This is a genomic window from Streptomyces sp. NPDC029159, from assembly GCF_055564055.1.
This window is the reverse complement of sequence record NZ_JBVHWT010000017.1, coordinates 58562-116232: the sequence shown is the minus strand read 5'-3', so window position 1 is coordinate 116232 and position 57671 is coordinate 58562. Positions and strand designations below refer to the sequence as shown.

At 72.1% G+C, this 57671-nt stretch carries 49 protein-coding genes and 1 pseudogene (1 of these 50 cut by a window edge); 40 read left to right on the top strand and 10 right to left on the bottom strand.

The features are described from left to right. From ffh to ACZ4U4_RS27140, 18 genes and pseudogenes are all read left to right on the top strand, one after another. A protein-coding gene (gene ffh, locus ACZ4U4_RS27225; RefSeq protein WP_467879430.1) for a signal recognition particle protein crosses the window boundary here: on the top strand, positions 1-832 show its 3' portion. The gene continues 725 nt to the left of window position 1, outside the view; 832 of the gene's 1557 nt are visible here — the last part of the coding sequence; its start codon lies beyond the left edge, outside the window; it ends in the stop codon at positions 830-832. A gap of 278 nt (positions 833-1110) precedes the next feature. Further along, positions 1111-1701, top strand: coding sequence for a hypothetical protein (locus tag ACZ4U4_RS27220; RefSeq protein ID WP_030287393.1), 591 nt, complete (start codon positions 1111-1113; stop codon positions 1699-1701). Between the two features lie 156 nt (positions 1702-1857). Continuing rightward, positions 1858-2307, top strand: a complete 450-nt coding sequence (gene rpsP, locus ACZ4U4_RS27215; protein ID WP_467879429.1) for a 30S ribosomal protein S16 — start codon at positions 1858-1860, stop codon at positions 2305-2307. A gap of 2 nt (positions 2308-2309) precedes the next feature. Next, positions 2310-2549, top strand: a complete 240-nt coding sequence (locus ACZ4U4_RS27210) for an RNA-binding protein (RefSeq protein WP_467879427.1) — start codon at positions 2310-2312, stop codon at positions 2547-2549. 177 nt (positions 2550-2726) lie between these two features. Then, positions 2727-3272, top strand: a complete 546-nt coding sequence (rimM, locus tag ACZ4U4_RS27205; protein ID WP_467879425.1) for a ribosome maturation factor RimM — start codon at positions 2727-2729, stop codon at positions 3270-3272. Between the two features lies 1 nt (position 3273). Beyond that, entirely contained in the window at positions 3274-4083 is an 810-nt protein-coding gene (gene trmD, locus ACZ4U4_RS27200; protein ID WP_467879423.1) for a tRNA (guanosine(37)-N1)-methyltransferase TrmD, read from the top strand. A gap of 132 nt (positions 4084-4215) precedes the next feature. After that, positions 4216-4563: a 50S ribosomal protein L19 gene (gene rplS, locus ACZ4U4_RS27195; RefSeq protein WP_030287403.1), complete on the top strand. Its 348-nt coding sequence runs from the start codon at positions 4216-4218 to the stop codon at positions 4561-4563. A gap of 90 nt (positions 4564-4653) precedes the next feature. Further along, complete coding sequence (gene lepB, locus ACZ4U4_RS27190; protein ID WP_467879419.1) at positions 4654-5418, top strand: signal peptidase I; 765 nt, start codon at positions 4654-4656, stop codon at positions 5416-5418. Then, on the top strand, positions 5411-6430 hold the full coding sequence (gene lepB, locus ACZ4U4_RS27185) for a signal peptidase I (protein WP_467879416.1): 1020 nt from the start codon (positions 5411-5413) through the stop codon (positions 6428-6430). Before lepB (ACZ4U4_RS27190) ends, lepB (ACZ4U4_RS27185) begins: the two co-directional genes overlap by 8 nt. Further along, positions 6363-7316 carry a signal peptidase I gene (gene lepB, locus ACZ4U4_RS27180; protein WP_467879413.1) on the top strand — a complete coding sequence of 318 codons (954 nt, stop codon included), beginning with the start codon at positions 6363-6365 and terminating at the stop codon, positions 7314-7316. Before lepB (ACZ4U4_RS27185) ends, lepB (ACZ4U4_RS27180) begins: the two co-directional genes overlap by 68 nt. 55 nt (positions 7317-7371) lie before the next feature. Next, a complete protein-coding gene (lepB, locus tag ACZ4U4_RS27175; protein ID WP_467879410.1) occupies positions 7372-8130 on the top strand; it encodes a signal peptidase I in 759 nt (252 codons plus the stop codon). Next, entirely contained in the window at positions 8123-8635 is a 513-nt protein-coding gene (locus tag ACZ4U4_RS27170; protein ID WP_467879407.1) for an NUDIX hydrolase, read from the top strand. The genes lepB (ACZ4U4_RS27175) and ACZ4U4_RS27170 overlap by 8 nt, the downstream gene beginning before the upstream one ends. 38 nt (positions 8636-8673) lie before the next feature. Next, positions 8674-8982 carry a DUF2469 domain-containing protein gene (locus ACZ4U4_RS27165; RefSeq protein WP_003980220.1) on the top strand — a complete coding sequence of 103 codons (309 nt, stop codon included), beginning with the start codon at positions 8674-8676 and terminating at the stop codon, positions 8980-8982. Positions 8983-9896: 914 nt separating this feature from the next. After that, positions 9897-10247: pseudogene (locus ACZ4U4_RS27160) on the top strand (YraN family protein); the annotation flags it as partial. Position 10248: 1 nt separating this feature from the next. After that, entirely contained in the window at positions 10249-11925 is a 1677-nt protein-coding gene (locus ACZ4U4_RS27155; RefSeq protein WP_467879403.1) for a YifB family Mg chelatase-like AAA ATPase, read from the top strand. Further along, a complete protein-coding gene (dprA, locus tag ACZ4U4_RS27150; protein WP_467879401.1) occupies positions 11922-13166 on the top strand; it encodes a DNA-processing protein DprA in 1245 nt (414 codons plus the stop codon). Before ACZ4U4_RS27155 ends, dprA begins: the two co-directional genes overlap by 4 nt. 357 nt (positions 13167-13523) lie before the next feature. After that, entirely contained in the window at positions 13524-14360 is an 837-nt protein-coding gene (whiG, locus tag ACZ4U4_RS27145) for an RNA polymerase sigma factor WhiG (RefSeq protein WP_405745012.1), read from the top strand. A 239-nt stretch (positions 14361-14599) separates the two neighbouring features. Beyond that, positions 14600-15139 (top strand): TetR/AcrR family transcriptional regulator, encoded by a 540-nt coding sequence (locus tag ACZ4U4_RS27140; protein WP_467879535.1) that lies wholly within the window; start codon positions 14600-14602, stop codon positions 15137-15139. A gap of 144 nt (positions 15140-15283) precedes the next feature. On the opposite strand, the gene ACZ4U4_RS27135 is transcribed toward ACZ4U4_RS27140, so the two are convergent. Then, positions 15284-16615 carry a murein hydrolase activator EnvC family protein gene (locus tag ACZ4U4_RS27135; RefSeq protein WP_467879399.1) on the bottom strand — a complete coding sequence of 444 codons (1332 nt, stop codon included), beginning with the start codon at positions 16613-16615 and terminating at the stop codon, positions 15284-15286. A 775-nt stretch (positions 16616-17390) separates the two neighbouring features. On the opposite strand from ACZ4U4_RS27135, the gene rpsB reads away from it, so the two are divergent. The 9 genes from rpsB (at position 17391) to ACZ4U4_RS27090 (ending at position 27830) form a co-directional block, all read left to right on the top strand. Beyond that, entirely contained in the window at positions 17391-18266 is an 876-nt protein-coding gene (rpsB, locus tag ACZ4U4_RS27130; RefSeq protein WP_467879397.1) for a 30S ribosomal protein S2, read from the top strand. 98 nt (positions 18267-18364) lie between these two features. Continuing rightward, the gene (tsf, locus tag ACZ4U4_RS27125) at positions 18365-19201 is read left to right on the top strand and encodes a translation elongation factor Ts (protein WP_467879395.1); all 837 of its coding nucleotides are present in this window, start codon (positions 18365-18367) and stop codon (positions 19199-19201) included. Between the two features lie 211 nt (positions 19202-19412). Continuing rightward, entirely contained in the window at positions 19413-20186 is a 774-nt protein-coding gene (pyrH, locus tag ACZ4U4_RS27120; protein WP_467879392.1) for a UMP kinase, read from the top strand. A 176-nt stretch (positions 20187-20362) separates the two neighbouring features. Then, positions 20363-20920 carry a ribosome recycling factor gene (gene frr / locus ACZ4U4_RS27115; RefSeq protein ID WP_030289224.1) on the top strand — a complete coding sequence of 186 codons (558 nt, stop codon included), beginning with the start codon at positions 20363-20365 and terminating at the stop codon, positions 20918-20920. Continuing rightward, a complete protein-coding gene (locus ACZ4U4_RS27110) occupies positions 20920-22122 on the top strand; it encodes a phosphatidate cytidylyltransferase (protein WP_467879388.1) in 1203 nt (400 codons plus the stop codon). Before frr ends, ACZ4U4_RS27110 begins: the two co-directional genes overlap by 1 nt. Positions 22123-22563: 441 nt before the next feature. Continuing rightward, on the top strand, positions 22564-23670 hold the full coding sequence (gene rlmN, locus ACZ4U4_RS27105) for a dual-specificity RNA methyltransferase RlmN (RefSeq protein WP_399085174.1): 1107 nt from the start codon (positions 22564-22566) through the stop codon (positions 23668-23670). Positions 23671-23926: 256 nt separating this feature from the next. Beyond that, positions 23927-25018: a thiamine ABC transporter substrate-binding protein gene (locus ACZ4U4_RS27100; RefSeq protein ID WP_467879385.1), complete on the top strand. Its 1092-nt coding sequence runs from the start codon at positions 23927-23929 to the stop codon at positions 25016-25018. Positions 25019-25038: 20 nt separating this feature from the next. Then, a complete protein-coding gene (locus ACZ4U4_RS27095; RefSeq protein ID WP_467879382.1) occupies positions 25039-26682 on the top strand; it encodes an ABC transporter permease in 1644 nt (547 codons plus the stop codon). After that, positions 26682-27830 (top strand): ABC transporter ATP-binding protein, encoded by a 1149-nt coding sequence (locus tag ACZ4U4_RS27090; protein WP_467879379.1) that lies wholly within the window; start codon positions 26682-26684, stop codon positions 27828-27830. The genes ACZ4U4_RS27095 and ACZ4U4_RS27090 overlap by 1 nt, the downstream gene beginning before the upstream one ends. Positions 27831-28032: 202 nt before the next feature. Here ACZ4U4_RS27090 and ACZ4U4_RS27085 read toward each other — a convergent pair whose 3' ends face one another. The 5 genes from ACZ4U4_RS27085 to ACZ4U4_RS27065 all read right to left on the bottom strand — a co-directional run bounded on the left by ACZ4U4_RS27085 (position 28033) and on the right by ACZ4U4_RS27065 (position 33446). Next, entirely contained in the window at positions 28033-29004 is a 972-nt protein-coding gene (locus ACZ4U4_RS27085) for a DMT family protein (protein ID WP_467879376.1), read from the bottom strand. A 438-nt stretch (positions 29005-29442) separates the two neighbouring features. Continuing rightward, entirely contained in the window at positions 29443-30645 is a 1203-nt protein-coding gene (locus tag ACZ4U4_RS27080) for a hypothetical protein (RefSeq protein ID WP_467879373.1), read from the bottom strand. Further along, positions 30627-31361, bottom strand: a complete 735-nt coding sequence (locus tag ACZ4U4_RS27075) for an ABC transporter ATP-binding protein (protein WP_467879370.1) — start codon at positions 31359-31361, stop codon at positions 30627-30629. Before ACZ4U4_RS27075 ends, ACZ4U4_RS27080 begins: the two co-directional genes overlap by 19 nt. Before the next feature lie 235 nt (positions 31362-31596). Then, positions 31597-32958 (bottom strand): aspartate aminotransferase family protein, encoded by a 1362-nt coding sequence (locus ACZ4U4_RS27070; protein WP_467879367.1) that lies wholly within the window; start codon positions 32956-32958, stop codon positions 31597-31599. Positions 32959-32960: 2 nt separating this feature from the next. Then, the gene (locus ACZ4U4_RS27065; RefSeq protein WP_467879365.1) at positions 32961-33446 is read right to left on the bottom strand and encodes an Lrp/AsnC family transcriptional regulator; all 486 of its coding nucleotides are present in this window, start codon (positions 33444-33446) and stop codon (positions 32961-32963) included. Positions 33447-33625: 179 nt separating this feature from the next. On the opposite strand from ACZ4U4_RS27065, the gene ACZ4U4_RS27060 reads away from it, so the two are divergent. From ACZ4U4_RS27060 to ACZ4U4_RS27050, 3 genes are all read left to right on the top strand, one after another. Continuing rightward, a complete protein-coding gene (locus ACZ4U4_RS27060; protein ID WP_467879362.1) occupies positions 33626-35080 on the top strand; it encodes a gamma-aminobutyraldehyde dehydrogenase in 1455 nt (484 codons plus the stop codon). Positions 35081-35634: 554 nt separating this feature from the next. Further along, positions 35635-36816 (top strand): polyamine ABC transporter substrate-binding protein, encoded by a 1182-nt coding sequence (locus ACZ4U4_RS27055; RefSeq protein WP_467879359.1) that lies wholly within the window; start codon positions 35635-35637, stop codon positions 36814-36816. A 189-nt stretch (positions 36817-37005) separates the two neighbouring features. Then, positions 37006-37548, top strand: coding sequence for an HXXEE domain-containing protein (locus ACZ4U4_RS27050; protein WP_467879357.1), 543 nt, complete (start codon positions 37006-37008; stop codon positions 37546-37548). A 144-nt stretch (positions 37549-37692) separates the two neighbouring features. On the opposite strand, the gene ACZ4U4_RS27045 is transcribed toward ACZ4U4_RS27050, so the two are convergent. Further along, positions 37693-38715: an adenosine deaminase gene (locus tag ACZ4U4_RS27045; protein WP_467879354.1), complete on the bottom strand. Its 1023-nt coding sequence runs from the start codon at positions 38713-38715 to the stop codon at positions 37693-37695. Between the two features lie 246 nt (positions 38716-38961). Continuing rightward, positions 38962-39579 carry an NADAR family protein gene (locus ACZ4U4_RS27040; protein ID WP_467879353.1) on the bottom strand — a complete coding sequence of 206 codons (618 nt, stop codon included), beginning with the start codon at positions 39577-39579 and terminating at the stop codon, positions 38962-38964. A 200-nt stretch (positions 39580-39779) separates the two neighbouring features. On the opposite strand from ACZ4U4_RS27040, the gene ACZ4U4_RS27035 reads away from it, so the two are divergent. From ACZ4U4_RS27035 to ACZ4U4_RS27005, 7 genes are all read left to right on the top strand, one after another. Continuing rightward, the gene (locus ACZ4U4_RS27035; protein WP_467879350.1) at positions 39780-41297 is read left to right on the top strand and encodes a gamma-aminobutyraldehyde dehydrogenase; all 1518 of its coding nucleotides are present in this window, start codon (positions 39780-39782) and stop codon (positions 41295-41297) included. Positions 41298-42035: 738 nt separating this feature from the next. Then, the gene (locus tag ACZ4U4_RS27030) at positions 42036-43283 is read left to right on the top strand and encodes a polyamine ABC transporter substrate-binding protein (protein ID WP_467879532.1); all 1248 of its coding nucleotides are present in this window, start codon (positions 42036-42038) and stop codon (positions 43281-43283) included. Positions 43284-43413: 130 nt separating this feature from the next. Continuing rightward, the gene (locus ACZ4U4_RS27025; RefSeq protein WP_467879348.1) at positions 43414-44574 is read left to right on the top strand and encodes an ABC transporter ATP-binding protein; all 1161 of its coding nucleotides are present in this window, start codon (positions 43414-43416) and stop codon (positions 44572-44574) included. Beyond that, the gene (locus tag ACZ4U4_RS27020; RefSeq protein WP_467879347.1) at positions 44571-45503 is read left to right on the top strand and encodes an ABC transporter permease; all 933 of its coding nucleotides are present in this window, start codon (positions 44571-44573) and stop codon (positions 45501-45503) included. Before ACZ4U4_RS27025 ends, ACZ4U4_RS27020 begins: the two co-directional genes overlap by 4 nt. After that, positions 45503-46342, top strand: coding sequence for an ABC transporter permease (locus tag ACZ4U4_RS27015; RefSeq protein WP_467879345.1), 840 nt, complete (start codon positions 45503-45505; stop codon positions 46340-46342). The genes ACZ4U4_RS27020 and ACZ4U4_RS27015 overlap by 1 nt, the downstream gene beginning before the upstream one ends. Before the next feature lie 5 nt (positions 46343-46347). Beyond that, on the top strand, positions 46348-47772 hold the full coding sequence (locus ACZ4U4_RS27010) for an NAD(P)/FAD-dependent oxidoreductase (RefSeq protein ID WP_467879343.1): 1425 nt from the start codon (positions 46348-46350) through the stop codon (positions 47770-47772). A 320-nt stretch (positions 47773-48092) separates the two neighbouring features. Further along, the gene (locus ACZ4U4_RS27005) at positions 48093-48545 is read left to right on the top strand and encodes a hypothetical protein (RefSeq protein WP_467879341.1); all 453 of its coding nucleotides are present in this window, start codon (positions 48093-48095) and stop codon (positions 48543-48545) included. Between the two features lie 147 nt (positions 48546-48692). Here the strand turns inward: ACZ4U4_RS27005 and ACZ4U4_RS27000 are convergent, their stop codons facing one another. Both ACZ4U4_RS27000 and gabT read right to left on the bottom strand, forming a co-directional pair. Next, the gene (locus tag ACZ4U4_RS27000) at positions 48693-49412 is read right to left on the bottom strand and encodes a phosphatase PAP2 family protein (RefSeq protein ID WP_467879338.1); all 720 of its coding nucleotides are present in this window, start codon (positions 49410-49412) and stop codon (positions 48693-48695) included. Positions 49413-49968: 556 nt separating this feature from the next. Continuing rightward, entirely contained in the window at positions 49969-51318 is a 1350-nt protein-coding gene (gene gabT / locus ACZ4U4_RS26995) for a 4-aminobutyrate--2-oxoglutarate transaminase (RefSeq protein WP_467879335.1), read from the bottom strand. A gap of 241 nt (positions 51319-51559) precedes the next feature. Here gabT and ACZ4U4_RS26990 point away from each other — a divergent pair, with 241 nt between their 5' ends. From ACZ4U4_RS26990 to ACZ4U4_RS26980, 3 genes are all read left to right on the top strand, one after another. Beyond that, positions 51560-53722, top strand: coding sequence for an ATP-binding protein (locus ACZ4U4_RS26990; RefSeq protein ID WP_467879333.1), 2163 nt, complete (start codon positions 51560-51562; stop codon positions 53720-53722). Positions 53723-54053: 331 nt separating this feature from the next. After that, positions 54054-55715: a PucR family transcriptional regulator gene (locus tag ACZ4U4_RS26985; protein WP_467879331.1), complete on the top strand. Its 1662-nt coding sequence runs from the start codon at positions 54054-54056 to the stop codon at positions 55713-55715. 288 nt (positions 55716-56003) lie between these two features. Then, complete coding sequence (locus ACZ4U4_RS26980; protein ID WP_467879329.1) at positions 56004-57461, top strand: aldehyde dehydrogenase family protein; 1458 nt, start codon at positions 56004-56006, stop codon at positions 57459-57461. Positions 57462-57671 lie beyond the last annotated feature (210 nt).

The window sequence follows — 57671 nt, the reverse complement described above, 5'->3', positions numbered from 1 at the left end:
CGGCTTCGACGGCGTCGTCCTCTCCAAGCTCGACGGCGACGCCCGCGGTGGTGCCGCGCTCTCCATCGCGCACGTCACCGGCAAGCAGATCATGTTCGCCTCCAACGGCGAGAAGCTGGACGACTTCGACGCGTTCCACCCGGACCGCATGGCGTCCCGCATCCTCGGCATGGGCGACATGCTCAGCCTGATCGAGAAGGCCGAGCAGACCTTCAGCCAGGCCGAGGCCGAGAAGATGGCGGCCAAGCTCCAGAAGGGCCCCAAGGAGTTCACACTCGACGACTTCCTGGCCCAGATGGAGCAGGTCAGGAAGATGGGCTCGATCTCCAAGCTGCTCGGCATGCTGCCCGGCATGGGGCAGATGAAGGAGCAGATCAACAACCTCGACGAGCGCGAGGTCGACCGCACCGCCGCGATCATCAAGTCGATGACCCCGGCCGAGCGCCACGAACCGACGATCATCAACGGCTCGCGCCGCGCCCGTATCGCCCGGGGTTCCGGCGTCGAGGTGAGCGCGGTCAAGAACCTCATCGAGCGGTTCTTCGAGGCGCGCAAGATGATGTCGAAGATGGCCCAGGGCGGCGGCATCCCCGGGATGCCGGGCATGCCCGGGATGCCCGGAGCGGGCGGCGGCGCCAAGAAGAAGAAGCAGGCCAAGCAGGCCAAGGGCAAGCGCAAGAGCGGTAACCCGATGAAGCGCAAGGCCGAGGAGGCGGCGGCCGCGGCCCGCCGCGAGGCCGCCCAGAACGGCAACCCGCTCGGCCTGCCCCCCGGCGGCGCCGACGACCAGAACTTCGAACTCCCCGAGGAATTCAAGAAGTTCATGGGCTGACCCCAGGCCCCTCCACCCGGGCCCCCGCCGTACGCACACGGCGGGGGCCCGGGCGCTCCCGGCCGCGTACGGCGCCCTCCGCCTCGCGCCGTGCGACGGCGTACGCCGTACGGATTACGCGGGGGTACGCACCGGCTTGCGGGCCCCTGTGCGCCTTGGGCGCGGAACGGGTCACCCGCCCTCGGCGCGCCCCATGGCACGAAACTGACTGGTACGTGCAAATTATTTGGGATGGCCCGGAATCGGAACACCGGGCGACCCCGGCTCGTTGTCACGACGTGAGCACGACACCGCCTGTTCTCGCCGCCGAGCTGGCGCTCGCCTGGGCCGATATTCAACGGCACCACCCCGAGCTGCCGGATCTGGCCGCGCCCGAGTCCCTGATCGGAGAGTCGTCGTCCGCCTGTGGCGCCGAGCTCTCCTTCGAACGGCTGCTCCACGAGGCAGTCCACGGCATCGCCGCCTCCCGCGGCATCCGCGACACCTCCCGTGCGGGCCGCTACCACAACCGCCGGTTCCTCGCCGTCGCCGAGGAGCTGGGCCTGGACCACGCCGACGAGCCGCATCCCAGCAGCGGCTTCTCCCTGGTCACGCTCAGCCCCGAGGCCAGACGCCGCTACCGCCCCACCATCGAGCGGCTCGCCAGAGCCCTCAAGGCCCACACCGCCGCGACCGCCACCGACAGCGCCCGCAGCTTCCGCGGCCCGGCCGCCCGCCACGGCTCGTCCGGCGGCGGCGTCCGCGTCAAGGCCGTCTGCGACTGCGGGCGCAACGTCCGGGTCGTCCCGTCCGTGCTGGCCCAGGCCCCGATCGTCTGCGGAGGCTGCGGCAAGCCGTTCCGGATCCCCGAGGTGGCCGCGGTCGGCTGACCGCAGGGCGTGTGGCACAATGGACCGCTGTACTCGACAGTCGCACAGGACCCCTCTCTCCTCCGGCTGACGCGTCCATCGGGCATACCGAGTACCGCAACCCCACGTGGCATCCCGTTGTGCCCCACCACGTCAAGACCAGGAGACACCACTCCCGTGGCAGTCAAGATCAAGCTGAAGCGTCTGGGCAAGATCCGCGCGCCTCACTACCGCATCATCATCGCCGACTCGCGTACCCGCCGTGACGGCCGGGCCATCGAGGAAATCGGTCTGTACCACCCGGTGCAGAACCCCTCCCGTATCGAGGTCGACTCCGAGCGTGTCCAGTACTGGCTGGGTGTCGGCGCGCAGCCGACCGAGCCCGTCATGGCCATCCTGAAGGTCACCGGCGACTGGCAGAAGTTCAAGGGCCTGCCCGCCCCGGCGCCGATGAAGGTCGCCGAGCCGAAGGCCGACAAGCGCGCCCTCTTCGAGGCCGCCGCCAAGGCGTCCGGCGACGAGCCGAAGGGTGAGGCCATCACCCCGAAGGCGAAGAAGGCCGACAAGAAGGCGGACGAGGCGGCGACCGAGGCTGACAAGTCGGCCTCCGAGTCCACCGAGGCCTGAGCGTGCTCGAGGAGGCTCTTGAGCACCTCGTCAAGGGCATCGTCGACAATCCCGACGACGTCCAGGTAGCCTCGCGCACCCTGCGTCGTGGGCAGGTGCTGGAGGTCCGGGTCCACCCCGACGACCTCGGCAAGGTGATCGGCCGCAACGGCCGCACCGCCCGCGCCCTGCGGACCGTCGTGGGCGCTCTCGGTGGGCGGGGCATCCGCGTCGACCTCGTCGACGTGGACCAGGTCCACTGAACAGTTGAACACCGGCTCGGGCCGGGGAGGGCTCTCGGGCCGTCCCCGGCCTTTGTCGTCGGCGCCGCCGCCCCGTACCCCACGGGCGCCCGGCGCCACCGGAATCGGCAACATCCCGCGCGCCGCCGCAGTGGCCGCGCGCAAGCGGCGGCGGATCGGCCGCAGAGAGGCAACACCGTGCAGCTGGTAGTCGCGCGGATCGGCCGCGCCCACGGCATCAAGGGCGAGGTCACCGTGGAGGTGCGTACCGACGAGCCCGAACTGCGGCTCGCGCCCGGAGCCGTCCTGGCCACCGACCCGTCCGGGGTCGGGCCGCTCACCATCGAGACCGGCCGGGTCCACAGCGGCCGGCTGCTGCTGCGCTTCGCCGGGGTGACCGACCGGACCGCCGCCGAGGCCCTGCGCAACACCCTGCTGATCGCGGAGGTCGACCCCGAGGAGGTCCCCGAGGACCCCGAGGAGTTCTACGACCACCAGCTGATCGACCTCGACGTCGTCACCCGCGACGGCACCGTCGTCGGCCGGATCACCGAGGTCTCCCACCTGCCCTACCAGGATCTGCTCGTCGTCGGGCGGCCCGAGGGCGGCGAGGTGCTGATCCCGTTCGTCGCCGAGATCGTCCCGGAGATCGACCTGGAGGAGCAGCGTGCGGTCATCGACCCGCCGCCCGGCCTCCTCGACGACGCGCAGGCCGAGATCGCCAGCGGCCGTGAGGACGGCTGAGATGCGCCTCGACATCATCACGATCTTCCCCGAGTACCTCGAACCGCTGAACGTCTCGCTGGTCGGCAAGGCCCGCGCCCGCGGTCAGCTCGATGTGCGCATCCACGACCTGCGGGACTGGGCGCACGACAAGCACAACACCGTCGACGACACCCCCTACGGCGGCGGCCCCGGCATGGTCATGAAGCCGGAGCCGTGGGGCGAGGCGCTGGATGCGGTCCTCGCCTCCGGTGAGGGCGAGCCCGTCCTCGTCGTCCCGACGCCCAGCGGCGAGCCGTTCACCCAGCAGCTCGCCGTCGAACTCTCCGCCAAGCCCTGGCTGGTCTTCACCCCGGCCCGCTACGAGGGCATCGACCGCCGCGTCATCGAGGAGTACGGCGACCGGCTCGACGTCCGCGAGGTCTCCATCGGCGACTACGTCCTGGCGGGCGGCGAGGCGCCGGTCCTGGTGATGGTCGAGGCCGTCGCCCGGCTGCTGCCCGGCGTCCTGGGCAACGCCGCCTCCCACCAGGACGACTCCTTCGCGCCCGGCGCGATGGCCGACCTCCTGGAGGGGCCCGTCTACACCAAGCCGCCCGAGTGGCGCGGCCGCGGCATCCCCGAGGTGCTGCTCAGCGGCCACCACGGCAAGATCGCCCGCTGGCGCCGGGACGAGGCGTTCCGCCGCACCGACCGCAACCGCCCGGACCTGATCGAGCGGGCCGACCCGGCCGCGTTCGACAAGAAGGACCGCGAACTGCTGTCGATCCTGGGGTGGGCCCCGGGCGAGGACGGCCGATTTGGGCGGACCGACCAGGCCGTGGAAGAATAGGCCGCTGCTGTGTGCGTCCGGCGCGCGCCCCTGCCACAGGGGGAACGACGCCCGTCCGACGGAACGGCATCCGAACATCATCTCCGAATTCCCGTTGATGACCTGTGGCATCAGCGAAGAAAGCAGTAGGTCATGCACCTTCTCGACTCCGTCGACTCCGCGTCGCTGCGCAGCGACATCCCGGCCTTCCGCCCGGGTGACACCGTCAACGTCCACGTCCGCGTCATCGAGGGCAACCGCTCCCGTGTGCAGCAGTTCAAGGGCGTCGTCATCCGTCGCCAGGGCAGCGGCGTGCGCGAGACCTTCACGGTCCGCAAGGTCAGCTTCTCCGTCGGCGTCGAGCGCACCTTCCCCGTGCACACCCCGATCGTCGAGAAGATCGAGCTGGTGACCCGCGGTGACGTCCGCCGCGCCAAGCTGTACTACCTCCGTGAGCTGCGCGGCAAGGCCGCGAAGATCAAGGAGAAGCGCGACAACTGAGTCCGTATGCCGGGCCGTCCTCCCTGGTGAGGGCCCCGGCACCCGGCTCACGTACGGTGCCCGGAACCGGCCGGATAGGCTCACGTTCCGATGGACACCGACGCACAGCTCCCGGAGCGCGACCGTACCCCCGTCCCTGACCAGGGACCGGAGGAGCGGTCGCGCTCCGCGCGTTTTCCCGACACCTCCGCCCGCTTCCGCTTCCGGCCGCTGACGCTGCTGGCGTGTTGTGTGGCGTTCGTGCTGCTGCTGAGCGCCTTCGTCGTCCAGCCGTTCCTCATCCCGAGCACGTCGATGCAGGACACCCTGGAGGTCGGCGACCGGGTGCTGGTCAACAAGCTCGCGTACCGCTTCGGCGGTGAGCCCCGGCGCGGCGACGTCGTCGTCTTCGACGGCACAGGGTCTTTCGTTCACAGGGAGACGGAGGAGAATCCCGTGACGGGCCTGCTGCGCGGAGCCGGCGCGGCGGTGGGCCTGGCCCGTCCTGCCGACACCGACTACGTCAAGCGCGTGATCGGGATCGGAGGGGACAGGGTGACCTGCTGCGACAAACGGGGGCGGATCAAGGTGAACGGTGAGCCCGTGACCGAGGGCTACGTATATCCGGGGGACGCCGCGTCGTCGGTGCCCTTCGACATCGTGGTCCCGGAGGGAAAGCTGTGGATGATGGGGGACCACCGGTCGCACTCCCGGGACTCCCGTGACCATCTCGGTGAGGAGGGCGGCGGCACCGTCCCCGTCGACAAGGTCATCGGCCGGGCCGACTGGATCAGCTGGCCGGTGAGCCGCTGGACGGGCCTGGACCGGCCGCCGGCGTTCTCCCGGGTGCCCGCCCCGGCAGGCCCCCATGGGTAGCCGAGGGCGCCCACGACACGGCAAGCCGCAGGCCGACGGCGGTACGACCACGGTGGACGAGCGTCCGGCGACCGGTGGCCGGGCCGAGCGGCGGCGTCAGGCGCGCCGCATCAAACGCCGCAGACGCCGCTCGTACCTCAAGGAAATTCCCATCCTGATCGCGGTGGCGCTCGCCATCGCGCTGGTCCTGAAGACGTTCCTGGTCCAGGCGTTCGTGATTCCGTCCGGCTCCATGGAACAGACGATCCGGATCGGGGACCGGGTGCTGGTCGACAAGCTCACCCCGTGGTTCGGCTGGCAGCCCGAGCGCGGCGACGTCGTCGTCTTCAAGGACCCCGGCGGCTGGCTCAAGGGCGAGCAGACGCAGAAGGCCGAGGATCCGGCCGGGGTGAAGCAGTTCAAGGAGTTCATGACCTTCATCGGTCTGCTGCCCTCGGCCGATGAGCAGGACCTGATCAAGCGGGTCGTCGCGGTCGGCGGAGACACCGTCAAATGCTGCGACGCGCAGCACCGTGTCACCGTCAACGGCACCCCGCTGACCGAGCCGTATCTGCACCCCGGCAATCCGCCGTCCGAGATGCCGTTCACGGTGAACGTGCCCACCGGCCGGATTTTCGTCATGGGCGACCACCGCTCGGACTCCGCGGATTCGCGCTTCCATCTGGACGAGGCGTACCGTGGCACGGTTTCCGAGGACAACGTCGTCGGGCGCGCCGTGGTCATCGCCTGGCCGTTCGCCCACTGGCGGCGTCTGGAGGAGCCCGACACCTTCGCGAACGTGCACGACGCGCCGGGCGCGAAGGCGGCGGGCGCGGCGGGCCCGCATAGGGTGTTGCCCGAGTCTTTGACCCCACTCCCGACCCCTGCGGAACTCCCGCTCGTTATGGGAGTGATGGGCCTGCACCGGTTGACGGGCGGGCGAGAGCGCGGAGTAAGGAGTGGATGTGGGGGACTTGGCGGTCGGCGCGCGGTCCGGATCCGGAGAGCCCGAAGAGCCGGCGGGGCACGGTGAGGCCGCGTCGGCGGGTTCCGTGCATCTCGCACAGCCACAGCAACAGCCACCGTACGAAGGACAGGCACCACCGGCGGCCCGGCGGCCCGTCGAGGACGAGGAGAAGGACGGCGTGAAGAAGGCCAAGAAACAGCGTGCCTTCTGGAAGGAGCTGCCGATCCTCGTCGGCATCGCGCTGATCCTCGCCCTGCTGATCAAGACGTTCCTGGTGCAGGCGTTCTCCATCCCGTCCGACTCGATGCAGGACACCCTGCAGCGCGGTGACCGGGTGCTGGTGGACAAGCTCACGCCGTGGTTCGGCTCCAAGCCGGAGCGCGGCGAGGTCGTCGTCTTCCACGACCCGGGCGGCTGGCTCAACGAGACCCCGACGCCTGAGCCCAACCCCGTCCAGAAGGTCCTCAGCTTCATCGGTCTGATGCCGTCCGCCGAGGAGAAGGACCTGATCAAGCGGGTCATCGCGGTCGGCGGCGACACCGTCGAGTGCCACGGCACCGGCCCGGTCAAGGTCAACGGCAAGGCGCTCAAGGAGGACTCGTTCATCTTCCCGGGCAACACGCCGTGCGGTGACCGCGCCTTCGGCCCGATCCACGTCCCCAAGGACCGCATCTGGGTCATGGGCGACCACCGCGACGACTCCCTCGACTCGCGCTACCACCAGAACCTCAAGGGCGACGGCACGGTCTCGGTGGACGAGGTCGTCGGCCGCGCCTTCACCATCGCCTGGCCGATCAACCGCTGGTCGACGCTGCCGGTGCCGGACACCTTCAAGCAGCAGGGCATCGACAAGGCCATGGCCGCCGCGCCCGCCGCGCTCGGTCTGGCCGGTGCCGTCCCGCTCGTCCTCTGGCGCCGCAAGAGGCTGACCGGAGAACGTACTCCCAGGTAGGGTGCCGTCCCAGATCTTCGACGCGGGCCCGCGCCCGCGGGGTGGGAGCGCTGGGATGGCCCGCAGCACCGCACACACCGACGGCCACGGCCGGACCACGGGCAGCACGCTGTCCGGTCTGGCCGTGGCCGTCGGCTGTCTCCTCTTCCTCGGCGGCTTCGTCTGGGCGGCGCTGCTGTACCGCCCCTACACGGTGCCGACCGACTCCATGTCCCCGACGATCGAGCCCGGCGCCCGGGTACTGGCCGAGAACGTGGACGGCTCCCAGGTGCGCCGCGGTGACGTCGTCGTCTTCCGGGACACCGTCTGGGGCGACGTCCCCATGGTCAAGCGGGTGGCCGGGGTCGGCGGTGACACCGTCGCCTGCTGCACCAAGGGGAAGCTGACGGTCAACGGCACCCCCGTCGACGAGCCGTACCTCCAGAACCCGAAGCTCGCCTCGCCCACCGGCTTCAGCGCCAAGGTCCCCGACGGCCGCCTCTTCCTCCTCGGCGACCACCGCGGCGACTCCCTCGACTCCCGCTCCCACACCACCGACGGCGACGACGGCGCCGTCCCGCGCGATGCGGTCCTGGGCCGCGTAGACGCCCTGGCCTGGCCCTTGAGCGGCATCGGCATGCTCGACCGCGCCGACGGATTCGCCGCACTGCCCGGCGGCACCTCCGAGCCCGGACCGCTGCGCCCGCTGACCGCCGCCATCGTCGCCGGAGCCGTCCTCATCCTGGGCGGCGCCGCGTACGGGCCTCTCGCCGCGCGCCGCAACCGGGCAGCTCAGGCGGCGCCCGTGGCCGACGAGGAGCAGGCCCATGGCTGAGCCGCCGGAGAACGGCAGGCCCGGGGAGGTGCGCCAGGTGTCCCGCGTCATCCTCCTCGACCCCGACGACCGCATCCTCCTGCTGCACGGCTTCGAACCGGCGCACCCGGAGCAGACCTGGTGGTTCACGCCCGGCGGCGGGCTGGAGGGCACCGAGACCCATGAGGAGGCCGCGCTGCGGGAGCTGGCCGAGGAGACCGGCATCACCGCCGCGGCCCTCGGCCCGGTGCTCTGGCGGCGCCGCTGCTCCTTCCCGTTCGACGGCCGCCGCTGGGAGCAGGACGAGTGGTACTACCTGGCCCGCACCGAGCACACCGCCACCGACACCCGGGGCCAGACCGACCTGGAGCGGCGCAGCGTATCGGGGCTGAGGTGGTGGACCGTGGCGGAACTGTCGGCGACCCATGAGACGGTGTACCCGACCAGACTTGCCGGGCTGCTGCGCACGCTGCTCGACGAAGGGCCCCCGAGTGCGCCGCTGGCCCTGGAGACCGAGCGGGCCTGACGCACAATGGGGGCACGCACGGCTGAAGGGGATCTGCCATGAGCGCCGAGGACCTCGAAAAGTACGAGACCGAGATGGAGCTGAAGCTCTACCGGGAGTACCGCGACGTCGTCGGGCTGTTCAAATACGTGATCGAGACCGAGCGACGTTTCTACCTCACCAACGACTACGAGATGCAGGTGCACTCCGTCCAGGGTGAGGTCTTCTTCGAGGTCTCGATGGCCGACGCCTGGGTGTGGGACATGTACCGCCCCGCTCGCTTCGTCAAGCAGGTCCGTGTCCTGACCTTCAAGGACGTGAACATCGAAGAGCTGAACAAGAGCGATCTGGACCTGCCGGGGAGCTGAGCCGGGCGGGGCGGCGCCTCGGGGGAGTGCGGTGGGGCCCGGTCGTGTTGCTCGTGGAGGCATGGCCGGGACGCCTGTGACCTGCGGCTGAACGGCCGGGGCGCGCGGCCTGTCGGTGGTGCGGTCTCCGGCACGGAGACACGGTCGAGGCTCCCGGGGCGGTGTGATGCGGGCATCGCACCCGCTCGTTGGGGTGGCCGGGTTATCCACAGCCGGGCGGTTATCCACCAAGATCCCATACCTTCGGCCTGAGACGTCACAGTCGGTGCCGGAGGTGGTACCGCATGAACGTCATGCAGCACGGATCGAGGAACGCCCTGCGGAGGGCGCCGGGGAGCGGCGGATGGCTCGCGGCGGCGGCCGCCCCGGCCGAGCCCGTGGGGCCGGGGCAGGTCCGGCCGACACAACCGGCGGTCGGCGGGTCGGCCCGTCCCGTGCCCGGCTGGCCGGCGGAATCCGGGGTGGCGGCGCCGGGGCGTGTGGCACGGAGCGGCTCGGTGACCGGTGCGCCGCCCGGCCCGGTGGGGGAGGCGGGTACAGAGGAGGCGGATGCCGCCCGGCCGGGGCCGGGGCGGCCGGTCCGTACCGCCTCGGTATCCGGTACGCCGCCCGGCTCGGCGGACCGCGCCACCCCGCACCACCCGGGTGCCGACGGCCGGGATTCCGCGCCCGCCGATACGCCGGACCCGACCCCGGCCATCCGCTCCGTGACCGCGGCGAGGCCGCCGGGAGCCGCGGACCGTGCCTCCGCCACCCGCCCGGGCGGCGACGGCGCACGCGCCGGTCGTACGCGCCCCCGGAAATCGCGCGCCGCCGCCCCGCCTCCGGGGAGCCGCACCACTGGTACCGGGGGCCACCGCGAAGCGCCGCGTCGTACCCCCGCCACACCGGCACCCCGACCGGTCACCACACCACGCCGCGCCCTGGGCCGGTACGGCGAGGACCTGGCGGTGCGCCGTCTCACCGCGAGCGGTATGTGCATCCTCGACCGCAACTGGCGCTGCCGCGAAGGCGAGATCGACATCGTCGCCACCGATGCCGACGCCCTCGTCATCTGCGAGGTCAAGACCCGCCGCGCCGGCGCCTACGAACATCCGATGGCCGCCGTCCGCCCCGACAAGACCCGCCGGTTGCGGCTCCTGGCGGAACACTGGATGGAACGCCACGGCGGTCCACCGCCGGGAGGCGTCCGCATCGACGTCATCGGCATCCTCCTCCCGGCCCGGGGCGCCCCGGTCGTCGAGCACGTCCGGGGGGTGGCGTGAGATGGGATTCGCCCGCACCTGCTCCGTGGCGCTCGTCGGCGTCGAAGGCGTCGTCGTCGAGGTCCAGGCCGACCTCGAACCGGGCGTCGCCGCCTTCACCCTCGTCGGACTCCCCGACAAAAGCCTCGTCGAGGCGAAGGACCGGGTCCGCGCCGCCGTCGTGAATTCGGGCGCCGAGTGGCCGCAGAAGAAACTCACCGTCGGCCTCAGCCCGGCATCGGTCCCCAAGAGCGGCAGCGGCTTCGACCTCGCCGTCGCCTGCGCCGTCCTGGGGGCGGCCGAACGCCTCGACCCGCGGGAGCTGACCGACCTGATGATGATCGGCGAACTCGGGCTCGACGGCCGGGTCCGCCCCGTCCGCGGCGTGCTGCCCGCCGTCCTCGCCGCCGCCGAAGCCGGATACCGCACCGTCGTGGTCCCCGAATGCACCGCGGCCGAAGCCTCCCTCGTCCCCGGCGTCACCGTCCTCGGCGTCCGCAGCCTGCGCCAGCTCATCGCCCTCCTCGCCGATGAACCGGTCCCCGACGAGGAGGAGGTCCCCCGGGAAGGCCGCCCCGACCCGCTGCTGGCCGGGCTCGCCGTCCCCGGCACCGGCATCGCCGCTGGTCTGCCCACCGGCGACCACGCCCCCGACCTCGCCGACGTCGCAGGTCAGCACGGTGCCCGCCACGCCCTGGAGATCGCCGCGGCCGGACGCCACCACATCTTCCTCAAAGGCCCGCCCGGCGCGGGGAAAACCATGCTCGCTGAACGTCTCCCGAGCCTGCTGCCGCCCCTGACACCCAAGGAATCCCTCGAAGTCACCGCCGTCCACTCCGTCGCCGGCACCCTCCCGCCCGGCCAGCCACTCGTCGAACGGCCGCCGTACTGCGCGCCCCACCACTCCGCCACGATGGCGTCCCTCGTCGGCGGCGGCACCGGACTGCCCCGCCCCGGAGCCGTCTCGCTCGCCCACCGCGGGGTGCTCTTCCTCGACGAGGCCGCCGAATGCAGCGCCCGTGTGCTGGACGCCCTGCGCCAGCCCCTCGAAGCCGGTCATGTCGTCGTCGCCCGCGCCGCCGCCATGATGCGGATGCCTGCCCGCTTCCTCCTCGCCCTCGCCGCAAACCCCTGCCCCTGCGGCCGGCACGGCACCCCGGGAGGCGGCTGCGAATGCCGCCCGTCCTCCGTCCGCAGCTACCGCGCCCGCCTCTCCGGCCCCCTCATGGACCGCGTCGACCTGCGCGTCACCGTCGAACCCGTCGCCCGTTCCGCCCTCGCCACCCTTGAGACCGGCGCCGAATCCAGCGCCACCGTGGCCGCCCGCGTACGCGAGGCCCGCGCCCGCGCCGCCGCCCGCTACGCGGGGACGCCCTGGACCACCAACAGCGAGGTGCCCGGCCACGAACTCCGCACCCGCTGGCACGCCCACCCCGGCGCACTCGCCCAGGCCGAACGCGACCTGGAATCCGGCCTGCTCACCGCCCGTGGCCTCGACCGCGTCCTCCGCGTCGCCTGGACCGCCGCCGACCTCGCCGGACGCGACCGTCCCACGGCCGAAGACGTCGCCACGGCCCTCGAACTCCGCACCGGCGTCCCCCGCGGCACCCCCACACCACCGCCCACCCGCCGACGCCCCCGCCCGGACGGAAAGCAGCTCCGGCGCGCCGCTCCCGACCCGGCCCAGGTGACGCCATGACCACACCCCAGCCGCCACACCGGCCCCACCGCCCAGCCGCCGGCCCCCCTCGAACTCCAGGAACCCCCGCCCCTGACTCCGCGCCACCGCCCCCGGACCGCCCCACCCCGGAGCGCACCGCCCGCGCCGCCCTCAGCCGCATCATCGAACCGGGCGACCTCCGCGCCGGACGCTGGCTGCGCGAACTGGGCCCCGTCGCCCTGTGGCACGCCCTCACCGGCGACGGACCACCACCCACGGACGCGAGCCGCACCGCACTCGACGGCCTGCGTCTGCGCGCCGCCCGTGCCGATCCCGCGGCCGACCTCGCCACGGCAGCCGCCCTCGGGGCCCGGTTCCTCTGCCCGGGCGACGACGAATGGCCCGGCCAGCTCGACGACCTCGGCGACGCCCGGCCCACCGGCCTCTGGGTGCGCGGCGGCGCGAACCTCCGCCTGTGGGCGCTGCGTTCCGTCGCCCTCGTCGGCGCCCGGGCCTGCACCGAGTACGGCGCCCACCTCGCCGCCACCCTGGGCGCCGGGCTCGCCGACCGCGGCTGGACCGTCGTCTCCGGCGCCGCCTACGGCATCGACGGCGCCGCCCACCGGGGCACCCTCGCCGCAGGCGGCGCCACCCTCGCCGTCCTCGCCTGCGGCATCGACCGTGCCTACCCCGCAGGCCACAGCGGACTGATCGACCGCATCACCCAACAGGGACTGGTCGTAGGGGAGTTACCACCCGGCGCCCACCCGACCCGCAGCCGGTTCATCCAACGCAACCGCGTGATCGCCGCCCTCACCCGCGGCACCGTCGTCGTCGAAGCCGCACTGCGCAGCGGCTCCCTCGTCACTGCCCGCCGCGCGCAGTCCCTGGGGCGACTCACCATGGGCGTCCCCGGGCCCGTCACCAGCGCACTCTCCGCCGGGGTGCATCAACTCCTGCGCGGCGAGGCCACGGTGGTCACCTCCGCCGACGAAATCGTCGAGCACGCCGGTGCCATCGGCGACCTCGCACCCGAACCGCGCGGCCCGCTCCTCGCCCGCGACCTCCTCGAACCGGCCACCGCACGCGTCCTGGAGGCCCTGCCGCCCCGCGGCACCGCCGCCCTCACCGACATCGCCCGCGAATCCGGCCTCGCCCCGGACGTCACCCACAGCAAGCTCCATGAACTGTGCACGCTCGGATTCGTCCAGCGATCCGGCACGCGCTGGGAGTTCGTACGGCGCGACGAACCCGGCAGATCTCGGCGAGGCGGTACTTGACCTGGCGCGAACGGGTGAAATGGTGAGGACAAGAACGCCGAATCCATATTTGGCATGCTTCAGCAGGTCAAACCGAACCGCAGGGAGGGGCTGATGTGGCACGCGGGACACCGGAGACCCCGTCGGCCACGCCTCTCCGCCCGGCGTCCCGCCTTGCCGACGCGCCGCGCGCAACGCCGGAGTCACGCTGCGGCGTGCCGCACGCGGTAACCCTGGGGTGCGGGCAGCGGAACGTATCTGCGCACACCCGAACCGCACTCCCTCGCACACAGCGACGCTTCAGTCACGCTACGCTCACACCCGACCAGCCCGCCCACCCATCCACCCGTGTCCCGGCAGAACGGCTCAAGGCGACGAATGCCCCAGCACACCTCCGGTTCTGACCGCGCGGCAGTACCACCTGCCGCGCGCGCCGGCGTGCGCCCCGCCGCCCCCAGCGCGCTCGACGATCTGTGGCGCTCCTACAAGCGAACCGGCGACGAACGCCTGCGGGAACAGCTGATCCTGCATTACTCACCCCTCGTCAAATACGTCGCCGGACGCGTCAGCGTCGGCCTGCCCTCCAACGTCGAACAGGCCGACTTCGTCTCCTCCGGAGTCTTCGGACTCATCGACGCCATCGAGAAGTTCGAGCCCGAACGCTCCATCAAATTCGAGACCTACGCGATCACCCGCATCCGCGGCGCCATGATCGACGAACTCCGCGCACTCGACTGGATCCCCCGCTCCGTACGCCAGAAGGCCCGCGCCGTCGAACGCGCCTACGCGACCCTCGAAGCCCAGCTGCGCCGCACCCCCTCGGAGTCCGAGGTCGCCCGCGAGATGGGCATCTCCCTCGAAGACCTCCACGGCGTCTTCAGCCAGCTCTCCCTGGCCAACGTCGTCGCCCTCGAAGAACTCCTGCACGCCGGCGGCGAGGGCGGCGAACGTCTCAGCCTGATGGACACGCTGGAGGACACCGCCGCCGACAACCCCGTCGAGATCGCCGAGGACCGCGAACTGCGGCGGCTGCTCGCCCGCGCCATCAACACGCTGCCCGACCGCGAGAAGACGGTCGTCACCCTCTACTACTACGAGGGCCTCACCCTCGCCGAGATCGGCAACGTCCTCGGCGTCACCGAAAGCCGCGTCAGCCAGATCCACACCAAGTCCGTCCTCCAGCTACGGGCCAAACTCGCCGACGCGGGACGATGAGCCGGGCGGATACGCGGACGGGGTGGACCTGCCGGTCGGACGGACGGTCCCGCTGACCGACCGCCGGGCGGGTCGGGCATGACACCGCTGCCGGGAAGCCGTCAGGAGCAGCGGCCGGACGCGCCCCGGAGCGGTACGCCCCGCCGTAGAGCCGACGCGGAGTGCCGCTCGGCGCCGCCCATCCGTAGAGTGGTCGGGTGCCCAGGATTCGAGCGGCCTCAGTGGCCGAGCACCGAACAATGCAGCGCGGCGCCCTCTTGGACGCCGCCCGCACCCTGCTGTCCGAAGGCGGAACGGAAGCCCTGACCTTCCCCGCACTCGCCGAGCGCACCGGCCTCGCGCGGTCGTCCGTGTACGAATATTTCCGCTCCCGCGCCGCCGTCGTCGAAGAGCTGTGCGCCGTCGACTTCCCGGTTTGGGCGGCGGAGGTCGAGGCGGCCATGGAGCGCGCCGACACCGACGAAGCGAAGATCGAGGCATACGTACGACGCCAGCTCGCGCTGGTCGGTGACCGACGGCACCGCGCGGTCGTCGCCATCTCGGCAGGTGAGCTGGACGCCGGGGCGCGGGAGAAGATCCGCGCCGCCCACGGCGGACTCATCGCCATGATCGTGGAAGCGCTCGCCGGCCTCGGCCACACCGAGCCCCGCCTGGCCGCCATGCTCCTCCAGGGCGTCGTCGACGCCGCCGTCCGCCGCATCGAACTCGGCGCGGCAGAGGACCCTGAAGCGATCACCGAGGCGGCGGTCTCCATGGTGCTGCGGGGGGTGGGGGGCTGAGAAGGGGGAGGGGGGTTGTTTCGGCCTCTGGGGGGCTCCCCCCCGCCCCCCCCCTCCCATCCCCGCCTCCCCCCTCCGCCACCCCTCACGTAAGCCCGGCGGCGTCGATCGCTCCCGCCTCGCCGTCAGCTCACCGCCCAGCATTCAGGGCACGGTGCCCCGTCGCTCGATGCGTTCCCGGGCGCCTGGGACCTTCGTTCCGTTGGCCCGGCCCGCCGCGTCGCCCTGCCCCACGCGGGCGGCCAGGCGGTACGAAGCTCCGTCGGGCAGCTCTTGCCACCCAGCTCCCTCATAGCGATCGCGCTGTACTCGGAGTCCTTCCGATTTCCGTGCGCCCCGCCCTTCCGGGGCATCGCCGTCCAACGGCGTGTCCGGTGGAATCGGCACACCGGTGAGAGGCAGAAGCCGTGACGGGCCGCTCTGCCGCATGGACGGGGGAAGCAGCGTGAGCGGGTCGAGATAGGTCTTCCCGCGCAACAGTCCCCAGTGGAGGCAGGGCTCGTGGCAGTGGAACGGGCCCTCCTGGAGGACGCCCACCGGCTGTCCCGCGTCCACCCGGTCGCCTTTGCGTACCGAGGCGTACACCGGCTCGTACGTGGTGCGGAGCGGCGGCTCTCCGGTGTCGGACAACTGGATGGTGACCACGCCCCGGCCTGCGACGACCCCGGCGAACGCGACCTCGCCGGGGGCCGCGGCCCGGACAGTCGCCCCAGGCGCAGCGGCCAGATCCACACCGCGGTGTCCTGGCGCCCAGGGCGCGGGCGGCGGCTCCCAACCACGCAGAATTGTGGGCCGCGATCCGGCTGCGCCGGTCACCGGCCAGGCACGGTCGGTGGCGGCGGGCGCCGGATCCTCCGTTGCCTGCGGAGTGGTGGGCCCGGGCTCTGCCGGCGACTCACGCCCTCCCGCTCGGGCGGCCGCCACCCCCGTGAGCGCGGCGAGAGAGGCGAAGGCGGCGAACGCCACCACAGCGGCGAGCACACCCCTGGCCGAAACAGCTGTGACCTGCAAGGAAGAGGCACCACCCGGGGCGTACCGCGCACCACCCGACCGCGACGGACCGGCCGTCGGCGCTTGTCCACGGAGGCCCGCTGCGTGCGTTGAGCGTCGCCCGTGCCGGCGCACGATGCGTACGCACCATCCGACGCCGGACGCACCCCGTGCGCGAGGACGACGAGCATGCACCGGCGCGTCACACGAGCCTGATCGGCTCACCGACGCAGCGGCCACACCGAGCTGCCCGGCGGGCGCTTCCCCGACGGCGATCCGGCACCGGCGGCGTGGACGGTGCCCGCTCGATCGCGTCGTCCGGGCGCGGTACCACGCCCCCAGCGGATCGAAGCGGCGAACGCCCGGCGGACGACGGCTGCCGAGACAGGGCGAAGGAAGATCGGGAGTGCGAGGGCCGGACAGGGACGAGGGGCGGAGGCGGCCGGGCAGGACGCGGAGGCGGGGGAGAGCCGGGATAAGTCGCATGGTTCGACCGTGATACAGCCCGAGCGAGCGCGGGGATCTTGAACCAGATCTGTGGGTAACCCGGCCTCTGTGGACAACCTCCTCATCCGATCCGGTGAGCCCCGGACTCGGAAGTTAGGTCCATCCGCCCTCGGGAGCAGTGCCTCCCCGCCCTCTGACATTTCCGCCCCCTCGATGACAGTCGCGTAACCCAGTCCTCTCCGACTCCTATCCGACACCTGGCCGCGCCCCGTGCCCGCCCGGCGCGAGGGCCCCACGCCCACGTGTTCACACCCCTACACCGCGACAGCCACGTCGCATGCCCACTCCCGCCCGCATGGGGCAAGCGCAGCTGCCCCGCCCCATGCGCGAGCGCCCCCCGCCCCATGCACGAGCGCCCCGCCCCATGCGCCCTCACCACCTCCCCGAGGTGAACCGCCATTATCGGCGCGTCCCGACGGCGCCCCCACCGTGCAGCCCGTCGCGTCCGGCATGGGGCCGCCGGGGCTGCCCGTGAGGCCCGGTGCAGGTGAGACGGCACGGGACGGCACCGTGCGCAAGGCGTGTGTCGCTGAGGGCGTCGGCCGTCCCGTACACTTCTGATGGCGATCCGGGTCACCGGGTCGACTTCGCACGCCCCGCCGCCAGTGCATCAGTCCCTATCGGGCCGCACGGTGGCCGCGCCCCTCGGTCCTCGGACGGTTCCGCAAGGTTCCCTCCCCGGCAGGCGCGTCGGGGCGTCAGGCACCGCGGCCGACCGGCCGCAGTGGAACCGAGAAACACAAGGAGAACGGCCATGGCCGTCGTCACGATGCGGGAGCTGCTGGAGAGCGGCGTCCACTTCGGGCACCAGACCCGCCGCTGGAACCCGAAGATGAAGCGTTTCATCTTCACGGAGCGCAACGGCATCTACATCATCGACCTGCTCCAGTCGCTGTCGTACATCGACCGCGCCTACGAGTTCGTCAAGGAGACCGTCGCCCACGGCGGTTCGGTCATGTTCGTCGGCACCAAGAAGCAGGCCCAGGAGGCCATTGCCGAGCAGGCGACCCGCGTGGGCATGCCCTACGTGAACCAGCGCTGGCTCGGCGGCATGCTGACCAACTTCTCGACCGTCTACAAGCGCCTCCAGCGCCTGAAGGAGCTCGAGCAGATCGACTTCGAGGATGTGGCCGCGTCCGGCCTCACCAAGAAGGAGCTGCTGGTCCTCTCCCGCGAGAAGGCCAAGCTGGAGAAGACCCTCGGTGGTATCCGCGAGATGCAGAAGGTGCCCAGCGCCGTCTGGATCGTGGACACCAAGAAGGAGCACATCGCCGTTGGTGAGGCCCGGAAGCTCAACATTCCGGTCGTCGCGATCCTCGACACCAACTGCGACCCCGACGAGGTCGACTACAAGATCCCGGGCAACGACGACGCGATCCGCTCCGTCACCCTGCTCACCCGCGTGATCGCCGACGCCGTCGCCGAGGGCCTCATCGCCCGTTCCGGTGGCGCCGAGGCCAAGGGCGAGAAGGCTGCCGGCGAGCCGCTGGCCGAGTGGGAGCGCGACCTGCTCGAGGGCGACAAGAAGGCCGACGAGGCCCCCAAGGCCGACGAGGCCCCCAAGGCCGAGGAGAAGCCCGCCGAGGCCGCGGCCGAGGAGAAGCCGGCGGCCGACGCCGAGCAGGCCTGACCTCAGACCGGTTGATGACGGCGGGGGACGGTGCAACAAGCGCCGCCCCCGCCGTCCACCCGTAGATCTATCGACTTTCGAGAAGAGATTCACAGATCATGGCGAACTACACCGCCGCTGACGTCAAGAAGCTCCGCGAGCTCACCGGCGCCGGCATGATGGACTGCAAGAAGGCCCTGGACGAGGCCGAGGGCAACGTCGACAAGGCCGTCGAGGCGCTGCGTATCAAGGGCCAGAAGGGCGTCGCCAAGCGCGAGGGCCGCTCCGCCGAGAACGGCGCCGTGGTCTCCCTGATCGCCGACGACAAGACCTCCGGCGTCCTCGTCGAGCTGAAGTGCGAGACGGACTTCGTCGCCAAGGGCGAGAAGTTCCAGGCCGTCGCCAACGAGATCGCCGCGCACGTCGCCAAGACCTCCCCGGCCGACATCGAGGCGCTGCTCGCCTCCGAGATCGAGGCCGGCAAGACCGTCCAGGCGTTCGTCGACGAGGCCAACGCCAACCTCGGCGAGAAGATCGTCCTGGACCGCTTCGCGCAGTTCACCGGCGGCTACGTTGCGGCCTACATGCACCGCACCATGCCGGACCTGCCCCCGCAGATCGGTGTCCTCGTCGAGCTCGACAAGGAGAACGCCGAGGTCGCCAAGGGCATCGCCCAGCACATCGCCGCGTTCGCGCCGAAGTACCTGGCCAAGGACGACGTGCCGGCCGAGGTCGTCGAGGCCGAGCGCCGCGTCGCCGAGGAGACCACGCGCGCCGAGGGCAAGCCCGAGGCCGCCCTCCCGAAGATCGTCGAGGGTCGCCTCAACGGCTTCTTCAAGGACGCGACGCTGCTCGGTCAGCCCTACGCGCTCGACAACAAGAAGTCGGTCGAGAAGGTCCTCCAGGAGGCCGGTGTCACCCTGAAGCGCTTCTCGCGCATCAAGGTCGGCATCTGAGCGAGCCGGAACGCCCCGCACCACCACGACCGGCCGCCACGGCCGACCACCTGGTGCAGGGCAGCGAATGACCCGCGACCCCATTAGGGTCGTACGCAGTCGGCCGCACACCGGCCGGCCGCAGATGTGACGAGGAGGCCATTGCCGCACAGGGATCTGGACCAGACCCACGGCAATGGCCTCCTTCGTATGTGTACGAGGAGAGCTTCACATGAACCACGGTGCCGACGGCTCGGATAAAGCCGGCAATCCCGACAGCGGCGGGAAGGGACGCTTCCTGCTCAAGCTGTCCGGCGAAGCATTCGCCGGCGGCGGCGGTCTCGGCGTCGACCCCGACGTCGTCCACGCCATCGCCCGCGAGATCGCCGCCGTGGTACGCGACGGCTACGAGATCGCCATCGTGATCGGCGGCGGCAACTTCTTCCGTGGCGCCGAACTCCAGCAGCGCGGCATGGACCGGGCCCGCTCCGACTACATGGGCATGCTCGGCACGGTCATGAACTGCCTCGCCCTCCAGGACTTCCTGGAGAAGGAAGGCATCGACTCCCGTGTCCAGACCGCCATCACCATGGGGCAGGTCGCGGAGCCGTACATCCCGCTGCGCGCCGTGCGCCACCTGGAGAAGGGCCGCGTCGTCATCTTCGGCGCCGGTATGGGCATGCCGTACTTCTCCACCGACACCACGGCCGCCCAGCGCGCCCTGGAGATCGATGCCCAGGCCATGCTGATGGGCAAGAACGGCGTGGACGGCGTGTACGACGCAGACCCGAAGAAGAACCCCGACGCGGTCAAGTTCGACGCTCTCGAATACGGCGAGGTCATCACCCGCGACCTGAAGGTCGCCGATGCCACCGCCGTCACGCTGTGCCGTGACAACAAGCTTCCGATCCTCGTCTTCGAACTGCTCGCCGAGGGCAACATCGCGCGTGCGGTGAAGGGTGAGAAGATCGGCACGCTCGTCAGCGATCAGGACACCCGGGCCTGACGGCCCCAACTGCCGCGCGGGCACGGGGCGTCGCCCCGCGCCCCGCGGCACCTCCCGTGCACGGGGACGAGACCGGCACGGGGATGGACAACCGCCTGCCGGTCGGACACCGTGCAGGAGTGGACGCGCGGCAGGGGCGAGGCTCTGCTTCTTACGAATAAGACCAGGAGCAAGTGGTGATCGAAGAGATCCTCCTCGAAGCCGAGGAGAAGATGGAGAAGGCCGTCGTGGTCGCCAAGGAGGATTTCGCCGCGATCCGCACGGGGCGTGCGCACCCGGCGATGTTCAACAAGATCGTGGCGGACTACTACGGTGCGATGACGCCGATCAACCAGCTGGCGTCGTTCTCGGTCCCGGAACCGCGGATGGCCGTCGTGACGCCGTTCGACAAGAGCGCCCTGCGCAACATCGAGCAGGCGATCCGCGACTCGGACCTCGGCGTCAACCCGAGCAACGACGGCAACATCATCCGTGTGACGTTCCCGGAGCTGACCGAGGAGCGCCGCAAGGACTACATCAAGGTCGCCAAGACCAAGGGCGAGGACGCGAAGATCTCGATCCGCAGTGTCCGCCGCAAGGCCAAGGAGAGCCTGGACAAGCTGGTCAAGGACAAGGAGACCGGCGAGGACGAGGTCCGCCGCGCGGAGAAGGAGCTCGACGACACCACCGCGAAGTACGTCGCGCAGGTGGACGAGCTGCTCAAGCACAAGGAATCCGAGCTCCTCGAGGTCTGATGAACGAGTCATCCTGGGGCTCCTCGCCCGGCGCCGGCCCTTGGGGACCGGCGCCGGACCACGGGGCGGCCCCCGCGCCGCATGGGGCGGCGTCCCCCGCTGCGGCGGGGCACTCATACGACGGGGGAGCGGTCGCCCGGACCCGTCCGCTACCCGTCGTGCCCGACACCGGCGGACACCAGGACGACGACCGGGACCACCGGGGCCCCCGGGATGACCCGAACCACCGGGACGACCGGGGGGCCACTCGCCTGAGCGGCCCCCTGTTCCGCGACGAAAAGCCGCAGGAGCCCATGGCCACGCCTTTCCCCGGTTCCCCCGGGCCCGATGGCTCGACGGACCCGCAGAAGCCTCATCCGACGGAGCCGGAGAAGCCCAAGAAGAAGAGCGCGGGACGCAATCTGCGCGCCGCGATAGGGGTGGGCGTCGGTCTCGGCGTGGTCATCCTCGCCTCCCTCTTCGTCTACAAGCCCGTCTTCATCGGCGTCATAGCGGTCGCCGTCGTCGTGGGCCTGTGGGAGCTGACCGCGCGCCTCGCGGAACGCAAGGACATCCAGGTACCGCTGATCCCGCTCGCCGTCGGTGGCACCGCCATGGTGATCGCCGGGTACGTCCGCGGTGCAGGTGGTGCGTGGGCGGCGATGGCGCTCACCGCTCTCGCCGTTCTGGTGTGGCGGATGACGGGAAAGCCGGAGAACTACCTGCGGGACGTCACCGCGGGCGTGTTCACGGCGTTCTACGTCCCGTTCCTCGCCACCTTCGTCGCCCTGATGCTCGCCGCCGACGCGGACGGGCCGCAGCGGGTGCTGACGTTCCTGCTGCTGACCGTCGTCAGCGACACCGGGGCGTACGCCGTGGGGTGGCGGTTCGGGAAGCACAAGCTCGCGCCCCGGATCAGCCCCGGCAAGACGCGCGAGGGCCTGGTCGGCGCCGTGCTGTTCGCGATGGTCGCCGGCGCGCTGTGCTTGGAGTTCCTGATCAAGGGCGGTGCGTGGTGGCAGGGGCTGCTGCTGGGCCTCGCGGTCGCCGCCAGTGCCACCCTCGGTGACCTCGGCGAATCCATGATCAAGCGGGATCTCGGCATCAAGGACATGGGCACCCTGCTGCCGGGCCACGGCGGCATCATGGACCGGCTCGACTCCCTGCTGCCCACCGCCCCGGTCGTCTGGCTGCTCTTCGTGATCTTTGTGGGTGCCGGGTGACCTCCAGGCTCCACGCCTGACACCGTGTCCGTCACCGTGTGACGGGAAGCCCCCTGCCGACGGGACATCGTTGGCAGGGGGCTTCTGCGTGTGCGCACGGGGCCGGTGCATGGGGCGGCCAGCACCTTGGCGCCCCATGCACCGGGCCCCATGCGCACACGCACCGCGCCCCATGCGGTGGCCCCAGGTGTGGCGGCGGACGGTGGGGCAGGGCGAGGGCTTCACCAATTGGCCATGTGCGCCGGTGAGGCCCCGTACTCCTGCTCGGGAGGCATCTACGAGATCACCCTGGGCCGTGCGGGGGCCGTCGCCCACCTCCGAGAGGTCCGGCACCTCCCCTGACTGCGGGCGGGCCGCCCCGTGCCCGCGCGTATGGGGTGACCGCCCCCACTCTCGGGACGGGCCTGGCCCGCCTCGGGGGTCTGCGACACTGGATGCACCATGCCGAAGCCCGGAGAACTCACCTTTGTCGCGCCGCGTGGGGCCAAGAAGCCCCCGCGGCACCTCGCCGATCTCAGCCCCGTGGAGCGCCGTGAAGCGGTGGCCGCGATCGGGGAGAAGCCGTTTCGTGCCAAGCAGCTGTCGCAGCACTACTTCGCGCGGTACGCGCACGACCCGGCGCAGTGGACGGACATCCCCGCCGCCGCACGGGAGAAGCTGGCGACGGAGCTGCTGCCCGAGCTGATGAGCGTGGTGCGGCACATCTCCTGTGACGACGACACCACCCGCAAGACCCTCTGGAAGCTGCACGACGGCACCCTCGTCGAGTCGGTGCTGATGCGGTACCCCGACCGCGTCACCATGTGCATCTCCTCGCAGGCCGGCTGCGGGATGAACTGCCCGTTCTGCGCCACGGGGCAGGCCGGTCTGGACCGTAACCTCTCGACGGCGGAGATCGTCCACCAGATCGTCGACGGCATGCGAGCGCTGCGCGACGGCGAGGTGCCCGGTGGCCCCGCGCGGCTGTCCAACATCGTGTTCATGGGCATGGGGGAGCCGCTCGCCAACTACAAGCGGGTCGTCGGCGCCATCCGGCGGCTCACCGACCCCGAGCCGGACGGCCTGGGGCTGTCCCAGCGCGGTATCACCGTGTCGACGGTCGGCCTGGTCCCGGCGATGCTGCGGTTCGCCGACGAAGGCTTCAAGTGCCGCCTCGCCGTCTCGCTCCACGCGCCCGACGACGAGCTGCGCGACACGCTGGTGCCGGTCAACACCCGCTGGAAGGTCCGCGAGGTCCTCGACGCGGCGTGGGAGTACGCGGAGAAGTCCGGCCGCCGGATCTCCATCGAGTACGCCCTCATCCGCGACATCAACGACCAGGCATGGCGCGGCGACCTGCTCGGACGGCTGCTCAAGGGACGGCGCGTCCATGTGAACCTCATCCCGCTGAACCCGACGCCCGGGTCGAAGTGGACCGCCTCACGCCCCGAGGACGAACGGGCGTTCGTCCGGGCCATCGAGGCGCACGGCGTGCCGGTGACGGTGCGCGACACCCGCGGCCAGGAGATCGACGGGGCCTGCGGCCAGCTCGCCGCCTCAGAACGCTGACCCCCGCGCTGGTACCGTGTGATCGAACAAATGCACATTCCGACAGGGGAGCGCCACAGCGCTGAGAGTGCGGGGAGACCGTAGGGATACGGGGACCCGCAGACCCTTGAACCTCGCCCGGGTCATTCCGGGTAGGAAGTTCGGTCATCACTCATGCTGTTGCGCCCCGTGCGGCGCCGCACGGCGCGTGTCCGACGCGCCCCGTGCGGCGCGGCGCGGGGCCGCGTCTCTTCCTGGCCAGCCAGGAGGAACATCAGTGGGTCACACCAACCGCACCACCACCCGCAGAGCCACCGCGGCCGTCGTGGTCGCCACCGTCACCCTGGGCGGACTCGCCGCCTGCAGCAGCTCCGGCGGTGACGCGGCGGACGCCAAGACCGTCACGCTCGTCAGCCACGACTCGTTCAACGCCTCGAAATCGGTGCTCGCCGACTTCGAGAAGCAGAGCGGCTACAAGGTCCGCGTCCTCAAGGGCGGCGACGCGGGCAAGGCCGTCAACCAGGCGATCCTGTCCAAGGACAACCCGCAGGGCGACGTCTTCTTCGGCATCGACAACACCCTGCTCTCGCGCGGCCTGAAGGCCGGGATCTTCGCCCCGTACCGGGCCAAGGGGCTCGACACGGTGCCGGACGCACTCCAGCTCGACAAGGCCGGGCACCACGTCACCCCGCTCGACTACGGCGACACCTGCGTCAACTACGACCGTGCGTACTTCACCGCGCACCACCTCGCGCCGCCGAAGACCTTCGACGACCTGATCAAGCCGGAGTACAAGAACCTGCTGGTCACCGAGAACTCCGCGACGTCCTCGCCGGGGCTCGCCTTCCAGCTCGGCACCATCGCCGCGTACGGCCAGGACGGCTGGCAGGACTACTGGAAGAAGCTCAAGGCCAACGGCGTGGAGGTCGTCGACGGCTGGGAGCAGGCGTACAACGAACGGTTCTCCGGCTCCGCCGCGGGCAAGGACAAGGGCGACAAGCCGCTGGTCGTCTCGTACGCCTCCAGCCCGCCCGTCGAGGTGCTCGGCAAGAAGCCGGAGCCGAAGCAGGGCCCGACCGGCGTGGCCACCGGCACCTGCTTCCGCCAGATCGAGTTCGGCGGCCTGCTCAAGGGCGCGAAGAACGAGAAGGGCGGCAAGGAACTGCTGGACTTCCTGCTGAGCCGGAAGTTCCAGGAGGACATGCCGCTCCAGATGTTCGTCAACCCGGTCCGCAAGGACGCCGCCGTGCCCGCGCTGTTCACCAAGTACGGCGCGACGATCGACGAACCGGCGACGGTCGCTCCGGAGACGATCACCGCACACCGCGAACAGTGGATCAAGCAGTGGTCCTCGCTCGTCCTGAAGTAACCGCACGGGGCCGCCGCCCCATGCGCGCCACCGCGGTGCGCATGGGGCTGCTGGCCCTGCCGCTCGTCTTCTTCGCGCTGTTCTTCGCCTACCCCGTCGCGGCGATCGTCGGCCGCGGGCTCAGCGACGGCGGCCACTGGCAGTTCGGCCGGCTCACCGCCGTCCTCGGCGATCCGGACATCCTGCACGTCCTGTGGTTCACGCTCTGGCAGGCGGCCGCCTCCACCGGCCTGACGCTGCTCGTCGCCCTCCCCGGGGCCTATGTCTTCGCCCGCTTCGACTTCCCCGGCAAGCAGCTGCTGCGCTCCGTCGTCACCATCCCGTTCGTCCTGCCCACCGTCGTCGTCGGCTCCGCCTTCCTCGCGCTGGTCGGCCGCGGCGGGCTCCTCGACGACCTGTGGGGGGGGCGGCTGGACACCACGGTGTGGGCGATCCTGCTGGCGCACGTCTTCTTCAACTACGCGGTGGTCGTCCGCACCGTGGGCGGCCTGTGGAGCCAGCTCGACCCGCGGCAGGAGGAGGCCGCGCGGGTGCTCGGGGCCGGGCGGTTCGCCGCATGGCGCCGGGTGACACTGCCCGCGCTCGGCCCCGCCGTCGCCGCCGCCGCGCTGATGGTCTTCCTGTTCACCTTCACGTCGTTCGGCGTGGTGCAGATCCTCGGCGGCCCCACCTTCTCCACCCTGGAGGTGGAGATCTACCGGCAGACCGCCGACTTCCTCGATCTGCCCACCGCCGCCGTCCTGACGATGATCCAGTTCGTCGCGGTGCTGGGACTGCTGGCGCTGCACGCCTGGACGGTACGGCGCCGTGAATCCACTCTCCGCCTCGTCGACGCCGCGCGCACCGCGCACCGCCCACGGGGCGGCGGGCAGTGGGCGCTGCTGTGGGGCACCGTCGCCGTCATCGCGGTGCTCCTCGTGGCCCCGCTCGTCATCCTCGTCGTACGGTCCTTCGCCGGACCGGATGGCTACGGGACGGTCTTCTACACCACGCTGGGCTCCGCCGCGTCCGCCGACAGCACCTTCGCCGTCGCACCGCTCGACGCGCTGTGGAACTCCCTGGCCTACGGCGCCGCGGCCACCGCCATCGCGCTGGTGATCGGCGGGCTCGCCGCCGCCGCGCTCACCCGGCGGGGCGGCCGCCTGGTGCGCGGCTTCGATGCGCTGCTGATGCTGCCGCTCGGGGTGTCCGCGGTGACCGTCGGCTTCGGCTTCCTGATCACCCTCGACAAGCCGCCGCTGGACCTGCGCTCCTCCTGGTGGCTGGTGCCGCTCGCACAGGCCCTCGTCGGTGTGCCGTTCGTGGTGCGCACCATGCTGCCGGTGCTGCGCGCCGTCGACGGACGGCTCCGGGAGGCCGCCGCCGTCCTGGGGGCCTCCCCGTGGCGCGTGTGGCGGGAGGTCGACCTCCCCATGGTGCGCCGCGCCCTGCTGATCGCCGCGGGCTTCGCCTTCGCCGTCTCCCTCGGCGAGTTCGGCGCGACGGTGTTCATCGCCCGCCCCGACCACCCCACCCTTCCGGTGGCCGTGGCCCGGCTGCTGGGCCGCGCCGGGGAGCTCAACTACGGCCAGGCGATGGCCCTGTCCACGCTCTTGATGGTGGTGTGCGCAGGGGCCCTGCTCGCCCTGGAACGCCTCCGCACCGACCACTCCGGGGAGTTCTGATGACCGCCACCACCACGACCCGGCCCACCGAACGCCGCGACCTGCTGCGCCTGGACGGGGTGACCGTCCGCTTCGGCGGGCAGGAGGCACCCGCCGCGCTCGACGCCGTCGACCTGGGCATCGCCGCCCACGACATCGTCTGCGTCCTCGGACCGAGCGGCAGTGGCAAGTCGACGCTGCTGCGGGTGGTCGCCGGGTTGCAGCAGGCCGACTCCGGGCGGGTCGTCCTGGAGGGACGCGATCAGGCGCGGGTGCCCACGCATCGGCGTGGTGTCGGCCTGATGTTCCAGGACCACCAGCTGTTCCCGCAGCGTGACGTCGCCGGGAACGTCGCCTTCGGCCTGCGGATGCGCGGGGCGCGCCGCGCCGAGCAGGACCGCACCGTCGCCGAACTCCTCGACCTGGTGGGCCTGCCGGGCGCCGCACGACGCGCCGTCGGTTCGCTCTCCGGCGGCGAACAGCAGCGGGTCGCGCTCGCCCGGGCGCTCGCCCCGCGCCCCCGGCTGCTGATGCTCGACGAGCCGCTCGGACAGCTCGACCGCGGGCTGCGCGAACGCCTCGTCGTCGAGCTACGGGGCCTCTTCCGCACGCTGGGGACGACGGTGCTGGCCGTCACCCACGACCAGGGGGAGGCGTTCGCGCTGGCCGACCGCGTCGTCGTCATGCAGGACGGCGGCATCGCCCAGACCGGCACACCGCTGGAGGTCTGGCAGCGCCCCGCCACTGAGTTCGTCGCCCGGTTCCTCGGCTTCGACAACGTGGTCGAGGCGACGGTACGGGGCGGGGCCGCCGAGACGCCCTGGGGCAAGATGCCGGTGCCGCACGGTGCGAAGGAAGGGGCGTGCCGACTGCTGGTACGCCCGGCCGGGGTCCGGCTCACCACGCCCGAGGACGGCCTGCCGTGCACCGTCACCTCCCGCACCTTCCGCGGTACGCATGTGGCTCTCCTCCTCCAGCCGGCCGACGGCCCGCAACTGGAGGCGGCCTGCGCGCTCGGGGACGCGCCGGAGCCCGGGCAGCGGGTGGGAGTGCGGTTCGTATCGGAGGACGTCGTGGTGCTGGGGATGGCGGGGGAGGGAGCGCCGGGCGACGGCGAGCCCACCTCTGGAGCGCCGGGCGTGGCGGCTGCGGGCGAGTGGTCGGAATAGCGGAGCGCGTGGGCACGGTGGTCCGCGCCTGAGGCGGGTGCATGGGGCGGGCTGCATGGGGCGGCGCCGAGGCACGGCCCCATGCAGCTCCGTCCTGCGTGGCCCCGCCGCCCCATGCGGCCGGTGGCCATGGAACGCACTCGCACCATTGGTGACCCGGCCCGCCCCATGCGCGCACCGGCGGGCCCGCCCCGTGGTGGCGTCAGCGCCCCGCCACGCCCTCGGTCAGGTTCCGCCCCGTATCCCCTGGATCCCCCGTGTCGTGGGTGTCGTCCGCATCGCCCGGAGGGATCAGGGTGAGGCCGGTTTCCGGGGAGCCGAACCAGGCGACGGCAACGGCTCCGGCGACCGCGAGGACGAAGCCGAGGACGGCCACCCAGGCGAAGCCGGGGCGGGAGGCGTCACCGAGCCACAGCACGCCGAGGATGCCGGGCACCACCGTCTCGCCCACCACCAGCGCCGCCGTGGCACCGTTCACCGAGCCGATCTGCAGCGCCACGGTGTGCAGATACATACCGCCGAGGCCCGCCACGAGGATCGCGTAGAGGGCCGGGTCGCTCAGCAGGGCCGGCAGGTCGAACGGGTCCACGCCGTTCAGGACGCGTACGCCGACGCCGAGTGCGCCGAAGCCCAGCCCGGAGAGCAGACCGGCGGGGATGGCGGCGCGGGCACCCAGCAGCCGTACGACGAGGGTGCCGACACCGATCAGTAGCACGGATGCGGCCAGCAGCCACCAGTGGGTGGCGAGCGGGGTGGCGCCGCTGCCCTCATGGCCCGCGGCGGTGGCCAGCAGCACCAGCGCCGAACACACCACGGCGATCGATGCCCACTCGGGGCGGGTCAGCCGGATGCCCAGCATCTTGATGCTCAGAAGCGCGGTGATCACCAGGTTGGCGCTGATCACCGTCTGGGAGAGGAACAGCGGCAGCAGCCGTGCAGCCAGCGCGCCCAGGACGAAACCCAGGAAATCCAGCCCGGTACCGACAAGAAACTCCCAGGTCACCGCGGCCTTCGCGGTCGACGAGAGACTGGGGCCGCCATGCTGCGTCACACCGGAGGAAGGGGCCACGGCCGCTTCCTGGCGGGCGGATCTGCGCGACCCCACCGCCTGTAGTACGGACCCCGCGCCGTAACAGGCGGAGGCCGCCACGGCGGTCACAAGACCGATGATCACCACGTGCTCCGTTCGCGCCCGTCCGCCGCACCGTAGCTCGCCCCGGTACCGCGGGCGTGCATCTCACCACTGCGTTACCCGGCCATGCAGACGTGCTTTCCGGGGGACGGGTTGCCTCCACAGGGCGGAGGGATGCATCGCGTCAGGCTCCCGGCCGGCACCGCTACGCGGCGCATGGGGCGGAGCGGGCGCCCGGAACCGACTGCGTGTCTGCCATACCGGGACCGGTCCGGCGCCGTTCCGGACGGCCTGCCCTGCCTGCATGGGGCCCGGCGCATGGGCATCGGGCCTGCCCGCATGGGGCCGCGGGCCACGGCGTATGGTCCACGGCGCATGGGACCCAGGCATGGCGCAGGCTCCGTACAACAGACGCCGGCCGCAGGGGGCGTGATGCGGCCCCGTGCCCCATGCCCGCCGCCCCATGCGCAGCAGCAGACCTCACCGCACCAGCGGCACCGTGGCCAGCTCGGCCACGCCCCAGGTCAGCGGAGTCAGGACGAGTACCAGGGTGGCGGCGCGGAGGGTGGCGGCACGGCGGAGGAGGGCGGCCGGGGCGCCGAGCCTGCGGAGCGCCGCGGTGGCGTCCGCCCGTGCGGCGCGGGACTCCAGCCCGGCGGCGAGCGCGCTCCCCAGGACGCAGCCCAGCACGACGGCCGCGCCGACCGCGGTCAGTGGCCCGAACGTCTCCAGCGGCGCGGCGCGGAACACCCTCATGGCGGCGTAGCCACCCGACGCCACCGCGCACAGCACCCCGATGGGGCGGCCGATCCGCCGCGCCTCCTCCTGGAGCATCCGCCCCGCCAGCAGCCGGAGCGCGCCGGGACGGCCCGCGCACAGCAGCCGCCCGCACAGGTGCACCAGTCCGGGGCCGGCCAGCACCAGCCCGACGGCGGACAGCGCCCACCCCGCCAGGACGCCCGGCGGGCTGCCCACCAGGCGGCCCGGCAGCGGCAGCAGGCCGGAGCCCGTGGCCGCACCGCGCCCCGCGTACGTCTCGACGGTCAGCCCCACCGCCGTCAGGGCGATGCCCCACGGCAGGCCGGACGGGGCGGCGGGCGCCGTGCGGGGCGCGCCGTCGGCACCGTCCCCCGTCTCCGCCTCCGACGGCGCGGGCGCCGGGGCCGGAGCGGCCTCACGCGGGCGCAGCGCCAGGGCGGTCGCCCCGGCCATGACCAGCGGTACCAGCGCCAGCAGCAGGGCCGTCCCGGCGACCGGCAGCGGATGCCCCGCGCCGAGCAGCTCCGTGGCGGCCTTCGGCCACGGCGCGGTGCCGAGACCACCGCGGAGCCGGAGGAACACCAGCAGCGCCGCGACGGCGCCCAGCACGCCGGTGAGCGCGGTGGAGACGGCGGCGAGCAGCGTCAGCCGGAACGGGCCCAGCCCCGCCGCCGCCATGCCCCGTTGGAGCCGCGCGGCGGGATCCGTACGCGCCACCGCCACCGCGAGCTGCGCGGTCGCGGCGAGCGGCGCCAGGCACCACAGCAGCCGCACCGCGGCCTGGCCGGAGTCCGCGGGGTGCGCGGTGGCGTGGCCGAGGGTGGCGAGCAGCAGGAATCCGGTGCCCCCGGCCGCCGCGGCGACGGCGGCACGCCGCGCCAGCACCAGGGGACGCGTACCGCGGGCTAGACGGAGAGCGAGCACGCTGCCCTGCTTTCCGCGTCGGGGGCGGAGACGGCGCCGCCGCGGGACCGCCGGCCGTCGAGAAGGGCGACGGTGCGGTCGGCGAGGGAGGTCGCCTCCGGGTCGTGGGTGGCGAGGACCACGGTGATCTGGTGCGAGCGGGCCGCCGTGGTGAGAGTGCGCAGCACCTGGGTGGCGTCCGCACGGTGCAGCGGCGCGGTCGGCTCGTCCGCGAAGAGGACCTGCGGCGTGGTGGCCAGCGCGCGGGCGATGGCGACGCGTTGACGCTGTGATTGGTCGAGCTGCGCGGGGCGGCGGCGTGCGCAGTCGCCGACGTCGAGCCGGTCCAGCCACTCGGCCGCGGTGTTCCGTGCGGCGCGGCCGCCCTCGCCGCGCAGCAGCAGCGGCAGGGCGGCGTTCTCCCCGGCGGTCAGTTCGGCCACGAGGTGGGGCTGGGTGTCGATCCAGCCGAAGCGGTCCAGGCGCAGCCGCTCGCGGTGGCGGGCGGCGAGGGTGTGCACCGGTGAACTGTTGAACCACACCTCGCCCTCGGACGGGGCGAGTTGGGCGGAGAGGCAGCGTAGCAACGTCGTCTTGCCGCTGCCGCGCGGGCCGGTGACGGCGAGGATCTCCCCTTCGCGGACGCCGAGGGAGACTCCGGTCAGTGCGGTGCCGGCGCCGTAACTGTGGTGCAGGCCGCGGGCCCAGAGAATGTCGTTGTCAGGCGGGGCCACCATCTGCGCACCTCTTGCGTTCGCGTCCGTTCGTTCCCCCGACCGGGTGAACGACCATGGAGGGTATCGGTCACTGGCACGGTAAGGACTGCGGACCCCCATGATTCGGCGCTGGGCGTGCACAACGGCCCGAATTCACTCCTATGGCTTCTCTTGAGCGAATTCGGGCCGTGCGATCTTCGGTTGTGCAAGCTCCTGATCGACACCGGACCGGAGTGGACCGGAACGGCGCGGGGGATCAGAGCTTGGTCCACGCCTCCGTCAGCACGGTGCGCAGGATCTGCTCGATCTCGTCGAAGACCGACTGGTCGGCGATGAGCGGCGGCGCCAGCTGGATGACCGGGTCACCGCGGTCGTCGGCGCGGCAGTACAGACCGTTGTCGTACAGCGCCTTGGACAGGAAGCCGTACAGAACGCGCTCGGTCTCCTCCTCGTTGAAGGATTCCTTCGTGTTCTTGTCCTTGACCAGCTCGATGCCGTAGAAGAAGCCGTTGCCGCGGACGTCGCCGACGATCGGCAGGTCGTGGAGCTTCTGGAGGGTCGAGAGGAAGTTGCCCTCGTTCTCCAGGACGTGCTTGTTCAGGCCCTCGCGCTCGAAGATGTCGAAGTTGGAGAGCGCCACGGCGGACGAGACCGGGTGGCCGCCGAAGGTGTAGCCGTGCAGGAAGGTGTTGTCGCCCTGGTAGAACGGCTCGGCCAGGCGGTCGGAGATGATGCAGGCGCCGATCGGGGAGTAGCCCGAGGTCATGCCCTTGGCGCAGGTGATCATGTCCGGGACGTAGCCGAACTTGTCGCACGCGAACATCGTGCCCAGACGGCCGAACGCGCAGATGACCTCGTCGGAGACGAGCAGCACGTCGTACTGGTCGCAGATCTCGCGGACGCGCTGGAAGTAGCCGGGGGGCGGCGGGAAGCAGCCACCGGCGTTCTGCACCGGCTCCAGGAAGACGGCCGCGACGGTCTCGGGGCCCTCGAAGAGGATCTGCTGCTCGATCTGGTCGGCGGCCCAGCGGCCGAACGCCTCGGGGGCGTCGCCGTGGATCGGGGCGCGGTAGATGTTGGTGTTGGGCACCTTGTGCGCGCCGGGGACCAGCGGCTCGAAGGGCGCCTTCAGGCCCGGCAGACCGGTGATCGACAGGGCGCCCTGCGGGGTGCCGTGGTAGGCCACCGCGCGGGAGATCACCTTGTGCTTCATCGGCTTGCCGGTGAGCTTGAAGTACTGCTTGGCGAGCTTCCAGGCGGTCTCGACCGCCTCACCGCCGCCCGTGGTGAAGAAGACCTTGTTGAGGTCGCCGGGGGCGTAGTCGGCCAGCCGCTCGGCCAGCTCGACGGCCTTGGGGTGCGCGTAGGACCACACCGGGAAGAAGGCCAGCTCCTGCGCCTGCTTGGCGGCGGTCTCGGCCAGCTCCACCCGCCCGTGACCGGCGTTGACCACGAAGAGGCCGGCCAGGCCGTCGATGTAGCGCTTGCCCTTGTCGTCGTAGATGTTGGTGCCCTCGCCGCGCACGATCGTCGGCACGGGGGCGTTCTCGTACGACGACATGCGGGTGAAGTGCATCCACAGGTGGTCGTACGCCGTCTTGGAGAGGTCGGCGCTCATTGCTATCTCGTTCCCCAGGTGTAGGTCTGCTTCCGGAGCTTCAGATAGACGAAGCTCTCGGTCGTCCGGACGCCGGGCAGCGTGCGGATCCGCTTGTTGATCATTTCCAGCAGGTGGTCGTCGTCCTCGCAGACGATCTCGATCAGCAGATCGAAGGAGCCCGCCGTCATGACGACGTACTCGACCTCCTCCATGGCGGTGAGGGCATCGGCCACGGGGTCGAGGTCGCCCTCGACATTGATGCCGACCATTGCCTGCCGCCGGAGACCGACCGTGAGGGGGTCGGTGACGGCGACGATCTGCATCACGCCTTGGTCGAGCAGTTTCTGTACGCGCTGGCGTACGGCTGCCTCGGACAGGCCGACGGCCTTGCCGATCGCGGCGTACGGACGGCGCCCGTCCTCCTGGAGCTGCTCGATGATCGCCAGGGAGACGGAGTCGATCGACGGGGTGCGGTCACGTCTGTCGTGACTGTTGCGAGGGGCCACGTCCCTCACTGTGCACGAGCCTCGTCGGTCTCGCAACCTGTAAGCGATGAAATCAGTTGCATCACGATCGAATTTTCACTGATTTCGTTGTTAGGGAGTGGCGGGTGTGTTGAAAGCGTCGGGTTCATGGCTAGGGTGGGTGTCTCAACCACCGGACATCTGATTGAAGGGGGCGCACAGTGACCACCGCACTGCGTCGTCTGCGCAACTACATCGACGGGGAGTTCCGGGACGCCGCCGACGGGCGGACCACGGAGGTGGTCAACCCGGCCACGGGCGAGCCGTACGCCACCGCGCCGCTCTCCGGGGCCGCCGACGTGGACGCGGCGATGGCCGCGGCCGAGGCCGCCTTCCCCGCCTGGCGCGACCTGATCCCCGCCGAGCGCCAGAAGGTCCTCCTCAAGATCGCGGACCGCTTCGAGGAGCGCGCCGAGGAGCTGATCGCCGCCGAGTCCGAGAACTGCGGCAAGCCGGTCGCCCTCGTCCGCTCCGAGGAAATCCCGCCGATGGTGGACCAGATCCGCTTCTTCGCGGGGGCCGCCCGGATGCTGGAGGGCCGCTCGGCCGGCGAGTACATGGACGGCTTCACGTCCATCATCCGCCGCGAGCCGATCGGCGTCTGCGCCCAGGTCGCACCGTGGAACTACCCGATGATGATGGCCGTGTGGAAGTTCGCCCCGGCGCTCGCCGCGGGCAACACCGTCGTCATCAAGCCCTCCGACACCACCCCCGCCTCGACCGTCCTGATCGGCGAGATCATCGGCTCCGTGCTGGACGAACTGGGCCACTCCCGCGGTGTGTTCAACGTCGTCTGCGGCGACCGGGAGACCGGCCGCCTGATGGTCGAGCACCCGGTGCCCGCGATGGCCTCCATCACCGGCTCCGTGCGCGCCGGCATGCAGGTCGCCGAGTCCGCGTCCAAGGACCTCAAGCGCGTCCACCTGGAGCTGGGCGGCAAGGCCCCGGTCGTGGTCTTCGAGGACACCGACATCCCCAAGGCCGTCGAGGACATCTCGGTCGCCGGCTACTTCAACGCCGGTCAGGACTGCACCGCCGCGACCCGGGTGCTCGTCCACGAGTCCATCCACGACGAGTTCGTCGCCGCGCTCGCCAAGGCCGCCTCGGAGACGAAGACCGGCGCGGTCGACGAGGAGGACGTGCTCTACGGCCCGCTGAACAACGCCAACCAGCTCAAGCAGGTCAAGGGCTTCATCGAGCGGCTGCCCGCGCACGCCAAGATCGAGGCGGGTGGCGAACAGGTCGGTGAGAAGGGCTACTTCTTCGCCCCGACCGTCGTCTCCGGCCTCAAGCAGGACGACGAGATCGTCCAGCACGAGGTGTTCGGCCCGGTCATCACCGTCCAGTCGTTCCGCGACGAGGAGCAGGCCACGGAGTGGGCCAACGGCGTCGAGTACGCCCTCGCCTCCTCGGTGTGGACCAAGGACCACGCCCGCGCCATGCGGATGTCCAAGGCCCTCGACTTCGGCTGTGTGTGGATCAACACCCACATCCCGCTCGTCGCCGAGATGCCCCACGGCGGCTTCAAGAAGTCCGGCTACGGCAAGGACCTCTCCGCGTACGGCTTCGACGACTACACCCGCGTCAAGCACGTGATGACGTCGCTGGACGGCTGACGGTGCGGGGCCTGGTGCCCCGCACCGTGCGGGGAGCCCCATGCGGGCCCATGCCGAGCGCCCCATGCCGGGTGTCTCATGCGTGGGTGGGGAGTGCCCCGTGTGTCTCGTAGTCAGTGGCCCCATGCGCCGCGCGCCATGCGCGGTGTGTGGGGCCCTGTGCGTTGGTGGGGGTGTGTGCTGCGGAGGGGCTTGGGGGGCGGGGCCCTCGTGCGGCCGGCTCCATGCGTGGTGTGGTGCGCCGGGGGGCTCCGCCTCATGCGGGGACGGGGCGCTCTGCCTCATGCGGGGGTGGGGGCTTCGCCCCGTACGGGGCTGGTGCGGGTGGCCCCATGCGTTCCGCCCCATGCGCGCCTGGCGCCAGGCGCCCCGTGCGCAGGGCTCCGTGTGCCGTGCCCCATGCGCAGCGCCCCATGGGCTCCGCCTCATGCGAAACGCCCCATGCGAAGCGCCCCATGCGGGTCTTCGCCCGGCAGACCGTCGCGCGTGGTGGACCGGCAGTTGACGTTCTGTCGGCTTGCCGCCGCCGTCCGTGAGGCATGAGAGTGCACGCCATGTCGGAACTCACGCGGCGTTCGCTGCTCCGGGGCACTGTCGGAATCGGTACGGCGGCGGCGCTCGCCGGCCTCGCCGGATGCGGTGTGCCGCCCGCCTATGTACGGGCCGCCGACCGCGCGGCCCCCGACCGTTCGGCCGCCGACCACCGGCTCGTCTTCGCCAACTGGCCGCTGTACATCGACGTCGACGACCACGACAAGCAGCGCCGGCCCACCCTCGACGCGTTCCGGCGGCGGACCGGGATCTCCGTGACGTACACCGAGGAGATCAACGACAACGACGAGTTCTTCGGCAAGATCGGCCCCGCGCTGATGAACCACCAGCCCACGGGGCGCGACCTGGTCGTCATCAGCGACTGGATGTGCGCACGCTACGTCCGCCTCGGCTGGGTCCAGGAGATGGACCGCACGGCGCAGCCGCATGTCGCCCGCAACCTCGACCCGCAGCTCGCGTCCCCGCCGTTCGACCCCGGCCGCAGGCACAGCGTGCCCTGGCAGTCGGGCATCACCGGCATCGCCTACAACCGCCGCAGGCTCGGCCGCGAGATCCGGAGCGTCGCCGACCTGTGGCACGACGACCTCCGAGGCCGGGTCAGCCTGTTCTCCGGGATCGACGAGGCGTTCGCCATGCTGCTCCAGGGCGAGGGTGTCGACATCGCCCACTGGCGGCCCGACGACTTCCACCGGATGACCGACCGGCTGCGCCGTCTCGTCGCACGGGGCCACATCCGCCGGTTCACCGGCAACGACTACATCAAGGACCTCGACTCCGGCGACGTGATCGCCGCCCAGGCGTACTCCGGCGACGTCATCCAGCTGAAGGCCGACAACCCGGACATCGCCTTCGTGGTGCCCGAGGAAGGCGGCGAGCTGTGGGCGGAGAGCATGATGATCCCCAACCTGGCATCCCACAAGCACAACGCCGAGCAGCTCATCGACCACTACTACCGGCCCGACGTCGCCGCCGACCTGGCCGCCTGGGTCAACTACGTCTGCCCCGTACCGGCCGCCCGTGAGGTCCTGGCCGCCTCCAAGGACAAGGAGCGCGCCGCCCTTGCCGAGGACCCGCTGATCTTCCCCGACACCGCCATGCGCAAGCGCCTCGCCATCGCCCGCGACATCACGCCGGCGGAACGCCCCGCCCTCGCGGGGGAGTGGAACGCGATCGTGGGGCTGTAGGGAGGGAGGGGGAGCGGGGCGGCGCGCACGGAGCACGAGGCGTGGGGCATAGGGCACGGGGCACGGGACGGTACGGGCCTCATGCGGACGTGACGGCGAGGGCGTGGTGACCGTATGCCGGGCAGCGTCCGGGACGTCTGCACGGCAACGCCGTACGCGCGATCAACTCCCGTGTCAGACTCGTCACTTATGACACACCGCACACCGGCCTCGCGAGGAGTCCCGCCCGCCGTGACCCTCGGGCTCTTCGCGGCCTGGGCCCTGCACGACGCCGAGGAAGTGGCGTTCGGGCCGCGCTGGATCCGGAAGAACCTGCCGCACCTGCGTCGGCAGCTGCCTGCCGTTTCGGAGGGGGTGTGGCGGACCCTGGAACGGACCGATCAGCGGGAATTCAACCGGGCCGTCGCAGTGATAGGCGCGGTGGTGGCGACCGCAGCGCTCCAGGGGTACCGGACCGGCGGCCGCTCCGCGTTCTACCAGGGCGCCCTGAACGGCTTCGGACTGCACGCCCTCATGCACCTCGCCCAGGCAGCCGCCGTCCGCGCCTACACGCCCGGGTCGGCCACCTCTCCGACCGTCGTCATCCCCTTCACCCTCTGGGCCCGCCACCGGCTGCGCCGCGCCGGGCTCCTCACACCGATGCGCGCGGGGGACGCGCTGCGCGGGGCGGGCATCGCCTTCGCCGCCGCCATCGCCTCCCACGGCGTGGCACGGATCATGAGTCACCGCTGACGCGCACGGGGCGCCGATCTGCGCCGCACAGGGCCCGGATGCGTGCCGCATGGAGCACGGTCGGGACGCCGCATGGGGCGCGCCCGCCGCACAGGGCGGAGGCGGGCCGGGCGTCGCCGCCCGTGCCCGCCGCGCCGATGGGGGCTACGCCCGCTGCGCCGCCGCGTAGGCGTCGATCTCGGCGGCCAGACGGGCCTTGGCCGGGGCATCCATGAAGGACGCCGTCACCGCGTTCTTCGCCAACGCCGCGACACCGTCCGTGTCCAGGTCCAACAGCCGGGCGGCCACACCGTATTCGGTGTTGAGGTCGGTGCCGAACATGGGCGGGTCGTCGCTGTTGACCGTGATCAGCAGCCCCGCGTCGGCCATCGCCTTGACCGGGTGCTCGTCCAGCGTGCGCACCGCGCGGGTCGCGATGTTGGACGTGGGGCAGACCTCCAACGGGATGGCGTGCTCGGCGAGATGGGCCAGCAGCTTCGGATCCTGGACGGCGCTGGTGCCGTGCCCGATGCGTTCGGCGCGCAGTTCGTGGAGCGCGTCCCAGATGGTCTGCGGCCCCGTGGTCTCCCCGGCATGCGGCACGGAGCGCAGCCCCAACGCGCGGGCACGGTCGAAATACGGGGCGAACTGGCCCCGCGGCACACCGATCTCGGGCCCGCCGAGCCCGAACGAAACAAGCCCCTCGGGCTGCAGCTCACAGGCGATCCGCGTCGTCTCCTCGGCCGCCGCCAGCCCCGCCTCGCCAGGAATGTCGAAGCACCAGCGCAGCACCACGCCCAGCTCGGTCTCCGCCGACTTACGGGCGTCCTCGATCGCCTCGACGAACGCGGCGTCCGGGATGCCGCGGCTGGTCGAGCTGAACGGGGTGACGGTCAGTTCCGCGTACCGGATGTTCTGCCGCGCCATGTCGCGGGCGACCTCGTACGTCAGCAGCCGGACGTCCGCCGCGTCACGGATGAGGTCCACGACGGAGAGGTAGACCTGGATGAAGTGCCGGAAGTCGCGGAAGGTGAAAAAATCGGTTAGCGCCTCGGGGTCGGTGGGGACCGCGGAGTCCGGATGCCGGGCGGCGAGTTCCGCGACGATCCGGGGAGAGGCCGATCCGACGTGGTGGACATGCAGCTCCGCCTTGGGCAGGCCCGCGATGAAGGCATCGAGATCGGACAACGTTCCTCCTGGTCAGTGGCGCAGCGATGTGCGGAGACGCCCGTCATCGTATGCGGCACCAGGGCGCCGCCCGAGGGCCGGTCTTACCGGATGCAGGCCGACTTCTCGGATGGGGTGCGCTCCGGTGACGGGTGGCAGCGGGTACGGTCCCGGCCGCGCAACGGCTACGGCAGCGCCGCGCCGATCACCGGCGCCCTCGGGGCGCTGCTCGGCGTCACGCTCGCTCGGTACGGTGCGCTTTGCGTCTTACACCGCCCCCACTCCCGCCTCCGTCTCGTCAAGTCTGCGGCGGGCCTCCATGAGGGCGAAGCCGAGGAGGTTGGGGCCCCGCCAGCGGGCCGGGTCCGCGGCCCGCTCGTCGTCGGCGGCCAGGCCGATGCCCCATATACGGTCCACCGGGCTGGCCTCCACCAGGACGCGGCGGCGGGTGGCCCGCAGGAAGTCCCCCAGGGCGGCATCGCTGCCGAACTTGTGCACGCTGCCCTCGACGACCAGCGCGAAGCGGTGCTCCTGCCACCGTGCGTCGTCGAAACCGCGCACCGCGCGCCCCGCGGCCTTCGCCTCCCGCGGGTGGCGCGCCTCGACGGCCCGCCGCTCCGCCTCGGCATCGCCGAACAGCCGGGCCTTGCCCGCCATCATCCAGTGCTCCGCGGTCGCGTAGGTGACGCCGTCGACGGTGAACGGGGCGGGCCACCACTGGCTGAGGCAGCTCGGTCCGAGCGCGCCGTCGCGGCGCGGTGCATGGCCCCAGAAGTGGAGGTACCGGAAGCGCCGCCCCGCGGCCACCGCCCGGCGCAGTGCGGGCAGATCCAGAGGCAGTTCGGCGGTGTCGTTCCGCGCGGTCCCCGTCGCGTCGTGCATCATGCCGGGATTCTGTCAGCGGGCACCGACAACGTGTCGGGCGTCCGCGCCACGGAATTCGCAGAATTCGTCGCGTGACCAAAAGGAAACTACGGAATCCCTTGTTGGCCACCAGGGGCTCTGTCAGGATCGGCCATCATTTCCGCAATGAGCTACGCCCGGTCGCGCCGTGGAACGGCTCTGGACCGGCTCAGGAGAGCACCATGGATCAGCGATTCGATGTGTCCGAGCGGTTTGCCGAGGGTGCGCAATTCATCGACGGACGGCTCCGGGGCGGCACATCGGGCCGCACCCAGGTCGTGGTGGACCCGGCGACCGGTGAGCAGCTCCACACCTACGCGCTCGCCGACACCGGCGACGTGGACGCCGCGGTCGACGCCGCGCGCCGCGCCTTTCCCGCATGGAGCGGCGTCACCCCGGGGGAGCGCTCCGACACGCTGCACCGCTTCGCCGCAGCGCTCGCCGAGGACTCCGCCGACCTCGCCTACGCCGAGTCGCTGAACTGCGGAAAGCCCCTCAAACTCAGCGAGGAGTTCGACGTACCGGGCTCCATCGACAATGCGGCGTTCTTCGCCGGGGCCGCTCGCCACCTGGAGGGCAAGGCCGCAGCGGAGTACAGCCCGGACCACACCTCCGCCGTGCGGCGCGAGGCCGTCGGCGTCGTCGGCTCCATCGCGCCCTGGAACTACCCGCTCCAGATGGCCGCGTGGAAGGTGCTGCCCGCGCTCGCCGCCGGGAACACCATCGTCCTCAAGCCCGCCGAGATCACCCCGCTGACCTCCCTGATGTTCGCGCAGGCCGCCACCCGCGCGGGGCTGCCGGACGGGGCCCTGAACATCGTCTCCGGCGCGGGGCGGGACGCCGGTGAACACCTCGTCGACCACCCCGGCGTCGCGATGACGTCCTTCACCGGATCGACCGCCGTCGGCAAGCGCGTCGCCGAGGTCGCCACGGCCACCGTCAAACGCCTCCACCTCGAACTGGGCGGCAAGGCCCCGTTCGTGGTCTTCGACGACGCCGACCTGGAGGCGGCCGTGCACGGGGCGGTCGCCGGCGCCCTGATCAACTCGGGCCAGGACTGCACCGCGGCGACCCGGGCGTACGTCCAACGTCCCCTGTACGAAGCGTTCGTGGCCGGTGTCGCCGACCTCATGGCGACCGTACGGGTCGGCGATCCCTTCGACCGCTCCACCGACCTCGGCCCGCTCATCTCGCACGCCCAGCGCGACCGCGTCGCCGGTTTCGTCGACCGGGCGCGCGCCTACGCCACCGTCGTCACCGGCGGCGAGGCGCCCCAGGGCGCCCTGGCGAGGGGCGCGTACTACCGGCCCACCCTGATCACCGGCGCACCCCAGGACAGCGAGATCGTTCAGTCGGAGATCTTCGGCCCGGTGCTGGTGGTGCTGCCCTTCGACAGTGACGACGAGGGCATCGCGCTCGCCAACGACACCCCCTACGGCCTCGCCGCCTCCGCATGGAGCCGGGACGTCTACCGCACGGGGCGCGCCACCCGCGAGATCAAGGCCGGTTGCGTGTGGGTCAACGACCACATCCCGATCATCAGCGAGATGCCGCACGGCGGCGCCAAGGCGTCCGGCTACGGCAAGGACATGTCCGCGTACTCCTTCGAGGAGTACACCCAGGTCAAGCACGTCATGTACGACATCACCGGGATGGCGAGGAAGGACTGGCACCGGACAGTCTTCGGAGACCGGGCGTAATCCGACACGGGGCGTGCGGCGCGAGGCGTGCGCCGTGGGGCGCTTGCCTCAGGGAGCGCCGAGCGGGGCGTCCGGCTTGTGTGGCAGGGCCCGCGTGGGGCGGGCGCACCATGCGGGCCCGGGGGACGTGCACCGCGCGTGGCTGCCCCGCCCCATGCGGGGCCCTCATGCCGTGTGTGTAGCTCGCGTTGGGGCCGCCCGGGGACTCCGCCGCCGTCGGCTGTCCGCGGGGCGGCGCGCATGGGACGCCGTGCATGGGGCGGCCGCGCGGAGCCCCGCATGAGGCCGGAGCGGCGGGGCCCCGACCCGTCTCACGTCGTACGGCGAGGACAGGCGGCTGACGGCGCCCCACGCGGGCGGCGCTGGCACGGAGCGCGCGCCCCACGCGCCGGATCGCCGTACCGGCACGGCCTCGACCCCCGTCGGGGCCCCGGCGCCCCAGGCGCGAGGAGCCCGCTCCGCCCCATGCGCCCTGCCCCGTGCCTCGTGCACGGGGCAGCCCGGACCACGCCCACACCACCTCCCCCCCCCACCAACAGGTACCGCCCAGCACCCGCCCGTGCACCGCGCCCCATGCACCACACCCTGTTCACCATCACCCCCGTGCCCCCGCACCGCCCCAAGAAGAACCTCCGCATGACGCCCGGCACCATGCCCGTCCCACCCCCGGCCGCGGGCGCCGCGCGGCAACGTCAGTACCGGCACCATGCCGGTCCACCTGGAAAGGGCCCTCCGCGCATGGAGCACCACCACCAGCCCGCCCCGCTCTCCCCGCCCGAGGCCGCCGCGGTGCGGCGCAGCATGCGCGACGGCCGGCTCGCCATGACCCGCCGCTCCGTGCTGCGCGCGAGCGCCCTCGCCGCGACCGCGCTCGGCGGCTCGTTCGCCCTGTCCGCGTGCGGCATCCCACCCGCCGGCCGCACCGACGCGGCCCGGACACCCGACCATTCGGCCACGGAGAAACGTCTCGCCTTCTCCAACTGGACCGAGTACATGGACGTCAGCGACGACGGCAAGCACCGGCCCACCCTGGAGGCGTTCACCCGCCGCACCGGCGTCACCGTCCGGTACACCGAGGACATCAACGACAACGACGAGTTCTTCGGCAAGATCCAGGCCCAACTCGCGGCGGGCCAGGACACCGGCCGCGACCTGGTCGTGCTCACCGACTGGCTCTGCGCCCGGATGATCTCCCTCGGCTGGGTCCAGCGGCTCGACCCCGCCCACCTCCCGCACGCCACGGCGCACCTCGCCGCACAGTTCCGCCGCCCCGCCTGGGACCCCGACCGCGCCCACTCCTACCCCTGGCAGGGCATCCCCGCGCTCATCGCGTACAACAAGAAGGCCACCGGCGGCCGCACCGTCGACTCCGTCAGCCAACTGCTGGACGACCCGCGCCTCAAGGGACGGGTCGGCTTCCTCTCCGAGATGCGCGACAGCGTCGGACTGACCCTCCTCGACATGGGCAAACGCCCCGAGGACGTCACCGCCGCCGACTACGACGCGGCCCTCGCCCGGATCCGGCAGGGCGTCGACCGGGGACAGATCCGCCGCTTCACCGGCAACGACTACACCAACGACCTCGACAAGGGCGACCTCGCCGCCTGCATCGCCTGGGCCGGAGACATCGTCCAACTCCAGAAGGACAACCCGGACATCGCCTACGCCGTCCCCAAGGCCGGCTACATGATCTCGTCCGACAACTTGATGGTCCCGAACGGGGCGCGCCACAAGCGGAACGCGGAACGCCTCATCGATTACTACTACGAGCCCAAGGCCGCCGCCCGGCTCGCCGCGTACATCAACTACACCTGCCCCGTCGACGGCGTCCGCGACGAACTCGCGAAGATCGACAAGGAGCTGGCGGACAACCCGCTGATCCTCCCCGACGCGGACATGGCCGCACGGTCCCACGCCTTCCGCGCCCTGACCACCGAGGAGAACAAGGAGTACGCGCGGAAGTTCTCCGACCTCACCGGTGCCTGACCCGCACGCCCCACGGGGCGCCATGCGCCGCGCCCCATGCGCCCCGCCCCGCGGCCCCATGCCGCTGCCCCGCGGCCCCACGCCCTTGCCCCATGCGCCGCTTCGACCTCCGAGACACGGGACGACCGACATGACGAAGACCGCAAGCCCCCAGAGCGGCAGCGGCGGCGACGTCCGCCTGCGCCGGATCAGCAAGACGTACGGCTCCTTCACCGCCGTCCACCCACTCGACCTCACCGTCCCCGCAGGCTCCTTCTTCGCCCTCCTCGGCGCGTCGGGCTGCGGCAAGACCACCACCCTGCGGATGATCGCCGGCCTGGAGGACCCGACCACCGGCACCGTCGAACTCTCCGGCGAGGACGTCACCGCCCTGCCGCCCTACAAGCGCCACGTCAACACCGTCTTCCAGAACTACGCGCTCTTCCCGCACCTCGACATCTACGAGAACGTCGCATTCGGACTGCGCCGCCGCGGCATCAAGTCCGTGAAGAAGCAGGTCGAGGAGATGCTCGACCTCGTCCAGCTCGGCCCCATGGCGCGCCGCAAACCCCAGCAGCTCTCCGGCGGACAGCAGCAGCGCGTCGCGGTCGCCCGCGCCCTGATCAACCACCCGCAGGTGCTGCTCCTCGACGAACCGCTCGGCGCCCTCGACCTCAAGCTCCGCCGCCAGATGCAGCTCGAACTCAAACGCATCCAGACCGAGGTCGGCATCACGTTCGTACACGTCACCCACGACCAGGAAGAGGCCATGACGATGGCCGACACCGTCGCCGTGATGAACGGCGGCCGCGTCGAACAACTCGGCGCCCCCGCCGACCTCTACGAGAACCCCGCCACCACCTTCGTCGCCAACTTCCTGGGCACCTCCAACCTCATCGAGGCCGAAGTCACCGGCGCCGACGGGGACGATCTGCTGCTGCGCGCCGCCGACCGCGCGCTCCGCGTGCCGGCCCGCCGCTGTCCCGGCACCGCCCGCACGGGGGACAAGCTCCTCGCCGGGGTCCGCCCCGAGAAGATGGCCCTGGCCCATCCCGACGACGCCGTCCCCGAGGGCCACAACCGGCTGGCCGGCCGCATCAAGGACGCCGCGTTCATCGGCGTCTCCACGCAGTACCTCCTCGACGTCCCCGGCGTCGGCGAACTCGCCGTCTACGAACAGAACATCGCCCGCGACGGCCGCCTCGTGCCCGGAGCCGACGTCGTCGCGCACTGGAGCGGCGCGCACACCTTCGGCCTCGACGCCGCGCAGGACATCAGCGCCGGCGCCGACGCCGACGAGGAGGCCGCATGAGCACCGTCACCGAGGCCCCCGCGCCCGCCCCCGAGGACGCGCCGCCCGAGGTCCGCACGCCACCGCTGCGCAAACGGCTCGTCCCCTACTGGCTGCTGCTGCCCGGCATCGCCTGGCTGCTGGTCTTCTTCGCCGCCCCGCTCGTCTACCAGGCGTCGACGTCGCTGCAGACCGGCTCGCTGGAGGACGGCTTCCGCGTCACCTGGCACGTCGCCACCTACTGGGACGCGCTCGTCCAGTACTGGCCGCAGTTCGTCCGCTCCGTCCTCTACGCCGCCACCGCGACGGGGCTGTGCCTGCTGCTCGGCTACCCGCTCGCCTACCTCATCGCCTTCAAGGCCGGACGCTGGCGCAACCTCGTGATGATCCTCGTCATCGCCCCGTTCTTCACCAGCTTCCTCATCCGCACCCTCGCCTGGAAGACGATCCTCGCGGACGGCGGCCCCGTGGTGGGCGCCCTGAACGCGCTCCACGTCCTCGACGTCACCAGCTGGCTGGGGCTCACCGACGGCCACCGGGTCCTCGCCACCCCGCTCGCCGTGGTCTGCGGCCTCACCTACAACTTCCTGCCGTTCATGGTGCTGCCGCTCTACACCTCGCTGGAACGCATCGACCCCCGGCTGCACGAGGCCGCCGGCGACCTCTACGCGCGCCCCGCCACCACCTTCCGCCGGGTGACGTTCCCGCTGTCCATGCCCGGTGTCGTCGCCGGAACCCTGCTGACCTTCATCCCCGCCACCGGCGACTACATCAACGCCGAACTCCTCGGCTCCACCGACCAGAAGATGATCGGCAACGTCATCCAGTCGCAGTTCCTGCGCGTCCTGGACTACCCCACCGCCGCCGCGCTCTCGTTCCTCCTCATGGCGGCGATCCTCGCCATGGTCACCTTCTACATCCGCAAGTCCGGGACGGAGGACCTGGTCTGATGACCGCCTACGAGACCACCGACGCCGCCCCACGCGCCCGCACCGTGCGGCGCCCCGGCAGGCTCCGCCGCCACCTCGTCACGATCGCCGGACTGTGCACGCTGGCCTATCTGGTCCTGCCCAACGTCATCGTCCTGATCTTCTCGTTCAACAAGCCCAACGGCCGCTTCAACTACCAGTGGCAGCGCTTCTCGACCGACGCCTGGACCGACCCGTGCGGCGTCGCCGACCTCTGCGGCTCCCTCGGCCTCAGCCTGCGGATAGCCGTCTGGGCCACGCTCGGCGCCACCGCCCTCGGCACCATGATCGCCTTCGCGCTGGCCCGCTACCGCTTCCGCGCCCGCTCCACCGTCAACACCCTGATCTTCCTGCCGATGGCGATGCCCGAGGTCGTCATGGCCGCGTCACTGGCCACCCTCTTCCTCAACATGGGCATACAGTTCGGCTTCTGGACGATCCTCATCGCCCACATCATGTTCTGCCTGAGCTTCGTCGTCACCGCCGTCAAGGCCCGCGTGATGAGCATGGACCCGCGCCTGGAGCAGGCCGCCCAGGACCTCTACGCCACCCCCGTACAGACCTTCCTGCGGGTGACGCTGCCGATCGCCGCGCCCGGCATCGCCGCGGGCGCGCTGCTCTCCTTCGCGCTCTCCTTCGACGACTTCATCATCACCAACTTCAACGCCGGCTCCACCGTGACCTTCCCCATGTTCGTCTGGGGATCGGCACAGCGGGGCACGCCCGTTCAGATCAATGTCATCGGTACGGCGATGTTCCTCATCGCCGTCGTGTGCGTCGTCGTCGGCCAACTGGCCGGCGCACGCAGAAAGAGGAGCTGAGAACCATGGCACGAGCTGCCATGAACGCCCCGTCCCCCGTCCACGCCCTCGCGGTCGCCACCCCCGCCCCGTTCTGGCTCGACGACCCCGACCGCCCCGCCGCACTGCCCGCCCTCACCGGCGACACCCACTGCGACCTCCTCGTCGTCGGCGGCGGCTACTCGGGACTGTGGACCGCGCTGCTCGCCAAGGAACGCGACCCGCACCGCGACGTCCTGCTCATCGAGGGCGCCGAAACCGGCTGGGCCGCCTCCGGACGCAACGGCGGCTTCTGCGCCGCCTCCCTCACCCACGGTCTCGGCAACGGCCTCGCCCGCTGGCCCGGCGAGCTCGCCCGCCTCGAAGAACTCGGCCTGCGCAACCTCGACGCCATCGCGGACACCGTCACCCGCCACGGCATCGACTGCGCCTTCGAACGCACCGGTGAGATCGACATCGCCACCCGGCCCCACCAGATCGCCGAACTGGAGGAGGCGGCCGAGGACGCCGCCCGCCTCGGCCACGGCGACCGGTACACCTTCCTCGACCGCGACGCCCTGCGCGCCGAGGTCGACTCACCGACCTTCCACGCCGGTCTCTGGGACCGCGACGGCGTCGCCATGCTGAACCCCGCACGCCTCGCATGGGGCCTCAAACGCGCCTGCCGCGACCTCGGCGTCCGCTTCCACGAACACACCCGCGCCACGGGCCTCGCCCCGTACCGCGGCGGCATGGCCGTGCGCACCCCCTACGGCCGCGTCTTCGCGCGCCAGGTGGCTCTCGGTACCAACGCGTTCCCGTCCCTGGTGCGGCGTGTGCGCTCGTACGTCGTCCCGGTCTACGACCACGCGCTGATGACCGAACCGCTCACCGAGGAGCAGCGCGACGCCATCGGCTGGCGCGGCCGCCAGGGCCTCTCCGACAGCAACAACCACTTCCACTACTTCCGCCTCACCGCCGACCACCGCATCCTGTGGGGCGGCTACGACATCGTCTACCGCTACGGCGGCGGCGTACGGGCCGAGTACGACCATCACCCCGCCACCTACGCCAAGCTCGCCCGGCACTTCTTCCAGTGCTTCCCCCAGCTGGAAGGGGTCCGCTTCAGCCACGCATGGGGCGGCGCCATCGACACCTGCTCCCGCTTCTCCGCCTTCTTCGGCACCGCGCACAAGGGGCGCGTCGCGTACGCCGCGGGCTACACCGGTCTCGGCGTGGGCGCCACCCGCTTCGGCGCCGAGGTGATGCTCGACCTCCTCTCCGGGGAGCGCACCGAACGCACCGAGCTGGAGATGGTCCGCAGCAAGCCGCTCCCGTTCCCGCCCGAACCGCTGCGCTGGGCCGGGATCGGGATCACCCAGTGGTCGATGACCCGCGCCGACGCCCGCGAGGGACAGCGCAACCTGTGGCTACGGGCGATGGACAAGGCGGGCCTCGGCTTCGACAGCTGAGGCGCCCGCCGCGGTACCGCCGTATGGGGCCGGTCCCGGAGCCGCCGCATGGGGCCCGCGCCCCATGCGGCGGGTGCTTGCCGGGACCGCGCTCGCACGGGGCGCCGTCCGTCCTCGTACGCCGACTGCCGCCGTACGAACGGCCCGCCGCCCCTCGGCCGACGCCCCGCGGTGCCCGTACGCGGTGGTCGTCCGCGCCCCCGTCTTTCCGACCGCACACACCGGCGGAAAAAATATTCCGCGGACCCGTGTAAGGATGCCGCCCCCGCGCCCTCTCCCCGTGGACCTGCCCGAACGGGCCGGGAGAGCGAGGAAGAGACATGAACGCCGCGGGGGCGAAGCGCGCAGTGGAGTGGCTGGTATCGGTGGCACCCGATCCCGATGCTTGCCGGTGGGAATGGGAACGCAGCCCGCTGGGGGTGGTTCTCCTGCCGGCCGGCAGGCGGTGGGACGTTCTGATCGTCGACGGGAAACTCGGCTACCCCACCCTCGACGTCCTGACGTGGGTGACACCCCGGCCCGGCCCGGTCCTGGCCGACTTCGGGGATTCCCGGGTGGGCTTCTTCGTCCCGCCGGGCACCGCCACGCGCTGGCTGGGCACCGGCGTACGGGGCGTGGGGCAGGGCACCTGGATCGTCGTCCCGTACCCGGGCCGGGCCACCGGGGGCGTCCGCTGGATCGTTCCTCCTGATGGCCGGGGCACGCTCAACGACCCCGGTCTCCTCGAACTGGCCCTGCACGAAGCCGCAGCGGTGCTCGCCCGCGACACCTGACGGGGCGCGGACGGGTCACGGCGCGCGCCGCACCATGCGGCGGCGTCGCGCCGTGCCTGGGGCGTGCGTGCACCGCTCGCCCCACGCACGCGGCGCCCCACGGCCGTTGCCGCGCGCATGCGACGCGATGCGCGGGGCAGCCGCAGGTCAGTGCCGCCCCGCGCCCCCGGCCTCGTACCACCGGGCACAGACCGCCGACCAGAGCGTCAGTACCACCCCGGACAGGCACCAGCTCGCCACAACGTCCAGCGGCCAGTGGTAGCCCTGCCGGACCAGCCCCACGCCGACACCGACGTTCATCAGGACGACGGCTCCGGCGACGAGCGCCGCACCGGGCCCGCGCACCGTGCGCCCGGACCGCCGCCGCTCGTGCAGGAGCAACAGCGCCACGAGGCCGTACGCGACCGCGGCGGTGGCGGCGTGGCCGGACGGGAAGAACCCGTCATGGGGCGCCCCCGCCATGCGCGGCGGCCCCGGCCGTCCGATCCAGACCTTCGCAGGAACGACCACCGCCGGTACGAGGGCCATCGTGCCCAGCGCGGCGAGCGACGGCAGCCACCGCCGCACCGGCACGGGGCCGGGGCCCTCCACCGTGCGCGGCGTCTCCTGCGGGCCGGTGTCCACGCCCCGTGCGACGCACCGTGCGCGCCGCCGGGCCCGTGCGGAGCGCCAGAGCGCCCAGGCCACCGCCACCAGGAGAACCGGTAGCGCGACGGTGATGTTGCCGAGATCGGCGAAGAACTGCGCGACCGGTGCCGGGACGGCACTTCCGCCGAGGGCGAGGCCGCACCGCTCGTCCAGCGTCCGCAGTGCCCCGTGCGCGGCCACCTGCCAGGTGAGCAGCGCGAAGACCAGCAGACAGAACAAGACCTGGGCGGCGTACCGGTACCGACGGCGCCCGGAAGCGGGGCCACCGTGCCCGGACAGAGAAATCGGCCGCCTCGGAACAGGGGGGGTGATTCCGAGGCGGCCGCGCGAATCGGGGTACCGCGCGCCCCGGGGGGTCTGGGGCGGGCGGCCGTCCGATCGGTGAGGATTCCCGGAGCCGGAGGCCCCGGAGTCGTGCGCGAGGGCACGGCCTGGTCGGAGCCGGTGAAGCACCGACCGGGCGTCGCCCGCAGTCCCCTGCGAGCGGGGTGTATCTCTCATCTGCAGAAACCGTACGGCACCCGGAACGCGCCCGAAAGCCGGATCACCCGGCCGCCATTGCTCTCGCACATCTTCTTCACGCTGCCACCCCGCCGACCTGCAAGGGGCTCCTGTGCCCTGGCCCCGCGCATGGGGCGCACGCATGGGGCGCAGGCACGGGGCCGCCGCACGGGGCCCCGCACACACGTCGGCCCGGGACGCGGTCCGTGCCGCGCCCCGGGCCGAGGTGCCGTATCTGTCGGGCGGGGATGGCGCCCGCCCGACGGGAGTCGGATCAGAGCGCCGCGAGCGCCGCCTCCAGGATGTCCAAGCCCTCGTTGAGCAGGTCCTCGCCGATGACCAGCGGCGGCAGGAAACGCACCACGTTGCTGTACGTACCGGTGGTCAGGACCAGCAGGCCCTCCTGGTGGCACGCCTTCGCGAGCGCGGCGGTGGCCTCCGCGTTCGGCTCCTTCGAACCGGACTTGACCAGCTCGATCGCGATCATCGCGCCGCGGCCGCGGACCTCGCCGATGATGTCGAACTTCTCCGCCATCGTGCCCAGACGCGCCTTCATGATCTCGCCGATCCGGCGGGCCTTGGCGTTCAGGTCCAGCTCACGCATGGTCTCGATGGAGCCCAGCGCCGCCGCGCACGCCACCGGGTTACCGCCGTACGTGCCGCCCAGGCCGCCCGCGTGCGCCGCGTCCATCATCTCGGCGCGGCCGGTGACCGCGGCCAGCGGCAGACCGCCGGCGATGCCCTTGGCAGTGGTGATCAGGTCCGGGACGATGTTCTCGTCCTCGCACGCGAACCACTGCCCCGTGCGGCAGAACCCGGACTGGATCTCGTCGGCGACGAAGACGATGCCGTTCTCCTTCGCGAAGTTCGCGATGGCGGGCAGGAAGCCCTTCGCCGGCTCGATGAAGCCGCCCTCACCGAGCACCGGCTCGATGATGATCGCCGCGACGTTCTCCGCGCCGATCTGCTTGGTGATCTGCGTGATGGCCTGCTCGGCGGCCTCCTGCGCACAGTTCTCCGGGCCGGTCAGCCAGCGGTACGGGTAGGCCAGCGGCACCCGGTACACCTCGGGCGCGAACGGGCCGAACCCCTGCTTGTACGGCATGTTCTTCGCGGTCAGCGCCATCGTGAGGTTCGTACGGCCGTGGTAGCCGTGGTCGAACACGACGACCGCCGGGCGCTTGGTGTAGGCGCGGGCGATCTTCACCGCGTTCTCCACCGCCTCCGCACCCGAGTTGAACAGCGCGGACTTCTTCGCGTGGTCGCCCGGCGTCAGCTCCGCGAGCTGCTCGCACACCTCGACGTACGGCTCGTACGGCGTGACCATGGCACAGGTGTGGGTGAAGTCCGCGAGCTGCGCGGTGGCGCGGCGCACCACGGCCTCGGCGCTGTTGCCGACCGACGTCACGGCGATGCCGGAGCCGAAGTCGATGAGGGAGTTGCCGTCGACGTCCTCCAGGACACCGCCGCCGGCGCGCTTGACGAAGACGGGCAGCACCGCACCGACGCCACCCGCCACGGTGGCCTGCTTACGCTCCCACAGCGCCTGCGACTTGGGGCCGGGGATCGCGGTGACGACGCGACGCTCCTGGGGGAGGGCGGGGCCTCCGGACAGTTCGGTCATGGCAGTCTCCTGGGGGTGGAAGGGGACGTACGAAAGGTCTTTTCTCGCAGGCTAGGGGCGGTGGACCGGGTCTGGCATGTTCCGTTCGGGAGAAGTGCGCGTGTTGCGTTGTCCGCGCCGGACATAGCGACGGCGCGGGGCCAGTAGATTGAGCGGCGGCGTACCGCACCCGTGCGGTCCACGGCGCGGGCACGGTCCACGAACGACGCAGGCACAGTCCAAGGGGGACAAGGGGCACCGGATGGACACCGAGGGCACGCACGACGCACCGCACACCGTTCCGCCGCCACCGCACGGAGCACCCCGACCCGAACCCACCGTCCCGCGCCCCGCGGCACCGCCCGCCGCCCCGTCGGCGGCCGCCCCGCCGCCCCCCGTGGGGCCGCCGCGCGCCCCGCACGAGGCGGCGCCCGAGCCCCCGGTCCTGCGCTGGTTGCGCACCCCCCGCCCCGCCGCCGCACCCGGCATCTGGACGTACGGCCACCGCCCCCGCCCCGCGGTCGACCCGGACCGTGCCCCGCTGCGCCAGCTGATCAGCGGTGCGGTCATCTCGGGTCTGTGCGGGTGGCTGCTGTGGTCGTTGCTGTGGAACAACTACCTCGGCAACTACTGGGTGTGGCCGCTCTACGCCCTCACCCCGGACTCCTGGCGCACCAGCGGCACCTTCACCGTCTGGGTCGTCTACCTCTACTACGGGATGTGGATCGCGGGCATCGCCGTCGTCTTCGGCCGTCTCGGTCGCTGGCCCGAACTGCTCGGGCGGGTGGCCGGCCCGCTGCTGCGGAGGATGCGCCAGGGCGCGCCCGTGGCGAAGCCCGAACCGGCCGTGGACCGTGCGCAGTGGCCCGAGCTGCGTGCCGCGGGCGCCGTCGACGCCGCCGACAAGCTCACCGCCGAGGCCCGCGCGGGGCGGATGAACGACGTCGACGTCGTCCGCATCGACCACGCATGGCGCGCCGCACGGGGCGGCCCGTCCGGCGTCGCGTCCTTCACCGACACCGTCCTGCGGCACGGCGCCGCCGCCGGGACGCACCCGTCCGGCGCGCGTGATCTGGCCCGCCGGACCGCCCACCACGACCTCCTGGCGCACCAGGTACGCATCGGTGTCGCCGCCGACCACGAACGCAACCCGCACCAGCACCGCGGCGCCGGACTCGCCCTGGATCCGGGTCTGTTGGGCACCTCGCTGCTCGCCGTCGGCCCGTCGGGCAGCGGCAAGACCAGCCGGGTGCTCAAGCCGGTCGTCGAGTCGATGTGCCTCCAGGCGCTCGCCCGGCGGTGCGCCGTCGTGGCCGTCGGCCCCGTGGGCGCGGACCTCGGCCCCGATGACGCCTTCGACGTGGTGGTCCGCGTCGGCCGCCCCGGCCAGGACACCGACCTCGACCTCTACGGCGGTACCACCGATCCCGACGAGGCGGCCGGCATCCTCGCCGAGGCGCTGGTCGGCGATCTGGCGACCGGTCGGGCCGGTGCGGACGGCCGGCGCGCGGCGACCGCACTCGGGCAGCTCCTCGGCCCGTTCCGCACTGTCCACGGCCGTTTCCCGTCCGTACCGGAGCTGCGCGAACTCCTCGACGGTGCGCCGGAGCCGGTGGCGGAGCTGCGCGAGGCGCTGCGCGCCGCCGGCGCCACGGCGCAACTGCGCGAACTGGACGCCCGCGCCAGGCAGGCCGAGCGTCCGGACGACGCCGGGACGCTGCTCGCCGACCGGATCGCTCTGCTGGACCGCCCCGCCTTCGCCGGGTTCTTCGACACCACGGGGCGCACCCGTCAGGTGTCGCTGCGCTCGCTCGACCAGCCGCTGCGGGTACGCGTCGAGCTCCCGGAACGGGGCCATGCCGAGGCGTCGCGGATCCTCGCCCGGCTGATGCTGGCCCAGTTCACCGAGTCCGCGGTGGCCCGCACCGACCGCTCACTCTTCGCCTGCCTGGTCCTCGACGAGGCGGCGCACACCATCACCGCCGAGGCGCTGCGGGGGCTGCAGCGGCTGCGGGCGGCCAACGCGGGCGTGGTGCTGACGCTCCGCGCGCTGGACGACGTCCCCGAGGCGCTGCGCAGTGCACTGCTCGGCGCGGTCGGGTGCCGGATGGCCTTCGCCGGCGTCACGACCTGGGACGGAGCGCGGTTTGCCGAGGTGTGGGGCAAGGAGTGGGTGGAGACCCGCGACGTCACCGACCGGCAGATCATCGCGTACAGCACCGCAGGCAAGGTGTTCCACGCGCTCCGCCGCGTCGTCACGGGCAAGGCGGCCACGGCCAAGGCGATCACCGTCCGCACCGTCGAGCGCGAACGCTGGTCCGCCTCCGACCTCGCCAACGCCGTCCCGCCCGGCCACGCGGTGCTGTCGGTCACCTCGGTACGCGGAGAACACGCGCCGCCTGTTCTGGTGGATCTGGGGAGGTAACGGCGGGACGGGGCGCCTGCTCCGGGCGGGCCGCGGGAGGCGTGCAGCGGCCCCATGCGCAGGGCCCCGTGCGGCTGCCCCGTACGTGGCTCACCGCGGACGCGCCGCCCCATGCGAAGCGCCCGCGTCGCCGCTCCGTCCGCACTCGGCCCCGTACGGGCCGCCTCCGGAGGGCAGGGGCCCTGGTCGGCGGTGTGTGCCGCCCGGCTGCTCCGGTTGCCGTTGAGGCAGAATCGACAGCGACCGTTCATACGGGACGGCCAAACCCCGGGCGGTGCCGCCCCCGCCCCACCGGCGGTGGCCGCAGGCCCCCGTCGCCGTCGAAGGTCCCATGCCGCACACCCTCGCCTCCCTGGTCAACCACACCGCGCTCAAGCTGACCGTGCTCGCGGGCGAGGACCGGCTCGACGTCCCCGTCCGCTGGGCCCACGCCAGCGAGCTGATCGACCCGGTGCCCTACATGGAGGGCGGTGAGCTGCTGCTGATCACCGCACTGAAACTGGACGCCGAGGACGAGGAGACCGCGCGCGCCTACGTACGCCGGGTGGCCCGCGCGGGCGTCATCGGCCTCGGCTTCGCGATCGGCGTCAACTACGACGAGGTCCCCGAGGCGCTCGTCGCGGCGGCCCGCGCCGAGGGGCTGCCGCTGTTCGGCGTGCCTCGCCGGACCCCGTTCATCGCCATCAGCAAGGCCGTCTCCGCCGCCGTCGCCGCCGACCAGTACCGCGCAGTGACCGCCGGGTTCGAGGCGCAGCGGGAACTTACCCGCGCTGCGCTGAGCGCCGAGGGCCCGGCCGACCTGCTGGCCCGGCTCGCCGCTCACCTGGACGGCTGGGCCGCGCTGTACGACGCGTCCGGCGCCGTGCTGGCCGCCGCGCCCGAATGGGCGGCCCGCCGCGCCGCCCGGCTCACCGCCGACGTCGCCCGGCTACGGGAGCGCCCCGCGCCCGCCAGCGCGGTGATCAGTGCGGCGGAGGGCGACGACCGCGTCGAACTTCAGTCCCTGGGCACGGGGCGGCGGGCACGGGGCGTCCTCGCCGTCGGCACGGGGGCGGCCCTGGGGACGGCGGAGCGCTACGCCGTCCACTCCGCCGTGGCCCTGCTGACGCTCGCCACGGAGCGCTCCCGCGCCCTCCAGGACGCCGAGGCCCGGCTCGCCTCCGCCGTGCTGAAGATGCTGCTGGTCGGCGAGCCGGACCATGCGCGGTCCGTGGCGGGACGGCTCTACGGGGGCCTGCTGGAGGCGCCGTTCCGGGTGCTGGTCGCCGAACCGGTGGCCGCGGACGGCGGCGCCGACCGCACGGGGCCCGGTGTGCTCGACGGCCTCGCGGACGCCCTGGAGTCCGCCGCCGCCCGTACGGGCGAGGCGGTGCTCGTGGTGCCCGAGACGGGGCGGGTGACGGCGCTCGTCGCCGACGGCGGGGCCGCGGCCGAGGCGTGTGCCCGGTTCGCCGTGGACATCGAGGACCGGCCGGACCCGTCGCCCGCGCCGCGTGGTGCGGCGCCCCGTGGTGAGGCCCCGTACGGCGGTGAGCTGCTGGCGGCCGGGCTCTCCGCCCCGACCGGCCCTGGAGGCGCGCCGACCGCGCACCGTCAGGCCGAACAGGCGCTCTCCGTCGCCCGTCGGCGGAGCCGCGCGCTGATCGAGCACGAGGACGTCGCCGCCGGCTCCGTCCTCCCACTGCTCGCCGATGACGCCGTCCGTGCCTTCGCCGACGGGCTGCTGCGCGCCCTGCGCCAGCACGATGCGACCGGCCGGGGCGATCTGGTCGCCTCGCTCCGTGCCTGGCTCTCCCGGCACGGGCAGTGGGACGCCGCCGCTGCCGACCTCGGGGTGCACCGCCACACCTTGCGCTATCGGATGCGCCGCGTGGAGGAGATCCTGGGCCGCTCCCTGGACGACGCGGACGTCCGTATGGAGCTGTGGCTCGCCCTCAAGGCGACCTCGGACACCGAGGAGACACGGGGCGTACCGGGGGCTCCGGGGGACTGAAGCCACCGGCCCCGGCCGTACCCTCCGCCGGGGCATGGGGCATGGGGCATGGGGCCACGCGCCCCACAGGCCGTCAGCCGCCCCACCCACACCAGCCGCTCCGCCCCATGCCCCCCCGTGCGCCGCCCCGGCATCGTCCACTGCGGAGAGACACACCGGCGGATTGCGCCGCTTCGGACAAACGTCACGGCGGTGTGGCACCCCTACGGTGGGGGCAGAGTCGACAGCGCGGATCTGCTCGCCGGTCCGTGCGCACCACCCACCACTTCGGAAGGGCCGGGATCCACTGTGCCGAACAATGCTGCAGCACCCACCGCCTTTTGGGTCGCCGGCCGCGAGGCCACCGGTGACACCACCTTCGACGTCACCTCCCCCTGGGACGGGCGTCTCGTCGGCACGGTGAGCGTCCCGACCGAGGAGCAGGTCGAGGAGGCCATCGCCGCCGCCGTCGCCGTCCAGGACGAGTTCGCCGCCACCCCCGCCCACGTCCGCGCCGCGGCCCTCAGCCACGTCGAGCGCCGGCTGGTCGAGCGTACGGAGGAGATCGCGCAGCTGATCTCCGCGGAGAACGGCAAGCCCATCAAGTGGGCGCGCGGTGAGGTCGGCCGCGCCGTGTCCGTCTTCCGGTTCGCGGCCGAGGAGGCGCGCCGCTTCAACGGCGGCGAGGCGCAGCGGCTCGACACCGACGGCGGCGGCGCCGGACGCCTCGCGCTGACCCGCCGCTTCCCGCGCGGCACGGTGCTGGGCATCGCCCCGTTCAACTTCCCGCTCAACCTCTGCGCCCACAAGATCGCCCCCGCCATCGCGGCAGGTGTGCCGATCTTCCTCAAGCCGGCGCCCGCCACGCCGCTGTCCGGCCTGATCCTCGGTGAGCTTCTCGCCGAGACCGACCTGCCGGCCGGTTCCTGGTCGATCCTGCCGGTCCCCAATGACCGCATGGCGGCGCTGGTCCAGGACGAGCGGCTGCCGGTCATCTCGTTCACCGGTTCCGAGAAGGTCGGCTACGACATCCTCGACTCGGTGCCCCGTAAGCACTGCACCCTGGAGCTGGGTGGCAACGGCGCGGCCGTCATCCTCGGCGACTACGCCTCCGAGGCGGACCTGGACTGGGCGGCCCAGCGGATCGCCACGTTCTCCAACTACCAGGGCGGCCAGTCCTGCATCTCGGTGCAGCGCGTGATCGCCGACGCGCAGGTTTACGACCGCCTGGTGCCCAAGATCGTCGCGGCGGTCGAGGCACAGGTCACCGGCGACCCGTCCGACGCCGCGACCGAGGTCGGCCCGCTGGTCAGCCAGGCCGCGGCCGAGCGCGTCGAGGCATGGGTGGACGAGGCCGTCGCGGCCGGCGCCAAGCTGCTCACCGGTGGCAAGCGGGAGGGCGCCGCGTACGCGCCGACCGTCCTCGCCGAGCTGCCCGCCGACACCACCCTCGCCTGCGAGGAGGTCTTCGGGCCGGTGCTCTCGGTCGCGAAGGTCGACGGCGAGGCCGCCGCGTTCGCCGCGGTCAACGACTCCAAGTACGGGCTCCAGGCGGGGGTGTTCACCCACGATGTGCAGGCGGCGTTCCGTGCGCACCGTGCGCTGGAGGTCGGCGGCGTGATCATCGGCGACGTACCGTCGTACCGCGCCGACCAGATGCCGTACGGCGGTGCCAAGCTCTCCGGCGTCGGCCGTGAGGGCGTCCGCTACGCCATGGACGACTACACCTACGAGCGGGTCCTGGTGCTGACCGGCCTCGACCTCTGAGGGACGGTGCCCGGCCCGCCGGCCGTGGCACGCCCCGTTCGCCAGACCCGGCCTGGACCGGTGGACAGCGCGGTCGTCCCCGAGACCGTCACATGAGTCCAGACCAGGCGCCGGTCCGTCCTCCCGTGGACCGGCCCCGGCCGTGGGGGGGGGGGGGGGCGGGGGGGGCGCCGCCCCCCCCCCCCCTCCCTCTCCCTCCCTTCCCCCCCA

Excerpts from the sequence above, each read along its gene's own strand:
- trmD (WP_467879423.1), top strand. The coding sequence starts at position 3,274 with ATGCGCCTCGACATCATCACGATCTTCCCCGAGTACCTCGAACCGCTG.
- rplS (WP_030287403.1), top strand. The coding sequence starts at position 4,216 with ATGCACCTTCTCGACTCCGTCGACTCCGCGTCGCTGCGCAGCGACATC.
- lepB (WP_467879419.1), top strand. The coding sequence starts at position 4,654 with ATGGACACCGACGCACAGCTCCCGGAGCGCGACCGTACCCCCGTCCCT.
- lepB (WP_467879416.1), top strand. The coding sequence starts at position 5,411 with ATGGGTAGCCGAGGGCGCCCACGACACGGCAAGCCGCAGGCCGACGGC.
- lepB (WP_467879410.1), top strand. The coding sequence starts at position 7,372 with ATGGCCCGCAGCACCGCACACACCGACGGCCACGGCCGGACCACGGGC.
- ACZ4U4_RS27170 (WP_467879407.1), top strand. The coding sequence starts at position 8,123 with ATGGCTGAGCCGCCGGAGAACGGCAGGCCCGGGGAGGTGCGCCAGGTG.
- ACZ4U4_RS27165 (WP_003980220.1), top strand. The coding sequence starts at position 8,674 with ATGAGCGCCGAGGACCTCGAAAAGTACGAGACCGAGATGGAGCTGAAG.
- ACZ4U4_RS27155 (WP_467879403.1), top strand. The coding sequence starts at position 10,249 with ATGGGATTCGCCCGCACCTGCTCCGTGGCGCTCGTCGGCGTCGAAGGC.
- dprA (WP_467879401.1), top strand. The coding sequence starts at position 11,922 with ATGACCACACCCCAGCCGCCACACCGGCCCCACCGCCCAGCCGCCGGC.
- whiG (WP_405745012.1), top strand. The coding sequence starts at position 13,524 with ATGCCCCAGCACACCTCCGGTTCTGACCGCGCGGCAGTACCACCTGCC.
- ACZ4U4_RS27140 (WP_467879535.1), top strand. The coding sequence starts at position 14,600 with ATGCAGCGCGGCGCCCTCTTGGACGCCGCCCGCACCCTGCTGTCCGAA.
- ACZ4U4_RS27135 (WP_467879399.1), bottom strand. The coding sequence starts at position 16,615 with ATGCGACTTATCCCGGCTCTCCCCCGCCTCCGCGTCCTGCCCGGCCGC.
- rpsB (WP_467879397.1), top strand. The coding sequence starts at position 17,391 with ATGGCCGTCGTCACGATGCGGGAGCTGCTGGAGAGCGGCGTCCACTTC.
- tsf (WP_467879395.1), top strand. The coding sequence starts at position 18,365 with ATGGCGAACTACACCGCCGCTGACGTCAAGAAGCTCCGCGAGCTCACC.
- pyrH (WP_467879392.1), top strand. The coding sequence starts at position 19,413 with ATGAACCACGGTGCCGACGGCTCGGATAAAGCCGGCAATCCCGACAGC.
- ACZ4U4_RS27110 (WP_467879388.1), top strand. The coding sequence starts at position 20,920 with ATGAACGAGTCATCCTGGGGCTCCTCGCCCGGCGCCGGCCCTTGGGGA.
- rlmN (WP_399085174.1), top strand. The coding sequence starts at position 22,564 with ATGCCGAAGCCCGGAGAACTCACCTTTGTCGCGCCGCGTGGGGCCAAG.
- ACZ4U4_RS27095 (WP_467879382.1), top strand. The coding sequence starts at position 25,039 with ATGCGCGCCACCGCGGTGCGCATGGGGCTGCTGGCCCTGCCGCTCGTC.
- ACZ4U4_RS27090 (WP_467879379.1), top strand. The coding sequence starts at position 26,682 with ATGACCGCCACCACCACGACCCGGCCCACCGAACGCCGCGACCTGCTG.
- ACZ4U4_RS27075 (WP_467879370.1), bottom strand. The coding sequence starts at position 31,361 with ATGGTGGCCCCGCCTGACAACGACATTCTCTGGGCCCGCGGCCTGCAC.
- ACZ4U4_RS27070 (WP_467879367.1), bottom strand. The coding sequence starts at position 32,958 with ATGAGCGCCGACCTCTCCAAGACGGCGTACGACCACCTGTGGATGCAC.
- ACZ4U4_RS27055 (WP_467879359.1), top strand. The coding sequence starts at position 35,635 with ATGTCGGAACTCACGCGGCGTTCGCTGCTCCGGGGCACTGTCGGAATC.
- ACZ4U4_RS27050 (WP_467879357.1), top strand. The coding sequence starts at position 37,006 with ATGACACACCGCACACCGGCCTCGCGAGGAGTCCCGCCCGCCGTGACC.
- ACZ4U4_RS27040 (WP_467879353.1), bottom strand. The coding sequence starts at position 39,579 with ATGATGCACGACGCGACGGGGACCGCGCGGAACGACACCGCCGAACTG.
- ACZ4U4_RS27035 (WP_467879350.1), top strand. The coding sequence starts at position 39,780 with ATGGATCAGCGATTCGATGTGTCCGAGCGGTTTGCCGAGGGTGCGCAA.
- ACZ4U4_RS27030 (WP_467879532.1), top strand. The coding sequence starts at position 42,036 with ATGGAGCACCACCACCAGCCCGCCCCGCTCTCCCCGCCCGAGGCCGCC.
- ACZ4U4_RS27025 (WP_467879348.1), top strand. The coding sequence starts at position 43,414 with ATGACGAAGACCGCAAGCCCCCAGAGCGGCAGCGGCGGCGACGTCCGC.
- ACZ4U4_RS27020 (WP_467879347.1), top strand. The coding sequence starts at position 44,571 with ATGAGCACCGTCACCGAGGCCCCCGCGCCCGCCCCCGAGGACGCGCCG.
- ACZ4U4_RS27015 (WP_467879345.1), top strand. The coding sequence starts at position 45,503 with ATGACCGCCTACGAGACCACCGACGCCGCCCCACGCGCCCGCACCGTG.
- ACZ4U4_RS27010 (WP_467879343.1), top strand. The coding sequence starts at position 46,348 with ATGGCACGAGCTGCCATGAACGCCCCGTCCCCCGTCCACGCCCTCGCG.
- ACZ4U4_RS27005 (WP_467879341.1), top strand. The coding sequence starts at position 48,093 with ATGAACGCCGCGGGGGCGAAGCGCGCAGTGGAGTGGCTGGTATCGGTG.
- gabT (WP_467879335.1), bottom strand. The coding sequence starts at position 51,318 with ATGACCGAACTGTCCGGAGGCCCCGCCCTCCCCCAGGAGCGTCGCGTC.
- ACZ4U4_RS26990 (WP_467879333.1), top strand. The coding sequence starts at position 51,560 with ATGGACACCGAGGGCACGCACGACGCACCGCACACCGTTCCGCCGCCA.
- ACZ4U4_RS26985 (WP_467879331.1), top strand. The coding sequence starts at position 54,054 with ATGCCGCACACCCTCGCCTCCCTGGTCAACCACACCGCGCTCAAGCTG.